The sequence below is a fragment of the Corynebacterium sp. HMSC055A01 genome (genome assembly GCF_001809405.1).
Taxonomy (GTDB): Bacteria; Actinomycetota; Actinomycetes; order Mycobacteriales; family Mycobacteriaceae; genus Corynebacterium; species Corynebacterium hesseae.
The window spans coordinates 1-51611 of record NZ_KV797586.1 but is presented as its reverse complement, the minus strand read 5'-3'; the positions used below and the strand labels follow the sequence as shown (position 1 = coordinate 51611).

Sequence of the window (51611 nt, the reverse complement as noted above, 5' to 3'; positions counted from 1 at the left end):
CTCCCAAACATCCTCACCACGTAGTAGGTAGTGACGCGGGTCGCTTGACGGGAATCGGTTATCGACGCTCTCGACGTCAATCCACACGGGCAGGTCGCGGCGCCCTGCCATTTGCTGATCAATTACATCGACCTGCTGGGCGATGCTGGTGCCCTCGGAGGGAGCGCGCAGATACCAGTAGGTGGAGATGAGCATTCCAGCCTGCTCAGCATCCGCGAGGTGCGAGTGAAACACCCTATCGACGTGGGTGCCGTCGCATAGGCGAATGATGGCGAAGTCTATGCCCTCTTGCTTAGCCCGGGCGCAGCTTAGCCCGTCGTTGTGCTCGCTAATGTCGATGCCAAACAATGTGCCTCCCTTCGGCTTCGGCTTGGACTCCTTGGCGGGCTGAGACTCGCCCGGCCACTTCGCGCCGCGTAGTACTTCCTGCGGGTCAAGGATTGTCTGCCCGAGCACACGCCGGGCCGGGGCCACCCATGAGTAGCGGTACACCTCAATGTGCAGGTGAGGGGCTACACCGCCGTTGGTGCGTGAGTCGGGGTTGATGCGCCCGATACGCTGCCCCTCACGCACCTTTTGGCCCACCGACACCTCGGGGATGATGTGCCCGTAGACGGACTCATTACCCCCAACGCTGGCGGGATGGTCAAGGCGAATCCACCGCCCGAAGCCCGACGCCGGGCCTGCCGCGATGACCGTTCCGTCCTTGATTGCATAGATAGGCTTGCCGCCTGAGCCTCCAGCGACGCCGTAGTCCACACCGTAATGAATCGTGCCCCACCTAGGGCCGTATGGGCTTGTGACCACGAAGCCCTTGGGTACTGGCATTGTGACCATAGTTCTGACCCCTTTCGTCTATAAATGAGAATCCCCCACCAACCGGGGCGGTCAGTAGGGGCTTGAGGCTATACGCGCTCGAAGAGGCTGGGCGATTCGCTGGGCGGCCAGTAGGACTTGGTGACGTGGCCGCTGAGCACCTTGTACACCACGCCCTCGTACTCAATGAGGTCACCCTCCTCCACCGGCAGCTCCGGCGCGAAGGGGATAGCACCAGGGCTAGCCGTATTCTCCTCCGGGGCGGCGGGGCGAACCTGGTTGGTGATGTCGAACCAGATATTCTCATCCACTCCGTGCGCCCCAGGCTCCCACGGGTTAAGGCCCGGGTGAGTGGACTCCCAGAACCGCCCGTTGTGGGTGATGACATTGGTCTTCGCGTACATCTTCGAGTGATCCGTGAGCGGGTTCTCCCACGCTGGCACCTTGTCCGGCGCTGCGATAGCCTCCTCCACGGTGACGGCCTTCGGCTTGTCTAACTTGCCCGCTTCTTGTAGCTCGGCCACCAAATCGGCTTGTGCTTGCTCAACGGCGGCTTGCGCGGCACGACGTTCACGCTCTGGGGTGACTACCCAGGCCAAAAGCTCCTGAAACTGAGCGTCGTCTAGCTGCCGGATTGCTGCGGTGATTTCATCAAGTGTCATAAATGTTCCTCCATCAAAATGAGAGCATCCCCTAACCGTGGGGCGGTCAGAGGGTCGCACAGGTAGTTGGTTGTCTATTCGGTTAGGAGCTTGCGCCACGGCTCCCACTCACCCGCAAATCCGTAGTACGAGCGGGTATAGATTCCGAAGTTTTTATAGGCGGTGTACCGCTGGAATGTGAAGTTCTTTCCCGTGTACACCTCCAACAGGCCCGCAACGGCGCGGGGATAGTTCGCGCCGTTGCCCGCGTCGTTATTCGATGCTTGGAGATAGGCGCCTGTCTCGGTGATGGTGTTCAGGTCTTGGGTGGCGAGTTCCCTCACCGGCCCGCTAATCTTCCTAAGCGCCACAGGCCTCACCCCCAAGACGAGTTAAGCCAAGCGGGTGAGAAACGCGGTCACGTTGCCTTCCATGTCGTAAAGCGAGACATTGCCGGACAGTGCGTTCACGCCAGTCAAGCGCCCGACGTTTTTGTCGTTCACGTAGGTAAGCACTCTCCCCGCCGTGACCTCCAAACGCCATCTGCCTTCGGGTAGCACCATGCCCTCGTTTTGGCGGATGAGGGTTGCCCAAGGTGGGTGAGGCGGTTGCCACTCGGCCCAACTGTTGACGGGTGCCCCGGTGGTGATAAGGGCGGTGTCGCGTCCGCTGATTTTGCGTAAGGCCATTTAGCACCACCCCAACCAGCGCCGGAACCTTGCAATTACACAGGGGGGGGGCTGTTTTCGTCAAGGTGAGCACGTACCTGGTTTCCTGCTTCAAACTGCGCGCTGGATTCGACAAAATCCACAAATCCGGGTTTTCAATTCGCCCACAGGTAGACACACTGCCTACGCCGGTAGCAGACTCACCATTCTGGATAGTGATTCGGATTTCTTCTCCTGGGTCACTCGCTGTCAGTGTGGCTACCCACATACCAACGCCGGGGCGCACCTGGTATTGGTTCGGCGTGGGGTTGATCTTACCCGCGTCTGGGAATGCGATGTGCGTGTCGCCCGGCTTCGCATACCCCTCCAGAGCGTACTGCACCGGGCGACGGCCAATGAGTTTCATGCTCATGCTGCCACCCCCACCGTGGTTAGATCACTGGGTAGATGAAGGTGTCCCAGATTGTTCCGGTGACGTCCGGCAGGGTGACGTTGCCCGTGGTGCGGATATTCACGTCGCCGTAGGCCTGCCGGTAGGTGCAGTCGACTGTTGGGGTGAAGCCCGACGGCAGGGCGATTGTGGTGCCGCCGCTGTAGTTCCGCAGGCGTAGCACCGCCAGCCCGCCGTAGCGGTTGAGGTACCAGCCTGGGCCGGACGTGGACGGCGGCACCAGTTTCCTTAGCGCCATGGCAACCACCCCACAAGCGCCGCAAAAGTCTTACGAAGTAGGGGGGGGGGGATTGGAACAGCGTGCATTATTACCTCCGTCTTATCGGTCGTGTTCTCGGCGCGCACCGCAAGACGGCGACCCGTCTTAATCACCGTCACAGTGTGGCTCGTGCCAGTCGTGGACTCCCAGTAGGGCTGGCCGGGTGCGTCGTAGTCGTACACGCGCAGTCCAGTACACCCGGTGGCTTGAAGCGTGGCGAGTTCCGGGTAGTTGTTGATGCTAGCGTCAAACTGCCCGCGCCTTGCAGGTTGCCACCCGGCCCCCTGTTCCACATCGAGGCGCACCGTCTCCGGGCCGCGTCTAATTGATCTCAAAGCCATAACGGTTCTCCTCTCTTTACTCCCACCAGCTGCTGGTGGTCGGCACGACCACAACAGCCTGGTAGCCCTTTGCGCGGATTGCGGTATCCGCCTGCTCCGCCGTCTTATCGTCTGGTGCTGCGAGAACAAGTTTTAGGCCGGTGGGGGCAAGGGCCGCGATAGCCGTAGCGATAGCCGTGTTTAACTGCTGTTTGGTGACCTCTCCGGGTGGGCCTTGGGAGCCAGTCTTACCCGTCAAAGGCGGGCTAATCTTGCCGTTGACGGCGAGCCGATCGCCCTGCCAGAACGTGTTGTCCAGGGTGTTCGCTACCTTGTCGGCGTCTTGCTTGGCGCTAGCCGCCGACTTCGCAGCCGCCTGCTCAGACTTTTTCGCCGCCGCCGCATCACCCTGGGCCGAGCTAATCAACCCGTCAAGCTGATTCTTGTACCCGGTGGGGATGGGTAGGTGAAGCATGTTGAAGCCGTCCAGCTCCAGCATGGCCCGCCCTGTGCGGACAATGTCATCATCGTCTACGAATCGTCCGGTGAGTTTAGCGCTGAATTCTTCCTGCACCCCGTCACCTCCATCGCCTTGATTGTGCTCATAAAGGCAGTGTGGAGGAGGGGTGAATGCGGTCGGTTTCCGCAGGTTGCGGCGCGTTTTACGCCCTCAAACCGAGGGCGATTTTTAGGGCGGTCAGCGGGCTTAAGCAGATAGGCGACGTACCGATAATTCGTGATACATCTCGCCATATCTTGTCTGCGACAGCAAAGCACTACCGCGCCCGGTCTGCGAGTACACCTTCACCACGAGCTGGCAGTTATCCACCGGCACATAGCTAGACATAGTCACCTGATAGGTCTGGTCCCAACCCTGATCCTGATTGATGAAGATCGCCTCATCAATCACGTCTCCGCTCGGGTTACGAAGCTCCAGCTTAAGCTGCGCCTCGGAGGAGGTAATCAGCGTGTCAATAAACGTCGCGGGAGGCATATGGAATCGGCAGTGAAACTGCCAATCACCAGCACTATCGAGACGAATATAGCTATTGTCAGTGTTGGTGTAGTTTAGCTGCCTACACCCCACAATCTTGCCCTTATTGGTGGAAAACGGGAGAGTAATCCACTTGCCGCCGGGGATGCTCACCTTCGACGATAACGTCCACTGGCCATGATGCCCCAGGGCCTCCATAGCAATAGCCCGCTGGTTGGACTTGGCGATTTGCTCCGCCGCCTCAGCCTTCTCCTTGGCCGAGTAGGCCGCGTCAGTAGCAGACATGGCCGCCTGGGTTGCCGACGTGGCTGCCTTCACCGCATTGGTGACAGCCTCGCGCCTGCTCCCCTCAGCATCGCTACGCGCATTCTCCGCCCGCTCGCGGGCCTTCTCCGCGCTGTTGCGCTCAGCCTCCGCCTTGCTACGTTCCGACTCCGCCAAAGACCTAGCCTTCTCCGCAGACGACCTGGCGGTCTCGGCCTTGCTGCGCTCCGACTCTGCACCGGCACGCGCCGTCTCAGCCCGATTGCGCTCGGACTCCGCCTGCGCCCTTGCTGTTTCGGCGCCAGACCTAGCATTCTCCGCCAACCGGCGCGCCTCCTCGGCCCGCGCCCTCCACTTCTCCGCATCCTCAGCGGACGCCCCAGCAGCCTCAGAGAAAGACTTCGCCTTCAGCGACAGGTCATTAGCATCACTGGAGTGGCCCTTGGCCTCCTGCGAAAACACCTGGGATTGGTTCGAGTACTTCGACGACTGCCGGGAGGCTTGCAAAGATGCTTCGGAATGCCGCTGCGCTTCCTGGCTGTACCCCAAGGACTTCTTGGAGTACTCCAGCGACGCTTCGCTATACTCCCGTGATTTATCCGAATAGCGGTAGGAAGCCTGCGAATGTTCGGAGGCCTGCGCGGAATACTTTTGTGACTGGATTGAGAATTCGGAAGCCTTGTTCATGTAGTCCCAGGACTTCTGGAGATCCGCTGCAATGTCCTTGCGCCATTGGGCTGAGGTATCGCCGAAACGATTATCGGCCACCTTCTCCAGGGTCTCCTTCGGAACCTTCCTGGGTGGGGCTAGCAGCGCCTTGCGCCCGGTCTTCTCCGACGCCTCCACCATTGACTTGAAGCTGGTCATCACGCCGTTGTCGCGCCTGCCGAGGATAGGCTCGACGGTTAGCTCCGCCGTGGCGGACGCCTTCAACGTGTAGCCCATAATCACCTCGGATACACGGGTGGTACCGTCCACGAAACTGATACGGTCGCCCGGCTTCCAGCCCGGCACTACACGCCCGTCAGGGCGGCGTACATCATCACCAAACACGACTGTCTGGTGGTGCCCTGGGGTGAGGCTCATGCTGGTTGTGCCTTGGGAGGCTGCCCATTCGCGGGCAATCTCCGCCGTCGGATTGGTGCCGCCCGTGGACGACAGGTTCATGTATTTTTCGCGCAGGAAGAACGGCCCAGCGGCCTCGATATTCACTCTGCCCCCGGCCTTGCTGAAAGACACCTCTGTGCCGCTGATTGTGGCGTGAGGCTGCACGTCAACATCCAGGCGCTCCACTACCCCGGGCATCCTTGCCGAGGAAGGTAGAAGCGCCTCCGCCGACTCCGCACTGGCAGATGTGACGGTGCCCTTGGGCTTGAGGAGTCCGGACTCGAGGGCGGCGATGGTTTGGGCGTCCAGCTGGCCGCCACCAATGAGCATCGCCCCATCCGGCGCGGTCTCCGTAGTGGCCCACCGCTTCAACCCGCCGCCAGGGGCGGAGGAGAACACTACGCCGCGCCTATCCCGGCCTGCGTGCTGCCACACCAAAACACCGGGAGTCTGCTTCTGTGCTGAGCCTGTAGCCGCGTAGCGCTTATTATCCGCTAGGAACTCGGACGGGGTGGCGATAACCCACTCCACGCCCTCCTTCCAGGCGTACACCGCACCGTCCTCCACCCAGCTTTTAACCATTCCAATGCCAGACATGCGAAGCCCGTTGATGGTGCGCACCAACCCGGCGCCCAAAGCACGCCGCAAGGCTGGGGTGACCGTGAACTTTCCGGCCTCCCAGTAGGTCACAAAGTGGGGGCGGCCCGCCTTGGCGCCCGGCCCGTCCTTAATTTTGGTGCGATCAACGACATGCACCTTGGCGGGATCAATCTCCGCGTAGTAGCCCACGGGCCGCTCCACCACCGTCTCGAACGGTATCCAGCAGATACCATCCATAGGCTCAGACAGCAGGGCCCCGTCCTTTACCTGTCCCCTACCAGCCCATGAGTTATCCGGCATGGGCGGAGCATCGGTAAGCACCGTAGAGCCGTAGATACGGGGGCCGGTAGTGGCGTTAGGCCACACACCTTTAGCAAGCTGAGCGTTCGCCCATTGGCGTTCCATTGCCCCCTCGTAGTGCAAGGCGCGTCCCGTGCCGGGGATAGTGTCGCCGGGCAGAAGCTTCCGCACCTGCACGAAGGATGTTGATCCCGCCAGTGGCTCCTCCAGAAGGCCCGCCACGTAGTCCTCGGTGCGTACTTCCACCTGTACCGGGTCGCCCTGGTGGTCAATCAGTACGTAGGTGGGTAGGCCGGTGCGAACCGCTCCACGGGCCACCAGCCGGTGCGTCACCGCTCCCAAGGAGCCTTCCTCAATTTCGGAGGAGCCATCCGCCGCCGACGCCACCGGGCCGCGCCCCAGCATGCGGTGAAAGTGCTTCGTCTCCGACTGGACGGTTACCCGCAGGTATCGGGTGCCATCCGTCTCCTGCCCTGTCTCTGTGGACTCCACGTAGCCGTCCCAGCGCACCCCGTTCACCTCAAAGGTGACTGGTACTGGCACGTGGCGGGCGGCGCGAAGCCTAGACGCCCTCGGGTGGTCTTCCGCAAGGCGGATCTCCCCGGTGTCCACACCCCAATCCTCACGCCACTGGAGGTTAATCTCCTCCCAGGGGGCAAGGCTCCACCACCGGGACATTGACACATCCCAAACGCGAGCATCAATGACTTCATGGCGGGGGGTGTGCTTGACTACCATGCTCTGCTAAACTCCGGTATCCACTCGACGGTGCACTTGAAGCCGCTGGTAGGGTTCGTCACATCTATCTGCACCTCCCCCGTCTCGTTCATCACGTGGACTGGCTCGGGCCAGAACGGGACGACGACACTAAAGTCGGGGTTGCCGTACAGGTCTGTGACGTGACGCCGCTCGGGATGCGAGTCGATTACCCAGCCTTCGGCGCGATACGGCAATTCTTGCCACTCGTCTTTAGCGGTCAGTCGAACCTTCGCTTTGGTGTACTTGCCTTCGAATCGGAATCGGGGCCAAATATCTGTGTCCCCATCCACCCTAAGCGTCACAGTGCCGAAAGTGTCTGTAGGGCCAAGTACCAAGCTTTCCGTGAATCTGCGGGTGGTATCGCCCGAAAACTCCAGAATCACACTCAGCTTCGCTACCTTCGACCCGCCCGGCGACTGGAACCACTCCACCTTTGACACGTCCTGAACCCGCGCCCGGTACCACCTGTAGCCCCACTCCGCCGACGTGATAGACACACCGACTGGCCGCCCCCCGTCACCAAGTTTGGCGAGGAGTGTGTTCACTTCGCGGCGCACGTCCCGCGACTTCACCACAAGGTCAAGACGCAGAGTGTTCTGGGTGACGCTGGTACCCCGCCACGCCCCGGAGGCCTCATCCCAAAGATGCTTCTTCGCCATGCCGGAAAGCCCGTCTGGCACATCGTCCAGGAAGATGCCCTCGCGCTTCTTACGCGGACGGCTAAGCGCCAAAGGCTCACCATCCACACCCCACAGGGTGATACGAAACTTTTTATCCCAAGGAATGCTCACAGCCTGTCTCCTACCTGTTCTTCACCATCGAGGACAGGCCACTAAGCACCTTGTCCTCCAGCTTGGCGTTCACGGTCACCGCGCCCGTGAACTGCGTATCAATACGGGTCGTATCACCGGCCCCGCCAATCTGGGTGAGGACGGCTTGCGCCGCGTCCTCATAGGCGCGGCGGCGGGTTGCCTCCATCCCGGCCTGGGCTGAGCGCTGGGCGGCCTGCTGCGCGCCCTCCACAACACTGTCCGCAAGCTGGCGGGCGTACCGGCCACCCACCACAGTCTCCGGCAGGCCTTCGATGAGGCCATTGGCGGCGGCAGCATCAGCGGCGGTATCCTTCGGCGCCAGGGTTGGCTCCACCAAGGCGCGCAACTTGTCCAGGTTGCGCCAGCCCTGCTCAACGTTGAGGGATGACCACTCGCCTACCTCGTCGCGGGTCACCCCGCCGAAGCCACCTGCCGAGGCGGCGGCGCGCATACCGGCCTCAAGGTCTTGACCCCAGCCGGAGCCGCCCACCGTCATAAGTACAGAGCGGTTCTTGTCGTCCAAAAGGCTGTTGTTGGTGTCCAGCCTGTTGTTAACGCCGGAGAGCTGGGAGTTCTCCTGCTGGAGCTCCGCCAGCTGCTGCTTCAAGGTTTGTGTCATTTCCGCCAGCTCATTCTTGCGCGGGTTGATAGTGTTCACCCGGTCGAGGTCGCGGCGGGCCTTGTCAAGCTCCAGCTTCTTCTGACGGCGGTTAATATCGGCCTCCGCCTTCGCCGCCAACAGTTCGGCAGCCTCGGCCCCGTACTTGGCTTCCATCTGCTTCTTGTACAGGGGCAGGTTGAATATGCCGCTGGTGGCGTCAAACATTCCCGCCACATCATCACCGGAGCCACCGGCAGCACCCACAAGGGCGCCGGTAAGCACACCGGCCACAAGGCCGCCACGGGCCGTATCAACCCGTCGCCTATCATCCTTCGATAGGGAATCGTATTCCTTCTTGGCCTGCTCCTTGTAGGCCTTCTCCTGGGCGCGTCCCTCTGCCACACTCGTGGCGCCCTTCGTCAAGCTACCAAGGCCGCTAACACCCAACGCCAGCGCTGCCGGGAGTGCCGCGCCACCCGTGGCAATAGTCATCGCGGCGGCGGCACCAATCTGGGCGATGCCGCCAAGAATGCCAGCCGCACCCTTCGCCTTCTTCTGCTTGCCTTCCTGCTCCTTAGCCAAAGCACTAGCAGAGTTACCCATTACACCGGCAGCCTCAGCCGCAGAGCGGGCAAGCTCCATCGTGGCCACGGAAAGACGCTCAGAAGTCAGCTTTGCTATCTCCTGCGCATAATTCAGGTCTGCGGTGGCATCTTCCACAGCAACCTTGCGGTTGAACTCGGCCTCCGCCGACGAGGCGCGGATAGCATCAAGATTCATCTCCGCAACCTCCACATTGGAGGCAGACAGGATAGCCACCCGGTCGGCGTCGGTGGCCTTCTGTACGGTGTCAAAGATGCCCTTTTGGCGAAGCTCCGCCAAATTAACCTCGGCACTCCCGGCGTTCTGGGCGTGCTCATTGCGGGCCATAGCAAGGTCGTACTCTGCCTGCTGCTGCGCCAGCACATCATCATGGCGGGCCTGCTGATTCTGCCGCTCCAGCTCACGCAAAGCCTGCGCCGCATCCACAGCGCCACGCTTAGCCTGAACATCCGCCAGTTCGGCCTCAAGGCGCTCATCGGCCACCTTGTTAGCCCGATCCATGTTCTCGGCCATAAGGCCCATGGTTTCCGCCACGCGGCCCATGCCCTCAGCCAAGGTATCCGCCAGGGAGGCGGCGGCCTTAATCGGCGCCACAGTCAAGGCAGCGTTGTACCGAATCTGGGCGTCGTTGACCTCCGCGATGGCTTCCTTCTCGGCCTCACGCGCCTCAACAAGATCCTGCTCGGCCTCGGCGATACGCTGCGCCGACTTCACATCATTCTCGTCGGCCTTCTCCTTGAGGTCACGGATCTTCTTCTCGGCCTTCTCAATATCGTCGGCGCGCTTGTCCGCCGTGTAGGATTTGGTAAGCTTCTTGCTCTTGGCCTTCTCCAGGTTCTTGTAGGCCTCCGCAAGCTTCTCAGTGGAGTCCTTATCCGACTTGGTGGCGTTCTTACGAAGCTCCGCCAGCTTCTCCTCCGCCTCGGTAATCTCCATGGAAGCGTTCTTGCGGTTGGTCTGCGCCTCACCCAGCTCGTTGAAGGCGGCCAGAGTGTCCTCATTGACGCGCAGCCACACATCCCAGTTGGGGGTTGTGGCGTTCAGGGCGGCCTCAACCTGGGCGGCGATACCACCCTTGCCCAAAGCGCCCTCCAGCTGCTTGGCGACACTGAGAATCTGCTTGGTGGCAGGCTCGCCAAGCTCCTCGCGGAACGTGTGGTTCCCCAGGAATGGGTTGGCGAAGGCGAACGCATCATCCACCATTGACTGGGGCACGCCGTACTGGTCTGCGTACTGTCGGACCTGCGCCCTATTAGCAGCCCCCAGAGAGCCGCCAACGGTGCCGTTGACGCGGTTGGAAGCCAAGCCTGGGGCGTGGAAAGTCTTGCCAGCCGTGGGGGCTGAAACGTCCTTCCAGGAGGCCCGGGCGCGGGCACCGCCACCGGCAACATCAGGAATATCCCCAATGTCGGTGCCGAACCCGTCGGTCTCCCCAAGGTCACCAGTCAGCACACCGCCGCCCTTGTCCTCATCGGAGCCAGGCAGGTACATGAAGTTGGTGAAGCCGCGCCCATCCAGAGGCCCGGCAGCACCACCAATCGTCATACCCTGCCCCGTGTTGCCGCCGGACTCGATAAACGTTCCGTCTGGCAGCATCATGGCGGTGTGGCCGTTGGCTCCGCCGCCGTAGTCGTACCAGCCCACCACAAGCTCGTTGCCGTTGCCGCGACCGGACTTGAAGCCCTTGGCCGCCAGCCAGGCACCCTCGTTGACGGTGGACATGCGGGAATCAAACGGGTCAAGGCCCAGGTAGGTGTTCACGCCTGCGGACACCGCACCGGAGCAGTCGAATGATGCAGGTGAGAATCCGCCCATGACGTACGGCCCGTTGTTGTACGGGGCAAGAATGCTCTTGACTTCCTCCGACTTGGTGCGCCCACCCGTCTCAAGCGCAGGGAGTTCATGCGCCAGGTTGGCCATGATGCCACGGGGGTCGTTGGCGTTAATCGCCGCGAGGGTGCCGTTGAACTTTTCGCTGGACTTGTCGTTAATCACCCACTCGTTGCGGTTGACGCGGGCAATGGGGAACCCATCATCCGTGACGCCCATGAAGCCGTCCACGATGTTGGTTCCAGGCCCAGTACCTGGCAGCCTGTAGCCCGAGTTACCACCAATCGCCAAGGCGGGTATCTGCCCGCCCTCGTAGAAGTTGGGGATACGCCCACCGTGCTCACGGCTCAGCCACTGGCCAACCTTCCTACCCACAAACGTGACCGTGGTGGTCATCGGGCGGGTGAGCATACCAATCATGTCCATCATGGCGCGGGCCTTCGCCATGAACGACGAATTATCCATATCCGACCTCGGGGTGGGGCGCTGCTCCCCAAGGTTCGCGGTCTTCACCAAAGCATCCGACACACCAGCGTCAAGAAGGGACTTCTCAAGGTCTGCGGTGGGCACAGCCTTCTCCTGGCTCAGCAGGTTCAGCTCACCAACGGATACGTCCTTGCCCTGTAGGAGCTTCTCAATAATCAGGTCGGCTTCGGGCGATACATCCAGCCCGTCCAGCTCCTCACCAATGGCGCGGGCCTGCTCAGCATTCAGCCCGAACTCGGTGGTGTCCAGCTCGGCTGTAGCACTAGCGCTCAGACCGTCAATCACGTTAACGCGGGCCTGAAGTTCATCGAGCTCATCGATGTTCACATCTGCGGTGGACTCGATCTCGATATTGCCGTTGGGGAGGTGCTCAATCTTGTAGCCCATGTCCTCGAGCGCAAGCACCACAGCGGGGTCTGGCGGGGCAATCTCAACGGAGTTGCCTTCCTTCAACCCGGCCAGCCCGGTCTCCAGCTTGGCGATCTGCTGCTCAACCGTGTCCGCGCCCTCCATTGCAAGCGGAAGGGCGAGCACTTCACGGGTGATGCCGTAGGACCGCATCAGGCTCTGGAACTGCTCGTCCGTCAAGCCGAGCGCAGTCTGTAGGGCAGCCATATTGTCGGCCTGCTGGTTGAAGATTTCGTCCACATCAACACCGGCCACAGCCGCCTGCGCCATGCTGTCACCCAGCTCGCTAATCATGGACACGGCCTTCGCGCCGGAGCCTGTCGTGGCATCAATCGTGCCGTCGGGGTCAAGCTCAATCGGCCCAACCTCGGCAACCGCCTGGGCAAGGGTTTCAATCTGCTCGGCCTGCTGCTCCACATCCCCAACCAAAGCGGCCTCGGCCTGATCCTTGCTCAACGCGTTACCGGACATCTCATCCATGATGCGCTTCAGCGCAGAGAGCTTATCCTCAGCGGAAGCCGCCTCGTCTGCCAGCACACCCATCGACTCGCCGATGGCCTGGAATGCGGGGTCGGCGCTGCGGGCAGCATCAATAGAGCGCTCGTATTCGGCACGTGCGGACTCAAGGTTTTCAACAGCCATTTGAGCGGCCTCACCCTGGTCATTCCACCAGTGGCCCTCGATGCCGTTAAGCCGCTCAATGACGGCATCGTATTCTTTGCCGCCACGGGCCACAATCTCGCCCAGGTCTTCCCAGTCCTTACCTTGGGCCTTCAGCGCGTCGCCGGTGAGGATGCTGGCCTCACCCATGACCTCGGCCTGCTTAATGGTTTCCTGCCATGCCTTGCTCTGGCTTGAGCCAAGCAACCCGGCCACATCAACGGCCTTAATGGCTTCGCCACGCCAGCCTGCCATGGTTTCACCGTTCATGCGGATGCTGGCGGTGTAGCCCTCGGCTACAAGCTTCGCGTCCTCGAACTGTTCCTTGCTGAGCGGGGCGGTGCTTCCTGCAAGGGCACTATTGAGGCGTTCCTGAGCCTCAGCCGCATCCTTGGTGGCGGTCTTGTAGTCCTCCTGGGCCTGTGACGCCCGCTGATTGAATGCCACAAGGTCGGTGATGACTGCGGTGGCGGCTGCCAAGGCGATGCCCCACGGCCCTCCGAACATATCCATCACGCCCATGCCTGCGGCCTTGAGCTTGGACATGCCAGCGGCGGCTACACCGCCCTGCCCACCAAGCACGCGCATGGCGGCACCGGCGCGGCTCATCTCGGGGTTGGCTTGCCGCATGTAGCCGTAGGCCTCCGACATGGAGGAGCCAAACAGTTTGAGGCTGGTCTTAGTGTTAGCGAAGGACTCAGCCAGCTTGGTTACCGCGTTGGCGCCGCGCTCAGTGCGGAGCAGTTTCATCGCCACGTTGACGGCGCCAAGCGCCACGGCGGTGTCTTTTACCGGGCCGGGCAGCTTCCCCCACAGCTCCACCGCCTTGCCCAAGCCGTCCATCGACGTACCGGCAAGGCCCGCCATGCTGGAGGCGAAGGCCTCAATCTTGGGGGCGGCGGCATCAAGGGCATCCACGGCGCCGTTGCCCATGCGTACCAGCTGGTCATCAATCTTGTCGAACACGCCGAGGGAAAGATCCTCCATGGTGTTCTGAACTCGCTCCCACACACCCGGCAGGCCTTGTGTCTGCGCGGCAGCTACCTCAGCTGCCTGCCCCTGCCTAACAACGGCTTCCTTGAGGGTGTCGAAGCCCTCAGAGCCTTGCACCGCCGCTACACCGGCCAGGCGCATAGCGTCTGAGCCAAACAGCACGGCGGTTGCCGCCTGGTATTGCTCCTCGGTCATGGATGCGGAGGCGTCTTTGAGCTGGCCGAGGAGGGAGGACATGCCCACAAACTTGCCGTTGGCGTCGTACACCGTAAGGCCCAGCTCTTCAATCGCGGCCTGTGCCGGTTTGCCTTGGTCTGTCAGCGCCAGCATCGCGGACTTGAGGAGGGTACCGGCGTCGGAGCCTTGAATACCGGCGTTGGCCAGCATTGCCAGGGCGGTGGCGGTGTCATCAATCGACAGGCCGAACTGGTTGGCGACGGTACCGGCCTGCTGCATACCCTGCGCAATACCGGTCATCTCGGCGGAGGAGGCGTTAGCGGCACCAGCCAAAATATCGGCAACACGGCCCGCGTCCTCAGCCCCAAGGTTGAACGCCTGCAACGCCTGCGACTGGATAGTTGCCGCTTCAGCTGCCTCAACCTGCGCCGCCGCAGCAAGCTGCAACGTTCCCTTAGCCGCCGTCATCGACTGCTCAACCGAGAAGCCGCCCTTAGCCAGCTCAGTCATTGCACCTGCCGCGTCAGAGGCGGAGGTAGCCGTCAGAGACGCGTCAGTACCAAGCTCGCGGGCCTTATTACCCACCGCCTCCAGCTGTGCACCAGTCGCCCCAGAAACAGCGGACAAGGTATTCATCTGGGACTGGAAGTCCATACCGGCAGACGCCACGGCCTTGGCCGCCGTAGCAATAGACCCAAGGCTTACGGCTGCGCCCACAAACTTAGCGATACCGCCAGCCGCCCCAGAGAACACGGAGCCTGTTTCACCGGCGTGGGAGTTCAGCTCCCCCATGCTCCCAGCGGCCTCAGCCGCCGCTGTCTTGACCTGCCCCAGCCCGCCGGTCTCCACACTGGGGGCCACACGCTTGCTGCCTACCTGGTCGAGTGCACCGGCAGCGTCCCTAGCCGAGGACTGGAGCTTGTCTAGCTGCCCGCCGTCGGCCTTGACTGAAAGCTTCTTTTTACCGGTGTTGTCGAGCTGCTTGTCTACCTTCCTGGCGGCCTGCTCAACACGGCCCATAGCACGGTCAAACTCGCCGGTCTCAACCGTGATTTTGAAACCAAGATCGCCAAGGTCCAGGGCGGCCATACGCTACTCCTTCAAGCTGGGTGTTTTGCGTAATCCGAGACCACGGGCGATGGCTGTATCCTCGCCCAGTAGCCTGATTAGCCGTATTCTGAACCACCGCCAGCGGCGGTCAGCCAGTACGCCGCCACCAAGGTCTACCTGGTAGAAGTGATGAAAGTCGGTTTCTATGTCATCCCAGCGGGAGAGCATGGAGGGCCATGTCAGTTTAGACATATCCACGTCGGGCCGGTCTTGAATCTTCTCCGCCCACCACTCACGTACGTACTCGCCGTATGTCTCAAGTATGAAGAGGTCTGGCGGCCCACCTCCCGGATCGTTCTCCGAGTATGCCCCCGCGTAGGGGTCGTACCAGAGGTCACTGTCCGGGGCGTAGGCCCACCCATCGGGGTCACGTCTTAGTCGTCCCCACTGGTCTCGCCACTCGTCTGGCCCGTCTCCTGGTTCTCCTGGGAGTCGTTGTTCAACTTCTCGAGTGCTTTTTTTACCGACCCTGTTTCAAAGTACGCCTTAGCCAGGTCGTCGCCGCTCGTGTACTTGATGTGAATGGTTTCCACGATGTGATTGAGTTGTGGGAAGGTGGCGCCGTCCTTCATCAGCTGGCCAAGAAGGCCCCCGGTAATCTTGCCGGTCTCGGTATCGAACTTTGACCCCACGAGGTGTGCGACGCGCTCGAAGGTGGCAATCCCCTGCCCCGATACTGTTTTCTCGGTGCTCGAGTTCAGGCGAACGTGAAACTTGAGTACGTCCTGGGCGGACGGGTCCACCGTGTACTCCTTGCCGTTCAGCGTGAACTTTACGTCGTTGGAGTCGAGGTGCTCCTGTAGTTGCCCAAAGTCTGTCATCGCATGTCCTTTCCTATGCGCTTGTGTTTCAACACCCCGGATTATGACCGGCCTGCATACGCGGTCAGCTAGAGCATGACGAAACCCCCGCGCAGGAAAGGACAAAGCAACGCGGGGGTTCGCTCACCCGCCACTGGGGCGGGGAGAATAGGGGTTTAGGCTGCCGCTCTGGCTACTGGTCGGTAGCACCCGGGGTGCCGCCCGGGTTGCGAGACTCGACTCCCGCCGCGCCCTTCGGGCGAATAATCTTCAGCAGCTCATCCACATCAACCGGGGTGGACTCCTTCTTCTCCTCGCCCTTCTTCACGGAGTGAATACGGGTTGGCTCACAAGAAGACTTGAGATCGGAGGTGAAGGTGCGGAGGTCGTTCGCGCCACCGGAGCCGGAGGTGAACGAGTTAGTCGCCGTGCCCTCCCAGCCCTCGTCAATGTCGGTGCGCCAGGTACGGAAATCAACCTTGCCGTCCGAGCCCAGCTCCTCACCGGTCACCTTCAGCAGCTGCTGGTCCTCGGTGAGGAGGTCAAGGTCACCCTTGCGGGCAAACTGGCCCTCAACGGAAATAGTGAGGGAGCGAGAGGTCTTCTCCTCAGATGCCCAGCCGTTGGAGTCAATGTCGGAAGCGTCAACGGTGTTGGTTTCGATGTTGACGCCGAGGCTGGTGACGCCGCGAACGAACTTGTATTCTGCCGGGTCGGCGCCTACCGGCTTAACTTGCAACGCCCAGCCACGGTTGAGCTGCTTATTCAGCTCGCACGAGTTCGGGGCGGTCGCGTACTTAGCAATTGCCATGGTGGTCTCCTAGGGAGTCGATGGGACTGCCAGCACTGCCTCGTAGGTGTCGATGCTATGCCAGCGAATGTTGGAATCCGGCACTTGTGGATCATTGATGACCCGCCGGCAGACTAGAACGGCCTGCTGCGCGGTCAGCTGAATATCGGTGAGGTCGTGCAGGGCATTCATGGCGCGGGCGGCGTCCCTAGCTGGGGTGAGTTGGTCCTCGGGTGCGCCACGGAACGCGAGGCTGAACCGGGCCGTCGGGTTGCTGTCGGACCAGGCGTTCTCGATGCTGACGTTGAAGATGCAGAGGGCGCGGTCTGGTTGGTCTAGCATTCGCCCGATGAACACAGCCGGGGTGTCTCCGCCGTCCTGATTGTCTGTAGGGTCCGCGCATACGCCCTGGGCGTGGAGGTAGGCGGCGAGGTGATCGGCGAAGTCCTCATGGGTGGCGGGGCGTGGTTCGCTCTGCGTGTTGTACTCGGGCACCTAGATCATCCCCTTAATGTGGTTTCGCACAATCTGCGCGACCCTCTCGGCGTTCTGGGCCCGCGCCGTCTCCAGATACTTAGCCTGTCCAGCACGCGGGTGATTCCAGGTTGTCTCCTCGTGCTGGCGGCGGATGTACGGCAGGCCGTCGTAGCGAACAACGCCCTGAACCTTGCCGCCTGTATCCGTGCCGGGTACCGCTTGGGCGGACTGGCGTAGGTTTCCCGTCTCACCCAGCGGGGTGAGGTCTACGGAGGTCGCCTCAACGACACGCGCCGCCTCCGACACGCCTTGTACAGCGCCTTGCTTCACCCGCTGCTTGACCTGCTCGGTGTTGAGTCGAAGGCTCATAGGATGGTCACCTCCACGTGGTCTGGTGTCAGCCCGGTGCCGGTGTAGGCCCTGCGGGCGGTGACGACCTTCCGCTGTGGTTTCGCCCCGAACTCCTCCGGTATCGTCACCGTGGAACCGATAGCTGGGAGCGGCCCCCCCACATCCCAGTTGAGTGTCCCCGCCACGGTGACTTCCTCCCCGTGCCCTACGCCGGATTGCACTACTCGGGTCTGCATGTTGACGGACGCCATGACGGTTTGCTCGGGGCCGTATGTGACGCCCCTAGCGGTTCGCATCTCCTCGCCCTGTAGCTTCACCTCATGCCTAAACCAGAGGCGTGCCAGGGTTTCGCTCGTGTTGCTACGCATCGCCACTACACCCGAATCCATGGCTGGGCACCAATGAGCCCGGCGTCCTCCAGGATGAGGAGCGCGCCCTCGGACGGCTCCCCGGCTAGAAGACGGGTACGGGCTGCGGTGGCCACACTGTTATCGAAAGAGACAGACGAGCCGTTGTTAGATGAGGAGGCCACGGATGCCTCCACATTGGCGCCGCCGGTCGACAACTCCCCCACTATCCCGGCCTCAACCCAAGCAAGTACCTGGGCACTCGTGGCGTCACGGAACGCCGACCGAATACGCTCACTTGTCGGCATACCGTACTCGTCTACCGCGTAGACAGCGGACTTAGTGTAGCGGCGCATCAGCATCGACGCCCGAGTAATGAGACTGTCTAGCTGAGCATCGTCTAAACCGTCATAGGTGCCGGGAATAGCGTCAGCTATAAGCTCAGTCCGGTCAACGTAGTTCATTTCAAGATTCACCTATCCCCACCTCCAGAGGGGAAACATCATCGTGCCGTAGGTATGAAAAAGGGCGGGCTACCCAACGCCCCCTAGCACCTATCTAGAGGACGGGTAGACCGCCCTGTGTAGCGCCAGCCTTAGGTCACCGTGCCGGTGGCAACCAGGGGCGTGGCACTACCACCCGCCTTTAGGCTGCCGGGGTGGATGCAGCAGCGGAGCCGAGGGTTCCCGGCTTCACGTCAGCCTCCACATAGACGAGGCCCTTCGGGTTAACGACCTTCGCGCCGAAGACCTGAAGACCACGGATAATATCGCCGAAGCGATCCGGGTCACGGAATGCCTCCAGCTCACGGAGCTGGGTGGCGAACGCAAGTGCGCCAGGAACACCCGCCACAATGCCCTCACGGCCAGAGGTGACCGGGGCGTTGTTGGACTGGTACACGTTCAGGCCGAGCTGCGAGATAGACGAGATGAGGCCATTGCGGGCCACAATGTCGGTACCCGTTGCGTCTGCCTGGGTAACGCGGCGGTCTGCGAGAAGAGCGGAGCCGAAGTTAGGGCCGACCACGATCCAGCGCTGGGCGGTGGGCGCGGACACCTTGTTCAGCTCGGTGGCGAGCTTGCGAACCACGTCCCACGCGGTGAGCTGGCCGTCGGAGGGGCGGTAGAAGTCGGCGCCGTCGAATACCGGCTGGTTCTTCAGCTTGTTACCCGCGCCCTCCTTGAGGGCCTCGGCTACTGCCTTATCAATCTCGTCGGCCATCTCCGAGCCGTGCTGGTTGGTGGCGGCGGAAGCGAAGTCACCGGCCGCCTGTACACGGTCAACGTCGGAGACGCGGAAACCGTAGTACCGCTCCTGGTCCATGACCAGCTTCGCAGAGGTCGTGGTCAGGTCATCGTACTCAAGGTCCTTAGTACGGTCGTGTTTCTTGATGGTGGCCTTACCAATGGAGTTAATCTCCACCGTGTCGCCACTGTCCTGAAGCATCGGCTGGTACTTGGTATCAGCGATGCCCGGCTGGGTGTAGATGCTGGACTTCTTGAACGGAACGAGCAGTTCCGGAGCCCACAGCTTAGGAATAAAGGATGCGACAGACATGCGCTATCTCCTTAGAATAGGTGGTTTAGCTTCCCGGCCTTGCGCGCCGCGTAGATTTCCTCAGGGGACATGTTGTCCAGGTCTTCTACGGTGAGCCTGCGGGAGCCACTGTTTTCGGATGGGGTCGGAGCGTTACCGGAAGATGCGGGCGCCACCTGGGCGCGCAGCTTCGGGACTGCTGCCACCGTCTCCGCGACGAGCTCAGCCACCTGGGCTTCGTAGTCATCGGCGGACGGGTCAAGGGCGTTGAATGCTCCACCGCCCTTAATGAAGGGGACAGTCAGATCCGGGTCAGCCTTAGCCTTCTGTACCGCCTCGGTGAGCGCTACCCGCTGACGCAGCTGGTTGTAGCGTTCATCTGCGGCCTTAGCCTGCTCCTGGTACTTCTTGCCAAGGTCCTCGACGTCTTCCTCCTCCGCAAGGCCCATGACCTTAGCCAGGTTCTGCTTGTAGGACTCGAACTGCTGCTCGATCTCCTGCTGGCGTTTCTCGAACTCGGCGGTCGCCTTTTCCTGCTCGCGGAACTTCGTGCGCCACTTCGCGGCCTCAGCGTTGAGTTGGGAGATACGGTCGTCCCCTTCCTCGTTGTGTTGTGGGCTGGTGGGCTCCTGGCCTTCTTCCTGCCCCGGCTGCTGGGTGGTGTTCTCGGTGTTCTGCTCGCCGGTGACGGAGGCGGTGGTGTCTGACATATGGGTGTCCCTTCATCTTCTTGGTTTGTGGTAACTCCTGGTCTGCCACTGCCTCAGATGATGCGAGTGTTGTGCGTGCGGTCAGCTACGTGGCCGCTCGCGGTGCGACCACCGGGTGAGGTGCTCGTGGGCATCTACGTGCTCCCGGATGCGCCGGTTCCACTCTTTTGTTTTGGCGCGGGCGGTGTCCCGGTCGAGCGGGGTGAGCGCTACGGCCTCGCGGCGTTTCCAGCGGCGGAGTTGCCGCTCCATGTACCGCTGCTTCTGGGACGCCTTGTACTTGCGTTTGTTCTCAGCCGGGCTATCCATCGGCACTTGTGGTGTCGGGTCGCCGGGGGTGTAGGCGGTATCGCGGTGCCGACAGTTGACATGGTGGTATCCCTTGCTGATTGCGCCCCGTAGCGTGTCTTTAACCGTCACGGTGACTTTATCGCCCGTGGCTGGGTCTACCATCTCCCTAACCCCTGCCCCGCCCGAAATTGCTAACAGCTGGTTCTGGAACGGGTAGCACTGCGGCGCCGAGGCGGTGTGCCACGACGCCCGTACTAGCTCCACACCGGCCTGCTCATAACCGGACAGGTGGCCCTCCTGCGTTGCCTGATTCCGCATCGTCCTCACGGACATGTCTACGTAGGAGTCAAGCGCCCATTTACGCCCGGCCCTATCAACAAATGCGGTGATGCCCCGGTCGGCGTACTGGTTGAGGGCGTGCCTCATAGCCGCCCTGTGGTCAACCCCAGAAATAATCGCGGACTGTACCGTCTGCGCGGTGATACTGCGGTACACGTCGGAGACTTCGCGGACGACCCTGAGATGTGTGGACGCTATCGCCTGCGAGGTGCCGGTGGCCGCTACCTGTACGGCCGATAGTGCGGCCACGGTGGGTATCGCCTCAGCGCTGTTCCCTACATCTTCCAGGACTCCGAGCATCGCGTCCTTAAACTCCGCCACGGCTAACTCCTCCACCATGCCGTTGGCCTTAGCCCCGGCGGCGGTGAGGATACGGCGGGCCCGTTCTAGGAGCTTCCGAACCTCAGCGTCGCGGTAGAGGAGCCGGTTAACATCCTCATAGGTGCCGTGTTTAATAGCCGCCGAGAGCTCACGGAGGATCAGTATTTCCGCGTCCTCATAGAGGCGCACGAGGCGGGCGGACTGCCTGTCTTTACTGTCCGCCATGGGCTACTCACTATCGGATAGCGGGGCCATATCCTCACCTAGGCCAAGCAGCGGGTCCTGCGGCATGGCGGCGGCCTGGTCTTGCTTGATTCTTAGCTCCTCAGCCTCAACCTCCTCGGGTGTCCACTCGGGGTGCAGCTTTGTGAGGGCGGCGCGGATAGACATGAGGCCACTGGTGTACACGGTCGTGACACTGCCGGTCAGCTCCTGCTCCGACACCTCTATCTGGTCCGGGAGGGACACGACCACCGGTTTCGTGGGCGGCGTGTAGCCGTTCAGTAGGGCATCCATGTGCAGGTAGGCGGTGAGGATGTGGGAGAGGTGGGCGCGCTCGTGGCGTCCCTTGGTGTCGGCGGTGGCGCGGGTACGGCGGGTGCGGGCCCGGGTCTCAGTCGCCGTCATCTCACCAGTTGCCTGCGCGTCCATATCTACGGTGAAGGGCGATAGGCCCAACGCGGATACCGCTTTACGGATACCGGAATCAATCAGAGTGAGGTATTGCTCGACACGCATGTCGAATTGGATCTGCTCGAAGGTTGGTTTCGCCTCGACACTCGGGGACATTGACGCCTTGTAGATGTCGCGGAACCAGTCGAGGTATGAGCCCTGGCCGGGGCCGTCACTCTCTAAGAGTTCCTCGGAGACGAAGAGGCGGCCGCGTGCTGCCTCAACCTCGTGTTGGAGCTGTGACCAGTTGTGGTCGATGTTCTCGAAGATGCCAGCGGCCCGCGCAACATCCGACGTGTGGTAGTAGCGCAAGAGTTTCTTCTGCCTCCAGGCGTGGCGGGGGCGGTAGTTGTCCAGCATGTCGGCGGTAATGAGCTCCGAGCCGGTTGGCAGGACGGTGCCGTCCTGTAGGCCCTCCAGCTCCATGAGGTATGCGGACTCCGGTATCTCGTCATAAGGCACCGGGTAGCCGAGGCTACTGTCCGACCCCTTGAATAGCTGGTATTCAATCTGGCCGGGTGTGTGCCGCTGGAGTAGGCGGAAATAGTCATCGTCGTGCTGGTAGGTGTCCCAGAATAGGATTGCTGTCTGGCGTCCATTCTCGAACTCGGCCATGCCGTTATCCGCGTCAACCCACTCAATCCACGGGTGCGGGTCAACTGACTGGTTCCACACCACGCGGCCATATACCCAGCCGTGTGACCCGGCCCTATATACCGCGCCCCACCAGTCGGCGGCGAAGCGATCCGATGACACCAAGCGGTCTAGGGCCTCGGCGGCCTCCGCGTTGTCCTCATCCTCGGCAGAGAGTTTCGCCTGCGGGGGTTTGCCTGCCATGTAGTCAGCTAGGGCTGTGGTGAGCTCGTCGGCGATGGGCAAATGATGCGTCACAAGGTGCGATGAGTCGGGGGCGTGGCGCTGCGGCTTGCCGAAGAAAGCCCGGGATGCCGCGCCAACCACACCGCCGTTGAACTGGGTGCGGTGGGTGTATGGCCTGCCGTACTGTCTAGCCCGACGCTCATTAATGACGTCTACCTGGCCGGAGATAAGCGCATCATCCCGACGGATTGCCTCAAGCGCCGGGGCGTACTCCTCGGGCGGCCACGGCGTGTTTGGGGCGGGCATTGGCATGGGTGTTCCTCCTTGGCTACGTCTGCCGGGGTGGTGCAAGGGCGCAGCCCCCGTCAACCGCCGAAGTTGGCGACGGAGCGCGCAACCTTAGCCGTTGGGGAACGAGTGCGGGTAGTGGCCTATCCGCCCCTATATCGGCCTGTGTGGTTGGCTGGCGCGGGGTGGCTTACGTGCCCGAGAATGCGAACGACACAACGCCCCTGCACGGCTATGACTATGCGGCGTTCGGGGTGGCGGTCAGCTGGGCCCTCAGCTTCTCAACGTGACGCCCCCACAAGTGGCGGGACGAGTACACGGCGTACCGCATGGCGTCACAGTGGTCGTCTAGCTCCTTTACCGGGGCGTCCTTGCCGCGTTCTGCCGCTGAGGCATCCCACCGGTAGCCGGGTATCTCCTCAATAAGTCTCTTGCAGTCCTCGGCAATAGTGAGCGCCCCGCTGGTGAGTAGCGAGTCAACTTGGCGGATACCATCGACGACGCTGTTATCGGCTTTAGTAGTCCTGACTTTTCGGCGGCGTAGCTCCTCATGGAATGAAGCAGCGGCGGGGTCGATGTATAGGCCCTTAGGCTGGTTCGGTAGGGCGTCTAGCCACTCTTGTAGGGAATCCGCTAGCTCGCCGTCAGTGAGGCGCGTACGGCCCCCTAGGCCGATTGTTTGCGGCGACCACTCGTGTGTTATCTGTAGCCCGTCCTCGGTCACGGTGAGCGCGTACCCAGCTGAGGGGTGGTTGGTGCCGTAGTCAATGCCGACGGCCAGCACGGTCCCCATGGCCCGGTCCTTCACCATGTCCGGGTCCCATGACTCGTACACCGCGCCCTCAGCAGCAGCCCACTCGCCCCGAATCATGCGCCGGTAGAAGATACCCGTATAGGACGCCTTCATGCGCTCCTTGTAGTCCTCGGTGAGGCCTGGGTTATCGTCCATTGTGAACAGTCGGGCGTAGGTGTCGGTCTCGCCCGGCTTGTCGATAAAGTTCGTCTTGAGGTAGTGGGCTGGTGTTGCCGGGTTGGTGGTGGCGAACACTCGAGGGGGGTTTGGGTTGCCCGTGGCGCGCATGCGTGACCAGAGCATTTCCCACACGTTTTCCGGGCAAAGAGTCAACTCGTCATAAAAGAGGAGCTGGTAGGTGCCGCCTCGAATCCTGCCCTCAGCCCCCTGGTCGTTCACCCCAATCACCTGAACCTCACGGCCGAAGATGGTAGCCGTCGGGTTGCGCCTCACGTAGTGGATGAAGGGGGCGGCGGTCGCAAAGATAGGCTCCGTCTGCAGGGGCATGAACACGTTCTGGTAGATCGCGTCAAGTGATTTACCGCAGATGACGATACTTCCGGACGTACCGGCCTGCTTAATCTCCCCCAGCATCATGAACAGCCAGGCGAGTGTCTTACCGGAGGACACGGAGCCATACCAGATATTGAGGGCATGGGTTGAGCGCGCAATGGCGGTGACCTGCCCCCGAGAGAAACGGAAACCCTCGTTACTCATCGTCTAGTGTCGCACCCATAGCCTCGATACTGGCCCTGAAGCTTGTGATAGCCGAAGCGAACTCATCACCACCCGTCACCTCGATATCGAGCTTCACCGCGCCCTCCAGCCCCCATAGTTGGGCGAGCTGCTTATTAATGTCGAGGACGAGGCGGGCCGCTTTAATATCGCCCTCCAGTGCCCGTTTCCAGTAGGCGGCGTGTAGGCGGTTGAGACGCCTGGTGAGTTTAGCGAAGACATGCCGGGCATTGTCTGGGCGGGCGTCCTCCATGGCGCGCTCGTAGTCGTTCCTGGCCTGTGTGTAGCTGATTCCGAGCTGCTTTGCGATGGCCTCGAAGGTGGCTCCGCCGTCGTGCAGTGTGACGACTTTGGCGGCGCGTTCGGCGCGTTTAGGGGTCATGCCTCGTTTAGCCATTGGTGTCTCCTATTTCGCTTATTATCAGTAGTTCATGGGGTCAGATGATGCCTGGGCGCTAGTCGTTGCGTGTTCCTTTCCAGATGCGTTGTATCCCGCCGTGTCTCGGCCCGTGGGCTGACTGCCGGTACCCGATAGGCGTGATGGTTCCGTGAGTGCGCCAGGCGGAGAAGAGGCCGCCCCAGGCGTTGTTATGTGCCGGGGTTAGGCCGTCGGGTATGAGGGCGCGTACATCGTCGGCGGTGAAGGGCTGACCGGTGGATGCTAGTTGCTTGATTGCTTTGTCGGCGTGGTGTGCCCAGTCTCCGAGGATGTGGCATTCCCGCATGTAGGGGGCTTGTATGAGTTGCAGCTGTTCCATCACGGCCGAGTGTGCCGGGTGTGGCGGCGCGGTCGGTTTAGCCCTTCCCCGCGTCCTTGTAGTTCATGGCGGTGTAGGTGGTTTCACGCCGGACGATGCGGACGTCCGGGATGCCGCTCATGGCGTGGAGGGGTGCGGTTCCTCTGGCTTGCCCGATGGTTGCGTGTTCGGAGAGGATGACCATCTTCTTCGGGTTGAAGCGGTCGCCTTGTTTGCTGACGCATAGCCAGGTGGTGTCGGTGCGGCTCATGAGAAGTCTTGGTAATCGACGGTTTTCCACACGCCGGGAGCGTAGATGCGGCTGGTGCCACCGCCCCTCTCTACGATGTTGAGTTCCCCAGCCTCCCCTATGGTGACTGTGAGGATGTTTTCGTGCTCCTCGTAGTGGATGACTCCGGCGATGACGTAGGTGACGATGATGTTCACTGGCCCGCCTCCTGCCCGTTGTGGTCGAGTAGGTATTCGAGTGCTTCCTCGTCACTGTCGAATGCTGTGGTGTGTGTGAGCCACTGCTGCGCGAGGTGTGGGGGGAGTTGTAGGCGTACGGTGATGAAGTCCTCGTAGGGGTTCGTCACCTCTTCCCGGGGTGGTTCCTCTGTGGGGTTGAGGGTGTCCTCGAGGGCGGTGAGGTCTTCCTGTGTGTAGCCGGTGGCGTCGAGGTCTGGTAGCCAGTCGAGGAGGTCGAGGAGGGCCTCGTCGTTGTAGGTGGCCTCGTCAGATGTTTTGTTGTCCACGAGGACGATCTCTGCTGCCTGCGTGGCGTCGACGTCGATGACGTAGCACGGGACCATGAGATGCGGCTGGTCTAGGCCCGCCTCCTGCGCTTCCTGATTGAGTTCCCGCATGGCGGCGAGCGTGTGGTTCCCGGCGAGGACGGCCCATTCTTCCCCAGTTTGGGAGCCGGTGTTCACAAGGAGGGGCTTAAACTGCCCGTGGTTCCTGAGACTGTTTTTAATCGCCGGGATGTTTCCCTTGCGCGGGTTCCGGCCGTAGGTGCGGAGCTGCTCAATGGGGAGGTGTTCGAGGTGCCCCGTGGTGTCCTTTGCTTCCATGATGCTGAGTGTCGGGCACTACGGGGGGCGGTCAGCCGGGGGCTACGGTTGAGCGGGGTGGGCTCAGGTTTGTGGCGGCCCCGTCGAACGCCTCCTGTAGGGCGGCTATCGCCGGTTGCGGGTCCCAGGGGTCGTTAGCCTCGGTGGTCACGGTAGCTCCAGTAGCTCGGGCCGGTAGAGGGGCTTTGAGTCTAGGGACGGCTCCCATGTTGCCTTCCTTTCGTCCTGTGGTTGGTAGGGGACGTTCCCGGCGTCTACGGCGTCGGCGGTGTCGACCACCATCTCTACCCCGAGGGGGAATAGGTACTCGCGCCAGATTTCGGAGGCGGTGAGGCGGGGCGGGAGGATTACGTGGCGCTGGGCGGCGATTGGGCCGCCGTCTACGTTGTCGGTGAGGTGGTAGATGGTGCCCCCGGTGACGCGCTCGTTCATGCGGGCGGTCCACTCGACGGCGGCGCGGCCCCTGTGGAGGGGTAGGAGGCTGGGGTGGTAGCCGAGGGCGTAGGGGGCGCGGGCGCGGGTTTTTCTGCCGACGAAGGCGTGGGAGTGGGCGGTGAGGATGAGGTCCGTGCCGTCGGGGATGTCGTCGGCCCGTAGTAGGGCGTTGGAGGTGCGGGGTAGGTGGCGGCTCATGGCCCAGTTGGTGAGGGCTTCGCCCCGCCCGCCGCGTCCTTCTTCGGGGGCGGCGATGCCGAGGAGTGTGTGCCCGGCGTTGGTGAGGGCCTGGGCGCAGGCCGCGCCGAATGCGCCTGAACCGGCGAGGTAGATTTTTGCCATTTATGGGGTGCCTTTCTTGTAGTTGTCGCCGTAGTAGCGGAAGCCTTGGACGGCGCGGAGGTGGCCGCCGTATCCAAGTTTTCTACCCCGGCTGGAGGTTGCGGCCATTGAGGTCTCCGACCTTCCCTTGTTTACGCCGGAGGTCATGCCGGACACCTGTCGCCACTTCCCGGAGTGCCGGAGGTACCCGCAGAGCGCCGGGTGGGAGGTGTGGAACACCGTTGTCATTTTGCGGCCCGGGAGTACCCCGTTACCGTCGAGCTGAATCTGGCAAACCGTGTTGAGGAACCGTGTACCCACCCCGGCCCCCTGCCACTCGGGCATCGTGACCATGCGGCAGGCGCGGGCCTCAACCGCCTGTAGGCGTCTGCCGTTACGCCTCACGGGTACGTTCCGTGTTCCCACGCCGAGGTGTACTACCGGCTCGCCATCTACGAAACCGGCGTAGCACTTCGCCATTGGCATAGGGCCGGAGTCTAGGTAGTGATGCGGCTTAAAAAGCGGCCATAGCTCCCACCCGCCCATCCGGATCTCCACGTCGATCCTTGGCCTTTTAAAGTGTTGAACCCCCTCCCGTCCACGGAACTCGCCCGTTGCCGTATCAAATACCCAGTCGGGCTCCAGCCAGTCCAGGACGTCGTAGTGGCAGGAAAGAAGGACGGCCCTACCCGGCCCACGCCGCCAGCCCTTGGCGAACGCCCCCGCCCCGACCCTGGCGATCTGCCGGTCAACGACGGAGGAGAACTCGTCGATAATTACCCGGTCCGGTCGCTCCGCTAGTATCTTCGCGAGGTCGGCGCGGAACTTCTGCCCGTTTGAGAGGACGTGGTAGGGGCGTAGCCACGCGGGTACGTCGCCAAGCCCGGCCTGGGAGAGCGCCCCGGTTACCGCGTCGAAGTCGCCGCCCGGGTCGATGCAGTCAACGATGGGCTTGTCATGCTCCCAGCCGCTGGGTTCGTAGATGTGGCCGCCGCCGAAGAGTTGCTTTCCGATTGAGGTTTTCCCGGAGCCGGACGGGCCGACGACGACGCCGATTTGCCAGTCCCCGTCCTCCTCGACGCCTAGGGTGGCGTCAAGGGTGAAGTGTGTTGCCTGTTCGCTTGTGGCGTTAAACATCGACCTGACGCGGTTTGCGCGGTACGTGTTTGAGTCGGCGCACCTATTGTCCACGTTGATTTTGATAGGCATTTAGACGGTCACCACCTTGCAGTCGTAGCCCTCCCCGGTTAGGCGGTTAAATACTTTCTCCTGTTCTTCGGCGTCGGCGCACACGACGGTGACGGCGTATGTTTCCCGGTAGTTGTCGGTTTCGGGCTCGTCGAGTAGCCCCGCGCTGCCGGGCGCCCCCTCGCCGTCCTCCGCGAGGGATCGGAGGTCGTCTACGTCTCCGTAGTCGTAGCCCGTACCGTCGAGGTCGTAGTCCACGGTCTCGAGGAGCCCGAGTAGCTCCTCATTGTCGTATGAGCCGAGGTCGGCGGTGCGGTTGTCCGCCAGAACAATGCGGGCAGCGCGCTCCGCGTCGACGTCAACCATCCACACATCTACATGCTGGTAACGAGCATCATCGGGGTGCTCCTCGGCGAGCTCACGAATTGCTTTCACCGTGTGATTACCGGCAAGAATTTCGTTCGGCTTGTCGGTGTAGGTGCCCTTGTTGACGACTACGGGGCGGAAGATGCCGTTTGCGACGATGCTGCCCTTAATAGCCTGCACATCTCCGAGCCGGGGGTTCTTGTGATACAGGTTGAGGTCTGTTAGTGGCACACGTTGCGGGGTGCCGATGTTAGCTGTGTCCTTTTCCGTCATGAGTATGCAGGCTAGGGAGGTTCCCCAGCGGTCAGCGGAAACCCGCTAAAGTTTCTCGGCCCACACAGAATCCCCTTCGGACATAAGCCGCCAGCCGTAACTCTTAAACAGCCACCTCAGCTCACACGTGCGCAAGATATGCCAATCCCCCGGGCTAGACGGGCTATCTACGAGACAACCAGCGGGGATATAGAACCAGTCCACCGTCTCTATCGTGTCGCCGTCTAGCGCCCTGATTTCGGCGACCTGCGGGTGGTTGAAGTTGAACCAGACGTCATACCTCATGCCGCATCATCCTCAGCCTCGGCTTTGTTGAAGTACTCGACAATCATGTCCGCCGTGAGCTGAGAGATCGTTATCCCCCGGGCGTCGGCAAGCCAGCGCATGTGATCAATCGCCGGTGACGGTAGCCGGAAGCTTGTTTGTGTAGCGGTTCGCTTGTTCGCCACGACACGGTTCTCCGGTGTGTATTGAGTGTCGGAGGAGAGGTAGCTCAGGACAATTTCGATGAGCATCCCGTTTCGCGCTATCCCCCGCTGATCGGCCGCGTCGCGCACCCGCCGCTTCAAGTGCGGCGGCAGGTGAAGCGTGCAGATTTCCAGCTTCATATGTTCAGCCGAGCGCAGGTAATTGAGCGTCTCATGGGCCGCGAGTAGTCCCCTGAACTCTTCGCGTGAGTGCCAGAGGGGTGATTTTTTGATAGCCATTAGCAGCCCCCAAGTGTCGCGTCGTACTGGTCGCCGTTGACCTTTAGGCATCCCCTGCCGATTTGGGTTCCCCCGTGGTAGAAGAAGCCAATTAGTACGCCGGTGGGGTGCTTGCTAGTTGGGGTGAAGCTGAGTCCGTCGCCGAGTCGGTACACCTGTACTTCTTCGTTGAGGCGTTGCTCGATGCTCATGGTGGTTCCTTTCTGCGTAGTGGGGCGCCGCTTGCAGGTGGCGCTAGTGCCCGTCAGGGACTCGAACCTTGGTGTCTGCCAGTCGGGCCGTTTTCGGCTATTTACGCCGGGAACCTCCGCACGATCTCCTTGACCTGCTTTGTAATCTCAAAGGCCGCGCTAGCCGCAATTTGGATTTGGACCGCGTAGTCATTTGCTTCTGCCTCGGTCATGGTGGAGAGGAGCCTAGGGGTGACCTTGGCCTGGTCGTCTTCCCATGTGATGGTCGCGGCTATGTCGTCGCGCTGCTCGATGTTGACGAAGTGCATGGTCTTGTTGCCGGTGATGGTGACGGTCCAGGAGTTCTGGGTGAAGGTTGTGGTCTGGGCGTTCATTGTGATTCCTTTCTGTGGGCTCTTGCAGGAGCCTTTCTTGCTTACGTCCTTAAGTCTACACCGTAGTTTACAGAATGTAAAATTAGCTCCCTATGCGGTACTATCGGTGGAACCAATGCCGTCAGTGCCGCGCTCAGAAACGGCAAGTTCAGAAACCCGCACCAACTCGAACCTCGGGATAGGAACAACCACAAGCTGGGCGATATACTCCTCCGGCTCAATAACCCGCATACGGCGCCCCACGTTATGCAGGGACAGCATGATTTCCCCCGTGTAGCCGCTATCGATGATGCCGGTACCGTTACTTAGCACAAGGTGTTTCTTAATTCCGGTGCTGCTGCGCACAAACACCATGCCCACATGCCCAGCCGGGATAGCCACATGCACCCCAGTGTGGCACAGGCGGTGCTCCCCAACCGGGATAGCGGCGTAGTGGCTGAGGGCTAGGTCAATGCCCGCATCATCTGCATGAGCACGACGCGGTGGGGAAGCGTGATGGTCGAGACTGTAATTAACGTTCATTGTGGTTCCTAGGATTCAGGGTCAATAAGGACTGGTGCAGCGGCTTCGATGGTGAAGCGTCCATCTCGGGTTGCCCCGTGCACGTAGCCACCTTCTCGGGCGGCGTAGACCAGGCGGTCGGGCACCAATCGGGGGTCATATGTGTCGGGGTCCAGGACAATGCGGCAAACCCTGTAATTAGGTAGGTCTGCCGCTGTCATCTCCACGTAGGGCATTAGTACTCGCCTCGCCTAATGAGGCCGATGACGTGTGCAGCTGCTTTGGCTAGGTCTGCTGCACCGAGGTCTTGTAATTCTGCGGGGGTTGGATCATCGTTGCTGTAGTGCTTGAGGTGGTCGATTCCGTAGGAGTAGGCGAGGAGCCTGTCTTCGAGCTGTTTCAGCTTTTCTTGGTAGTAGGATGCATCCGCGCCTATTCGGTTCATATCGCCTCCTCGAACTCCGGGAGTTGACCGGTGGCTGCGATGATTTGAAGCTCCCTCACTAAGGCCCCCTTCTTCGCCCCGGGGTTCGCAGGGCCGCCGCACATCCAGCCGGTGGTCCATAGCCCTGCGCGAACAAGACCAAAGGAATCATGCCGTAGAACGTCCTCGGCGCACTCCGCAATAACGGGGCAGCCCTCACAGAGTCTGCGCGCCATGGAACGCTTAGCCTCAAGGGGCCTTTTATCGCCCTGAAGGTCGAATAATTCGGGGTGTAGGGATCTACACTTGGCGTCCTCGGCCCAGTGGTAGGCATCGGCCCGCATTAGTAGCCCACCTCGTTAAATAGGAGTCTCATTTCTGGTTTCGTCCATGCCTCAATACCGGCCTCGGAGAGGATGCGGACGCGGAAGTTCGCGGCCCATTTAGACCTGTAGGTGCCAACCTCCCGAACGTCCCCGTCTACTTCGCAGAACACTGTGGTCCTACCCGTTCTCTGCCGGAACACGGTAAATCACCTCCTGTACGTGCCGCTCAACAACTCTGAACACGCCATGGGGGAATAGTGTTTCCATCCGGCGCATTTCCTTTACTGCCCCGTTGGGGGTGGCGTGCTCGCTGGTGCCGAACCATGACCACGTGTCATCTTCTCGGCCCCAGTGCTGCACCCTGTAGGTGATTTTGTGAGTCACTTCCCCGCGCCGCCTTTCACCCCGGATTGGTGCTCAGCAATGAGCATCCGTGCGTGACGCGGGTTGGAGATGTTGCGGGGCCAGTGGCGGCCCTTGCGCTTGAACATTGTGCTATTCCTTTCTGCGGTGATTGTGACGCGCTTGCAGGCGCGGTTAGTGAGGAGCTAGTGCCCGTTCTTCGCACTCTTGCAGGGTGTGAGCGTGATTCGCGGAATGCGCTCCCCTCCCCCGCGTGGTGACGCCCGCGCCGTTGGGCTAGAGGGCGTTGGCTGCGACGATGCCCCAGAAGTCGGCGTCCTCGTCGATGCTGTACTCGGGGTTGAGGCCGGTGCCGTCGCAGATGATGAGCTGGTCGGCGATGGCGTCGATGTTGTGCTCGTTCGCGTACTCACCGAGCGGCTCAATGATTTCGCGGGTGATGGCGTCGTCGCGGCGGGCGTAGGTGGTCATTTTCTTTTCCTTTCTGCTAGCCCTTGCAGGGGCTGCTCTTGCTTACGTGTTTAAGTATATATGACAGTTTACGAAATGTAAAATTGAGTACTCTAGCCTGCCCTCACGTAGGGTTCAGGGGCACTCTCACACACCCACAAATCCATCCACATACGACCCCTCAATCCCTTCACGGCAGGCCAAATAACCGGCTCCGGCTTCCCCATAAACCTCGGCAAGTCATCCGGCACCAACCCCAAGCCGGGAATCTGCTTAGACCCCCTCGACAGCGCGTCATAAATCGGCTTCCCAGACGCCGCCACATTATCCGTATCCCGACCCCGATTATCACGAGGCCGATAATGCAGCTGCACAATCAGATAGTCCATACCCTCCGGCATCCGCACGTTACGTGCCAAAAGATGAACGGCCTGCTGAATCTCCCGCTTCTTCGCGGCACGCCCCCACACCGCGCCCCTCGACGCCGGGGCGGAGTCGTTCAGGCTCAGGGGTGGTTTCTCCCACGGGAGCTCGATAGTCGCGAGGTGCTGGGGGCTGTCCGGGTAGGACATGAGGAACGGTTCTGTCATGCTGGAATCTCAAATAAAGTCGGCTGGATGGTGACGGCCCCTCGCTTGCGGGGCGGTGCGGAATGGCGCTTGCGGTCTATCGGCTTCCTCAGGCCCCGCTGCTCAGTCGGGTGCTCTTTCTTCCACTGGGCATAGGCGGAGCGGCAGGACGTGCAGAAGCCCCGGGCATAGTGCATCTGGTAGCCCTCCGGCTGCTCCTCGTGGCGGTTCCACTTGGTCATTGGGCGGTTGCAGTTTCGGCACCTGTCAGGGCGGCGGGCGCCGATGTTGTCGCGGTGTGTCGTCTCGATAAGGTAGGCGGGTACCTCCATCTGGGCGATGGCGGCGAGCTTGTAGGCGGTGTCTAGGTCGCCGTGGCAGATGACGCCTGCCTGTATGACGTCGGCGGCGGGTGCCCTCAAGTCCTCGCTTAGGCTTGTGCCTGAGGTGAGGGCATCGGAGGCGCAGCGCTTGAGGAGTGGGCAGGCGTGGCACATTTTGAGCGCTGCCTCGATGCTGTTGTGCGGTGCTCTGGCGGGGTTGATGAATGCTCGGTTCTTGGTGTTGGTGCAGGCTGGCTTCACGACGTTCCCTAGTGGTGCTGGTGGGATTCCTGTGTCGTGAGCTATTGTTCACCGTTCGATCTTGTGTGCCAATCCCCCCAGCCACACAAGACGCTCTAGGACACGATGGGACTAGATGGGGGCGGCGGAAAGATGCCCCCGATGAGCCCACAAACCTCGCGCCAGCACCTCCGCCTGCTCGACACTCAAATCAACCTGAACGCCCGCGACTTCCAGCGATACAGCGGCGTACTCATCACCTGGCGTCGTGTCAGTAAACGACTCCACACGGACAGTGCCACTAGCGGACTCAATAACGGTAGGCGGCATGGCGTCTCCTCACTCTCGGCGGCTAACGAAGGCAATATTAGAACACAGGGGCGACACGCGCCCCCACTGCGGGCATATTCGCAGGCCACCTATCAGAACGGTGGCTCCGAGCTCCCACCGCTGAAGCCGCCCCGTGGGGCGCTATTCCACGGGTCCTGCTGCGGCGCCTGCTGCCCACCGCCCTGCCGGGCCTTCGACATGCTGCCCACCATCCACATCAACGACGGGCCAAGCGCCCCCTTGCCCGGATTCACGGTCACCTCCAGCGCGGTACGCTCGACACCCTCCCTGGTCGTGTAATTACGGGCTGTGAACTTGCCCTTCACGATAACCTCCATGCCCTTAGCGAGAGTTTCGGCGGCATGTTCCCCTAGCTGCTTCCACGCACTCACCCGGTAGAACGTGGCGTCTCCGTCCTCCCACTGGTTCGTCTCGCGGTTGAGGCGGCGCTCATTTACCGCGACACTGAACTGGGCCACCGGGGTACCCTGAGGCGTGTATCTGAGCTCTACGTCGGTGCTGATATTTCCGACGATCGTGACATCTTGAATGGTCATGGACGTATCCTTTCTGATTTTTTGGGGCGGTCAGCCCCGCGACGGTTGCAGCCGCCGCTTTAGGAGAAGTTTCTAGAATCCTGCTTTTTCGTAGTCCGTGAGGGACGCTCCCGCCGAGGCGCAAGCCGTCGGGGCTGATACCCCGGCGCAGGAGATGTACCAGTGATCGCCGTAGATTAAGGCCGTGTTATCAACCTGCTCGGCGGCGCCAACCATTGCCTCCACAAGCTGGCCAGTCGGGTCAGCGTTCACAATGTACGAGACGCCAGACGTCTCACAGGTCAACCCCTGTTCGATGCTGTCTGTATTCGCGCATGTCACATTCTGGCCCTGTAGGTAGTTCAGTACCTGGATAGCCGATTCGAATGTCTCCGGGTCCGTCTTGCCCGGGGCTGCCTCGGCAGTCGTGGACAGCTCACTGGTGGGCGTCGGGGTGTCCTCAGCCCCACCGCCGCATCCCGATAGTAGAAGCGGGGCGGCGCAGGCCGCGAGTAGAATTTTACGCATTGAAAGTTCCTTCTTGTTCATCGTTCGCCCTTAGCAATAAGGGACAGCATCGGCTTAGAAACACCGAGAAGTTCAGCCATCTTCCCCATTGGCACACCAGCGGCGCTTGCTCGACGGACAGCGTTAGACCTCTCGGTCTTAGCGGCGCGCATGGCGTCCTTCAAGTCCTCCACCTCCCGGTGTGCTTTTATCGCATCCTGTAGGTGCCGCTCCTGAAGTGCGGCGAATTCGTCATCGGTCATCATGTCTCTATCGTATCTAGGGGCAGCTACGCCGCGCTCATGCTTCCTCCACTAGGTTGGCCACGTCTAGTAGGAAGCCCGCTAGTGGCCTCCATTCATGCGGTGCGAGGTTAAACGTGTCGCCGCCCGATTTGAGGTGAATATACTCTCGCTTGTTGGTGGCGGTGAGGTCACAGAATGCGCCGCTTGGGTCTTCAATGGTGATGTCCGGGGCTAGTCGAGAATAACGGTCGGCGTATGCCATGGCCTCAGCCCAGGTTGGGAAGCCTTGGTAGCGCTTCCACCCGTGTTCGATTGCGTACCAGATGCCGTATGCTTTATTGACCTTCCAGCGGTTCATTCTTCCTCCCATTCCCCTACGAAGCGGCGGTGTGTGGGGTCACCGTCGTAGTGGTACACGTCGGTCATGTCTTTGTAGTTGCCTAGGTATTCGGCGTGCTCCCATTCCCCTGCTGGTGGTTTGCCGTCTGGTGACCAGGCGCGGGGGAGGTCGGGGCGGAGAGTTATCTGCTCCGGCTGCACTAGCTCGTGTCCGATTGCCGCATTGAAGACTTCGTATTCGTCTTCATAGGCCGCGTCGTAGTCGTTGCCAGCTTTGATGATTACGGTGGTTATGACTTCTTCGGGCGCGCTGTGCGGGCCTTTGGTTCCTACTGCTGGCCGGTAGTCACACCACATGCCTACACAGTTGGCGCGTTCTTCGGGTGTGAGGTCTGCAAGAGTGGTCATGCCTGCTCCTTCAGTTGGTCGTAGATGGGTGTGGCTTCTGGCGTGTGGTGGTTGTCGCCGTCGAGTTGGATGTGGTCGGCGTACACGGTGAGGTGAACACGGTGGAGATTGGGGAGGATTGTTTCGATGGTTGGGGCTTCGTCACTGTGTAGGAGTGGGAGGCCGTCGAGGGTTATGCCGCGTGGACTGATGTTGATTCTGTGGGGTCTCATGCTTTCCCCTCCTCATGCTTGGCCGCTGCGAGTATTGTGCGGCCAATGGCGACTGCCTCCGGCGCGTTGAGCACCAGCCGGAATGGCTTTTCTTGGCAGTCATGCCCGAAGACGACGATGTGCTCCCCATAGCTGCGAATATCGCCTACCGGGCCGGGTAGGTACCAGACTGCGCCGCCTGAACCCATGCCCCGGCTGGGTTCCGGTAGGTCTTCAGCCAGTAGCCCCGCCTCAGCGAGTTCATTAGCTATGCGGTAATGCGCAGGGACTTCTTCATCCTGCTTATTGTTTTCCTTCACCGCTATCAGGGCTGCGCGTCCCCTGTTGGTAATGCGGAATCCTTTAATGTTCATGCTTTCTCCTTCGAGTATTGGGCTGCCGCGAGGACGGCGAGGGCGAAGAAGCGGGCTTCCGCTGGGGTGAGGTCGCCGGGTTCGACGCGCTGCACCATGACTCTGCCGCCGGGTGCTGTCCATACACTCGGGCCGGTGAGGCCGCAGGGTAGCCAGCCCTTACCTCCCGGCACAATGATTCCCGCGTCGTTCGCCTCAGGCAGGTCCGGGGCTAGTAGCCCTGCGTTAGCGAGTGCTTCTACCGCGTCGTGTGGGTGGATGCGTAGCTCGCCGGGCCGTCGGGCGGATTCCAGCACAGCGAGGGCTTGGTCAAAATTAGTCATGCTTATTCCTGATTCTCTGCGTAGATTTCCGCGTAGTTCTCTGCGGCGTGGAGGGCAAGCCGGAGCGATTTCACTTCGTCGATGGTGAATGGCTCCATGGGTTCGCCGTCGTACCAGATGGTGATGTCCCGGTCGTTGGGGAAGACACCTACCTCTACGAGGGTGGTGGTGTCCCACAAGCTGGGTGCTTCGTGGTCATCCCAGGCTGCTTCGTACTCTTTTTGCCATTTGGGGTCTCGCATGTCGCGGGCTGGTTCCGGGAGGCCATCGGCGAGCAAATTAAACATATCTAGCAGGGTGGCGATTTGGTCCGGGGTGTAGCCGCGTTTGATGCCGAATTTGATTGCTTTGGCGGCGCTAATTTGTTTGCTCATCCTGGGTGTCCTTGTGGTCGCAGGCGGCGAGGATTGCGTAGGCAGTTTCGCGGCCTTTGGTGGTGGTGGAGAAGCGGAGTTCAGCCCAGTCAGGCATCAACGCGTCCGGCTCATTGTCGTCGTTCGTCTCGTCGTGGATGACGTGGATAATGCCGTCCTCAACAGACACGTAGCCGTCTTCCATGTGCCATTCATGCTCCCCAGTGTCCGGGTAGATACACGGCTCAGGCGGGTCTGGGGTGAGTAGGCCCGCGTCTGCGAGGGCGTTGGCGAGGCGCTCTGCTTCGCCTGCCGCTGTGAGGATTTCCCCACGCGCCCACGTTTGGTTGACCTCGTCGTAAATGACCTGCGCGGCCTTGTCTTGGTTACTCATCGTGGTCTCCTAGGATTTGGTTGATGTGGTCTACTACCGTCGCTGCGAGCTGCTGCTCCGCTGGGAGGCGGTCTGGGTCGACGCTTACGCCCACCCACACCACACTGAGGTCGCGCAGCGCCTCCCTCATCCGTATGACTTCCTGCGCGAGTTCCGGGGCCAGGGCGGTGAGGTGGGCGTCCTGGTCGTGCATGATTCCCAAATACTCGTCCTCCGCGTCGAACAGATGGTATGTCTCGCTGTAGTCTCTCCGCGCATCCCACGGGCCGGGTGTGGCCTCAGCCAGTAGGTGTTTCAGGTTGGTGGTACTCAGGTCAGTCATCGTGGTCTCCTAGTGCTTCTTTGATGTGCTCTACTACCCTTGCGGCGAGGTTCTGCTCTATCGGCGTGCGCTTCGGGTCAGTAGCGGCGTACTGCCAAATGTCGATGATGTCCTCCAGCGCATCCCTAAGGATGAGTAGCTCTTGGGCTATCTCGGGGCCGAGGGCAACCAGCTGGCTTATCTCTCGTTCCGCTCGTATCCCGTATATCTCTTCGTGCTTGCTGGGGTAGTCGTGGTAAATGCTGCTGGCTGCGGCACCCTTGTACGTCCATTGCAAGGCGAGCTGATTTTTTCGTTCCTCAGCGAGAAGGCGCTTCAAGGTGCTGGTACTCAGGTCAGTCATTTGTCCTCCACGGTGCTTAGTTCGTTGAGTAGGTGGTGCAGGGTGTCCCAGTCCTCGGCTTCGATGGCGCGGGTGACGGCTGGGAGGTCTGCCAGGTCGCATATGCCGAAGTTGTAGGGGCCGGGGTAGCCGTTGATGTTCGCGAGGTTCAGCCCTTCGTCTTCGGGGCAATCCAGGTCGATGATTGACCAGCCTGTAGTGTCGGCGCGCACCATGGATTCCTCGGCCTGCTCTTCACTGATCGGGGTACCCAGGATTGAGCACCCTCCGGCGCGCCACGTTTCCTTCGCTGTGTCCCGGTCGAGCACCCAGCTCATGGGTAGGTCGACCACTGTTGACCAGATGATGTACTCATTTCGGTCGGTGCGGGGCTTGTACATTATTCGGGGCATTGTTTCTCCGTTTCGTGTCGGTTGTCAGGCGTGGGGCGGTATTCCCACAGGTGCGGGCTTTCTAGTGGGGAGAATGTAGGGCCGGTGATTTGTCGGCGTTCGACGGTGCGCAGCCACCGCCACCCGTGCTCTTCGGTTCTGACGGGGTGCCAGGCAAACCAACGATGCCAAGGGCCGATCATTGGTGTGCTTCTTCCTGTGTGATGTGGCTGTAGGCTTCGTCTGCGATGACCCCAGTGATGTAGCGAGTTACTGACATGGTGGCGACGGCGATAGCGGCACCGGCTACTGCGAGCACTACTACCGCTGCGGCTTTCATCCGTAGGGGTGCGTCCTCCCCAATGCAGGCCACCAGTCCGCATGCTCCTAGGAATGCTGCGCCTACTAGCGCTTCGGTAATCATTCCTGCACCTCTGTGAGGGTGTAGCGCTTACCGGTCGGGGTGAGGTCTTCGGGGTCTGAGTAGACTATGCAAAAGTCTCCATCGTGAAAGGCTAGGCACTTAATTCTGGGTTCTGACCTCATCGGCTTGAGCATGATGACTGTGTAATCGTGCACGTGCTCCGCTTCTGCCATGTAGTGCTTGTCGTCATCCCACTCAATTTCCACCATGGTGGGGCGCGGCTTGGGTGGCAGGGCGGCGAGGACGGTTGCGCAGTGTTTCCGCGCCAGGTGAGTTTCCGAATCGGTGAATGAGAGTACTTCGACTAGGTCGTATAGAATTTCTAGCGCGTCATACGCGTCGATGATTTCTTGGCGGGTTGGGTTAGTCATTGATGTGCTCCTTGATGTGGTTGTGGAGGCGTTGCCAGTCTTTGTCGTCGATTTCACTAAGGACGCTGCGGTGCGTGTTGTCGCGGTAGTCGCATTCCTCGGCTACGTCGCGGGCGATGACATAGCGTGTGTTGTCGCTCAGTTCATCCCAGTGTTTGATGACCCAGTCGACGGTTTCCTTGACGACGTAGGTGGCGCGGCCCCTCGCGTAGCGCACCGCGCCGATGACCAGGAACTCGTCACGCGGGCCGAGGCTGATCCCGGGCATTGCCCTAGCCTGCCTTCCGCATAGCCAGGGTGAGGGCCGAGGGGCGGTAGATTCGGTCAAACTCGGGTGTGGTGCCGTCCCAAATATCGAGGTCTACAAGCTCCTCCGCGTTTCGCATAGCTTGGGCGAACTCGTTGAAGTTGACCGGCTCGTAGTCTTCGTTGTCCCAGGCTTCCAGGAGGTCGGGGCGCTCGTCGTAGACGGGGGCGTTCATGATGAGGCCGTGGCGGGTGGTGGTGCCGTCGGGGTGGGCGAGGGTGGCTACTGCTTCAACTTCGGTGTAGTCGTCGTGGGGCTCGCCGTAGCGCGGGTATGGGAGGCTCATTCTTCACACCCCCAGTCCTGCCCCGGCAGAGACGCCGGGGAGGTGGCAAAGCGGTACCAGAGTGCGACGGCGATAGTCGAAAGAAGGACGGCCACGGCGGTGCCGATAGACCAGTGGAAACTCCGCCCGGCTTGAACCCCGGCCACTACCGGGGCCCACACGATGGTGATGAATAAAGCAAGGTCAATGAAGATTAAATCTAGGGTGCGCGATGACATGCGCTGATTCCTTTCTGCGGGCCGCTTGCAGGCGGCATTGTTTCCAATTAGGGGAGGTGGTCGGTGGCGTGAACGTCATCCCCATCACGCTCACGCCCCGGGCCTTACCCAGCGTTCAGGATTTCCCGGAACTCAGTAACCATCTCCACTCCGAGCTGAACATCCTCAACATATGAACGGAGGTTCAGAGAGTCATGGGCGATACGCGGACGAAACTCCACCTTCACATCCCAAACTTCCTTAACGCCGTTCCAGTAGGCGGATAGGCTGAACGGTGCGGCTTTATCATCCCCGAGGTACTCGATCTCGACGTCTTTATCTTGTGGGCGCTTTCCGGTCTCAGTGACTCGCATTTCGTAGGCAAGCCCGTTATGGCTATATACGGAGCTCGTTGTGACGCTCATTGTGATTCCTTTCTGATTACCCTTGCAGGGGTTCATGTAGTGCGCGTGATTAGGGGGAATGCGCGCCCCTCCCGTGCTGGTGGTTAGCTGTTCACCTTCACGTACATGTCGCAGTCAGCTGGCGTCCAGTCGTAAACCTCAACCTGTGCGCCGTTCTCGCTGATGCTGATGATGCGCTCGAAGGTTTCCTTCTCGGCCTTGGTGTAGCCCTCGATGATGGTGATGCGGCGCATGTAGGAGTTTCCGCCGATGTGGTACTTGGGCTGTCCTCCCATGGTCACCATGTCGAGGTCGGATTCGTTGGTGATGTTGTAGGCGACGTAGTAGTCGGTGGAGTTCATTTTTCTTCCTTTCTGCTGGCCCTTGCAGGGGCTTTCTTGCTTACGTGTTTAAGTATAGATCACGGTTTACAAAAAGTAAAATTGAGTACTATGCGCTGCCCGTTCCACCTCGTAACCCGCGCTTTATACGCTCCACAATACCCGCCGTATCAACCTCCCCAGCGTGACCAACCTCCAACGGCTTATAGCCCCGAAGCTCACCGAAAGTCCCCGCCGCCAACTGCGCGTCACGCTCCTCGCGCAACCGCTCACGGTGAGCATCCAGCTGACGCTTCCGAACCGGATCAGACTCCCACCGGTCACGCACCGCAAACGCCGCCTGCTTAAGGTCACGCGGCGTCACCATACGTGGCCCGGCAAGCTCCAGCGCCCACAACCTCACCGCATCCGGCCACACCTGCGGAGGAAGAGGCACCGCCGCGAGCACATCACCCCACGCGTCCACCACCTCAGCCGACGGCTGCGGAAACCTGTCCGGGGCGAGGCGCTTGCCGTACTCCAGCACGTAGGCGGCTAGCTCGCGCTGCTGTGGTGTGCTCATTCTGGGTACTCCTCGAATAGTGCCTGCGGCCCCGTAGGCGGCTCAATACCTGGCGGGAGGGGTGAATGTGTAGAGCCGGGCAGTTCGCCGCTATACGGGGCGTCAAACTGCTGATTTCGGGGCGTGGAGCGTGATGGGGCGAAGTCCAAAAAGCTCGGGGCCTTCTTCCCACCTCCCCTAGCCGGGAGCGGATCATCATCCCACCTCTCAGCATTCAGCCACGACGAAGGGTGCGCGGTGAACTCGTCAGCCCGGTTCGGGTCATCCCGATACCGGCGCATCCCCTCAATGATGACCTGAGGGTCCGCCTTCTTCACCGCTTTCTTCCACGCCTTACGTGCCGCCCCCTTGCCTACCTTTCTCGGAACCGTATCCCAGAACTCGGTGAAACGATCATCCGAAGGATGATCAAGATCTTTAGGTTCAGGGTTTGGGTTCCCTTTGGGTTTGTGTAAAGACGTCTTAACCCCGTCGTTTAACACGTCTTTACCCCGTGCATTAAACACGCCTTTACCCCGTTCATCATGCGGGGTTAAGACGCCTTCACCCCGATCAAGTACCTCAGTTACACCGTTATCTGTCTCACGGACATCCCCCTCGGGCTTAACCATATCGAGGCTCAATGTCCACACTGTCGGCCTCCTATCAGCCCTCAGGTGCGACACCCAGTGCGGGTTACCACGGGCAATAAGACCAGCCTCCTCAAGGGAACGGATAGCCTTATGCACCGTCGGCACAGACACACCAATCTCCTCCGAGATGGTCTTAATCGACGGCCAACACACGCCGGTATCGTCGTTGTATCGGTCTGCTAGGGCTACGAGCACCAGCCGGTTGCGGCACTGGGCCGCGTCCCGCTTAATCGGAGCTTTAGACATGGCCCACTTCATTGCTTGCAAGCTCACCTTAGAGGCTCACTTTCTTATAGCCGCCGTCTTCGGTGAGGAACACCCAGTCACGCCCCACCTTCATTGCCACCTCAGCAGGGTTCGGGTGGTGCGAGTGGACGATTAGGCCAAGCCCGCGCCCTAGCTTCGGCGACACGTGGGTGATGTGGTGGTGGCAGGCGTGGCACAGGGCGGCGCCATTGGCCACGGCGTCATTATTGCGTTGTCGGCGCTGGCGGTGGTGCCATTCCTCTGCCTTGCCGGTGCATACGCCAGGGAGCCGGGCCTCGCACTTTCCCCGGCTGCGCATCATTACCGCCTCGTACACCTCAGGGGGCATTGCCCCACCACGGCGGGGGCGGCGCTTCATGGGGGATCGCTTCATCCCAAGGATTCCTTTCTGCTACTCCCCCACACCGCTCACGGTTGCAGCCGCGTACAGGTGGGGTACATGGATTATTTTAGGGCGGCCCTTGTATGGCCCGGGCCGCAGGGCACGAAAAGATAGCTAGGCCGGTGGCGCAGGCACCCGCCAGGGGTCTGCAATCCCACCGGCCTAGGGCAATGAGGAATGTAGCTAGGCGGCGTCGGCGGTCGGCTCGACCACCTCACCATCCAACACGCTCCCGACGGTCTCCTGAGCCTTCTCCATGCGCTGGGACTTCTCTAGGCGGTCGAGGGTCTCGCGGGCCATGCCAACGAGCTCACGATCCGACCTTGACTCGTAGTAGCGCAGGGCCTTGTGAAGCGTTTCCACATCACCGGAGGACTCGGCCCGGAGGAGCCCCTGGGTCTGCTTAAGGACGTACGCCTTCCGCTCCTCCGCCTGCTCCTCGGCGGCCTTAGCGGCCTGCTTCTCCTCACTAAACTCCCCATCGGGGCGGGTCTCGACGAACGTGCTCGGGGCTGCATCGGCGCCAATGCCCATACCGTCCAGCAGTTTCGCCACGGAGAAGTCGTTGAACGTCATCTCGGCACCGGGTTGGAGCTGGAGCTCGGGAACGGTCGTAGCGATCTTCGTCATCGTCCACTGGCGCGGAGCCCTCGCCTGCACCACGACCTGGCAGTTGAACGGCAGGTTTTTCTCCGCCTGAACCTTCCAGAATTTATCCCGCGTCGGGTTACCCCTCTCGTCCATCGCCGTCACAAGTTCCAGGCGGGAGGTCATGAGCACCGGGCCGGGGAACTGGCGGCACTGCTGCAAGAGGCCGTTCCAGGTCGACTTCATCTGATTCCACAAGTCCATGCTCAGACGCACACCGTCCTCAGGAATCTTGCGGCCCTTGCTGCGGGCGCGGCGGTTCGCTTCCTCCTGCCCGTTGTCCTGAAGCAACTGCCAAATCTCGGTCATCGAGTCGATGATGAGGAGGTTGTGCTTGCCCTCAGCCGGGGCCTGCTGGGCAGCCCAGTGGATAGCCCCACGAATCTGCCCAACGGTTCCGTCGTGCTCGATGATTTCAAAGTCAGCACCGGGAACCGCGCCGTAGGCGTCCGCCTGCGACTCCCCCACCTCGATGAAGAAGGCGCGGTCTACGGATGCCATGCCGGTCGCCTCAACAGCGGCCCACGTCTTACCAGCACCCTCAATACCCGCAAGGAGCATGAGCGGGAATGATGCCTTGCACGATGGTTTGCGTGTGGTGAACTGCATGGCTAGGAGTCCTTTCCGTCGGTGATTTCAAGAATTGCGCCGGTAGACTGAACGAGCCGGTCTATCGCGGCGCGAGCTGCCTTAGTGCGCTTCGGGGTAATCGACATGCGGCTAGTGGAGGCCTCCCGTATCTCCCACCCGGCCGGGAGGTCGCCGGTAATTTGCCAGTCCTCAAGAACCTGCGCGGCGATTGCGTCCGCGTCCTCTTTCACGACGGCGGACTCAAGCAGGTTAGTGAGCCCGAGCCCCATGAGGAGGCGAATAATTTCCTCATGGCGGGGATCAGACGGCGACGGTAGCCCGTCAACAATTTCACGGCCCTGCTCCTCAGCCATAGCGAGAAGCACAGCGTTATCGGTACAGACTGCTTTCATTCCGGGCGCGGACTTCGACACGCTGCCCAGCTCAAGGCCCTGGGCGTTCTTTACCGTGCGCTTGTCGCCAGGTTCCATGTCGCGGGTGATGCTGTCCTTAAATTCCTTATGGATGCCGTTGAGCCTCCTTAGCACGACGGCCTGAAGTAGGACTTTCTCGTACGGGTCGCGCTCTGCGGTTTCGGACGCCGGTGTCGGGGTGTTATCATGAATTTGCATCGTGTTTAGATTCCTTTCTGCCGATGCGGCCCCTCACTTATGGAGTTGCAGCTCCGAGGGGTCTTTTTACGTTTTAGGCCGCGTTGAGTAGTTCCTGCATCTCAATGCAGCGGTCTAGGTCGGCTTTCTTGAAAAAGACTCGCCACCCTAGTTTGGTCTCCGCGAGTAGGCCATCTCGCCGAAGTAGATAAAGCGTGTTCCGTGAGATGCCTCCCAGGTATTGGCAGGCCTCCTTCTGGTTGTATAGCCCATCGTTTTTGTAGGCCATATGGTGATTCCTTTCTGCCTTGCAGGGCTGTACCGTCCGGTACTAGGCGGGCTCATTTTGAACCCTTACCCAGTATTATAATGTACTAGGCCGTACCGTGCAAGATTAGGATCGCCACCGCTGATAACCTCATAGCCATGACCACACCCCAGCAGTGGCCTGCTGGCCAACTACTCCAACACGCCCGCGAACGCGAGGGCCTATCCAAGGCCGAAGCCGCCCGACGATCCCGCCTATCAGAATCATGGTGGCGCCGACTCGAGACCGGAATCAACATCCGAGACGGCAAAAAGATACCCATCACCCCAACCCCGGAAGCGCTAGCGAAAGCCGCCCAGGCCGTCAACCTCCCCGTGAACCAGGTACTCGAGGCGGCGGGTCTCGCCCCAGAACGGGAGAACCCAGAAGACCTACAGGACGAGGCGGCGCAACTCCTCAAGGCCCTACCCATTCCACTACAGCGAGAAGCCGTCGCCTACCTGAGGGGACTGACCGTAGGAAGTCGGCAGGGCTAGCCTCTCCGCGTACTGGGCTAGCGCGGCCTGCGCCTGCGCCCGCCCCACATGCACATATCCCAACGTTGTATCCACAGTGGACTGACCAAGGATGACCCCAATCACCTGAGGCGGTACCCCGCACTCTGCCAGTAGAGATGCCGCCGTATGTCTAGCGGTATGGAGGTCCACTATAGGAAGTCCCGCCGACTTCAGCGCAGACTTCCACCTTGCAAGCGCAACTTTCGGGCGTAGCGGATACCCGCGCTCGGACACCCACATGAGCCCCCACCGGTTCGACGGCGTCACCTGAACGTGCTGCCAGAGCATCGCATCCAGCGGGGCGGGTACGTGCACTAGACGTACTGAGGATGAGGTTTTCGGAGGGGCTAAAATCAGGTTCCCCCACAGGGGCTCGTAGTCGTACCCGGGCGGCAGCGCAAGGCCGCGCTCGGGGCACTTGCTCGGCCTCACATCCTCGTTACAACGGCACCCCTCGCCATGTGCCCAGGACACCTCGACCAGTGCCCTATCTAACTCGGCCGTGCAGCCAGCTGCCGAAAAGCTCACCTTTGAGCGTCGCAGCCCTAGCAGCTCGCCTTTACGGGGACCAAGGAATAGAAACGCCGCCCAGAGGGTTGCGAACGGGTCCCCTACCTTAGCCGAGTGGACTATAAGATGACGCGCTTCATCCGCCGTGAGCGACGTCCGCTTCTTCGACACCGCCCTAGGGCGCGGCACCTGAGAACACGGGTTCCGCTCGATGAGTCCGCGCTTCACCGCGTCCTCCATACAGACAGACAGCGACGACCTCACCATCTGTACCGTCCGGCTAGATACGTGAGCATCTCGCACCGCCTTATCGAGCTCGCGCACCTCGTCCGCCCCGACGTCGCTGAGCTTGTATTGGCCGAGCGTTGGGATGATGTACTTGCTCGCGTAGGACTTATGATTGCGCAGATTGTTCGGGGAGAAGGTTTCGGCTGCCGTGGTTTCGAGCCAGCGGGTGACGTGGGTTTCGACGGTGATTTCCTCGGGCGTGGCGCGTCCTTTTTTGAGCTTGATGAATAGCTCGTTCCGGCGCCTTACGCATTCCGCTTGTGTCTTGGCGGAGACGGTGCGGCGCACCTGGCGCCCCTTGCCGTCGTAGCCAACGGTGATAGCGGCGCGATACCGGCCGTCCTTGGTCTGGTATATGGAGCCCATGGTGAGGTCTCGTACTGGTCGCATTCGAACATCCTGACTCGGTTGGTAGCTAGTCTTGGTAGCTAATTTTGTAGCTACTCTCCGATACAGGCTAGTACACGCTAGTACAAGTGCAGTAGATCGACGTAGCTGGAGCTAAACCAGAAACCCACCCTGTACTGGTACAGGAAAAACCCGACACTCAGACTTCCAAGCTGAAGACGCGGGTTCGATTCCCGTCATTCCCTCCAAAAAGCTGCACTGAGCACCTATTTTAGCTAGCCGGTGCGGCTTTAGTCGTTTTTGATTCTGTGGCGCTACTCCACACTCGGAGCACTCCGGTGATTCGCGTAGGCCATAACTTTCCTTTTCTGCGCGGGTGACCAAGCTCTGCGTAGAGTGGGCCGCATGACAGTACCGAATATTGAACTCAACGACGGCAACACCATCCCCCAGCTCGGCTACGGCGTCTTTAAGGTTGACCCCAATAAAACCGAGGAGCTGGTCCTCGAAGCCCTCAAGGTGGGCTATCGCCACATCGATACCGCCGCTATCTACGGCAACGAGGAAGGTGTGGGCCGCGCGATTGCCAAGTCTGGCATCCCACGCGAGGAACTGTTCATCACCACGAAGCTATGGAATGACCGCCAGACTGACGCAGCCGCAGCCCTCGACGAGTCCCTAGAGAAGCTGGGCCTTGGCTACGTGGACCTCTACCTCATCCACTGGCCCTGCCCGGACAACGGCCACTACGTCGAAGCATGGAAGCAGCTCATTGAGCTAAAGAAGGCCGGCAAGGCCAAGTCTATTGGTGTTTCTAACTTCGAACTGGAGCACCTGGACCAGCTGGAAACCCAGACTGATGAAACCCCCGTGGTCAACCAGGTAGAGCTGCACCCTTACCTGCAGCGCTGGCGCGAGCTCGATGCCTTCCGCGCCCACCAGGTGCACATCGAGGCCTGGGGTCCACTAGGTCAGGGTAAGACGGATCTCTTCGAGCAGCCGGAAATCACCGAGCCCGCCGAGAAATATGGCGTTTCCCCCGCTCAGGTGATCATCCGCTGGCACCTACAAAATGGCGTCATCGTATTCCCGAAGTCCGAAAACCCGGAGCGCATCGCGCAGAACTTCGATGTATTCGGCTTCGAGCTTGATGAATCCGAGATGGCTGCGATTACTGATCTCGACCTCGGGGAAGAGGGCCGTGGCGGCACTCACCCCAAGGAAATGAACTAAGCCTCCGGAAGCTCCGGCGGAATGTTGGTGCGCTCGTACTCGGCAAGAATGTCGATGCGACGCTGGTGGCGCTCAGCACGGGACCATTCCTGATCAAGGAAGGCATCCACGATGGCGAGTGCCTCCTCCTCGGAGTGCATGCGGCCACCGATGCCGATGAGCTGGGCATTGTTGTGCTCACGAGCCAAGCGGGCGGTCTCGGGGGACCAAGCCAGGGCGCAGCGCGCGCCCTTCACCTTATTCGCGGCAATCTGCTCACCGTTGCCGGAACCGCCCAACACGATGCCGAGTGAGCCCGGATCGTTGACGGTCCGCAGCGCGGCCTCGATGCAAAATGCCGGGTAATCATCCTCGGCGTCGTACTCGTGGGCACCGCAGTCAATGACGTCGTGGCCCTGCTTCTCCAGGTGTTCAGCGATGACGTTCTTCGTCTCGAACCCTGCGTGGTCTGCTCCTAAATAAACGCGCATGGCCCACATCTTAGCGGGCAGCACGACTCCCCGCTGAGCCCTGCCATTAATAGCGTGCGCTTGCTACGCTTGGGGCCACTCACGCACAAGAGGAGGTTGGCATGCCCATGGCCAGACGCGTCGCCGCTCTATACCTCGTAGCTTTTCTCATCGACGCCGGTTTGTTCGCCGCAGGTTTCTTCACGGAACGCGGCTTCCTCCGGCCCCTGGTCATGGCGATCGTGATGACCGTGGCTCACCTCGGGGTGGGCGCTTGGTGGATAGCACAGAAGCCACACCGTGCAGCTGGGATCACCGCCGGTGTGCTTGCTCTCCTCGCAGGCGCTTCATGGGCTACGTGGGTAGTCGCCGCGTGGGAGGAATTTCGAGCGCAAGCCTCCCTCCCAATCATCAACATTGCCGGGCTGCCCGCCTTCGCGCTTAGCCCGGTGGTCCTCATCTGCGTCGTCGTCGCAGCGACGCAGAATCGAACTCGCTAAACCTGCGGGGCTTCCGTGCGGGAGCGCTTGAGCTCGAAGAAGTAGGGGAACTGGGCGAGGCGCACGGAGGCGTCGAAAAGCTCGCCGGCTTCCTCGCCGGTGGGAACGCGCGTGATGACTGGGCCGAAGAAGGCGGTATCGCCGAACTTCACCACTGGGGTACCGACCTCGTCGCCAACTTCGGAGATGCCGCAGTTGTGGAACTCGATGAGCTTGTCATCCATCTCTTCGGTGTTGGCCACGGAGGCGAAGTCGGCGGGGAGGGAGGCGTCGTCAAGCGCCTGCTTGATGATGCCGTCATAAGCGCCGTACCCCTTCTTACCGCCCTGGCCCTCCGTGTGGATGCGGGTGCCCATCGCGGTGTAGAAGGCATCGACCTTGTCCGGGGCCTCCACGGCAATCTTGGCCGCCACGCGGGCAGGACCCCAGTTGGCTTCCATCATCTTCATGTACTCCGGATCCAGGTCGCGGCCCTTGTTGAGCACGGACAGGGACATCGGCTCAAAAGTCACCTCGATATCGCGGACCTTCTCCACCTCCTTAATCCAGCGCGAGGTCAGCCACGCGAAGGGGCATGAGCAGTCGAACCAGAACGTCACTTGTTGAGCCACGGTAAATCTCCTTTGTTTCTGTGGTCTTTGGCACCCCACCCTAGGCGTGTGACTACGCTGGTGCAGAGACTTAAGGTACCGAGAAAGAGGAGATACAGTACATGACCTCGATTAACCTCACCCGCGAGGAAGCCCAGCAGCGTTCCGACATGGTGGAGGTAAGCCACTACGACGTCGCCCTCGACCTCACCGGGGAAGAGTTCTTCACCTCCACCACGGTGGTGAAATTCCGGGTGAAGGAAGCTGGTTCGACGTTTATTGACCTGCGCGGTGACGAGCTTCTCGAGGTCCGCCTCAATGGTGCGCCGTTGCCCACCAGCGCTTATGACCCGACGTACGGCATCCCACTCTCGGGTTTGCAGGTGGCGGAGTATGAGCTCAAGGTCGTGGCGAAGATTCGTTACTCCCGCACCGGCGAGGGCCTGCACCGCTTTATCGACCCGGTGGATGGTGAGGCCTACCTCTACACCCAGTTCGAGACTGCCGACGCCAAGCGTGTCTTCGCCTGCTTTGACCAGCCGGATCTGAAGGCAACCTATTCATTGGCCTTCGAGGTCCCAGAGCACTGGACGGTGATTACAAACTCCCCCATCACGCGTTCGGGCAATACCGTGCGCGCGGCGGTGGATTACCCGCTGTCGACCTACTTGATTGCGCTGTGCGCGGGCCCGTACGTTGGTGTGACGGATACGTGGACCGGAACGTTGGCGGAGCACCCGGAGGGCTCGCCGGCACAAACCGTTGAGGTGCCGCTGGGGATTTACTGCCGCCCCTCGCTGCTGGATTCGCTCGACGCGGAGCGCCTCTTCACCGAGACTAAGCAGGGCTTTGATTTCTATCACCGCAACTTCGGCTTTGCCTACCCCTTTGGCAAGTATGACCAGATTTTCGTACCGGAATTCAACGCCGGTGCGATGGAGAACGCCGGATGCGTAACAATTCGGGACGAGTACGTCTTTACGTCCCAGGCCTCGCACTACAAATACGAACGCCGCGCGGATACCATCCTCCACGAGCTGGCCCACATGTGGTTCGGTGATTTGGTGACCATGCAGTGGTGGGATGATTTGTGGCTCAACGAATCCTTCGCTACCTGGTCCGCGGCGATCTCCCAGGCGGAGGAAACTCAATACGACACCGCGTGGGTGACCTTCGCCAATGTGGAAAAGGCCTGGGCTTACCAGCAGGATCAGCTGCCCACCACGCACCCCATTTCCACGGATGCCTCCGATATTGAGACCGTGGAACAGAATTTCGACGGCATTACCTACGCCAAGGGTGCGTCGGTGCTCAAGCAGCTGCAGGCCTATGTGGGCCGCGAGAACTTCTTCGCCGGCGTGCGCCGCCATTTCCAGGAACACCAGTGGTCGAATGCCACCTTCGGGGATCTGCTGCGCCACTTGGAGGAGGCCTCAGGGCGTGACCTGTCCTTCTGGGCACAGCAGTGGCTCAAGACCACGGGCGTAAACACGCTGGGCGTGGCGTTGGGTACGGACGAGTCCGGCATCATCACGCAGGCCTACCTCACCCAGCGTGGTGATACCCTGCGCACGCACCGCGTCGCTGTCGGCGTCTATGCCTTGCAGGGTGAGAAGGTGGTGCGCACCGAGCGCATCGAGATGGATATCGATGGCGCCTCCACCGAGGTTCCGGAACTCATCGGCCGCAAGCAGGCGGACATCGACTTCGTGCTGACAAACGACGATGACCTCACCTACTGCCTCATCGAGTTAGATGCGGGTTCCTTGCAGTTCCTGTTGGAGAATGTCGACAAGTTCGAGGACCCCATGGCCCGCACTTTGTGCTGGTCCACCGCGTGGGAGATGACCCGGGTAGGTACCATGCGCGCCCGCGATTTCGTCGCACTCGTGGCCCGCGGTGCGGCGGCGGAGACCGAGCTCGCCGTGCTGGAGCGAATCCTCTCCCAGGCCGCTATGGCCCAGTCCACTTACGCCGACCCAGAGTGGGCAAAAGAGGATACGCAGCTTGCCGACGCCCTCCTTGAAGGCGCCCGCTCCGAAAACGCCGCGCGCTCCATCGTCTTCACCCAAGCGCTGGCTGGCATCAAGCTTCACGACGCCTCCCGCGCCTTCTTCCAGGAGCTCCTTGAGACCTCCTCGGATGCGGGCCTGCGCTGGAAGGCGCTCACCGCGCTCATCGCCGATGGATCGCTTGCCGACGTCACCGGCCCCGAGGCCGCCGGCGCCGCCATGACGGCGGTGGCTGAGGAACTCAAGCGCGATAACACCGCGACAGGCTATCAGGCCTCGCTTAAAGCGTTGGCCGCGGTTAATACCGAGGACAACAAGCGCGCGGTGTGGGACGAGATTGTCGCCGGCGAGCTGGGCAACCGCGACTTGGAGTCCAAGCTCGCGGGCCTGACGTTCGTAGGCGCCGACGAGCTCCTGCCAAGTGCTGAGTTCTTCGACGTGGCGGAAAAGATTTGGTCCGCGCAGTCCAACGAGATTGCTCTGACCACGGTGACCGGGTTGTTCCCGCGCTGGGATGTCAGCCAGGAAACCCTCGACCGCGCCGACGAATTCCTCTCTCGCGACCTAGCCGGTGGCCTGCGTCGCACGGTGACCGAGCAGCGTGACCGCCTCGCCCGCGCCCTGCGCAACCGCACCGTCGACCGCGGTTAACACCGCGTCTAGCCCCTCCCCTGAGGGGCTTTTCTCATGCCAACTCCACGCCCACAGCCACCTTCCCCACCCATGGTGCTCATTCCTCCATTTTCGGGTTGGCCTTTCCCACACCACCTGAGCTGGGTGTTTCTTCGCTCCGGTTGCGGGGCCCACGGTGCTGTTTTAGTCTCTGTGC

Annotated in this window: 73 protein-coding genes (1 of these 73 running past the window's edge); 4 read left to right on the top strand and 69 right to left on the bottom strand. The window is 61.0% G+C overall.

All coding sequences use genetic code 11. From position 1 onward, the window contains the following. From HMPREF2604_RS07700 to HMPREF2604_RS14520, 66 genes are all read right to left on the bottom strand, one after another. Window positions 1–828, bottom strand: the 5' portion of a protein-coding gene (locus HMPREF2604_RS07700) for a peptidoglycan DD-metalloendopeptidase family protein (protein ID WP_246818398.1). 594 nt of this gene lie to the left of the window's left edge; only the first 828 of its 1422 coding nucleotides appear in the window; its start codon is at window positions 826–828; its stop codon lies beyond the left edge, outside the window. 77 nt (window positions 829–905) lie between these two features. Further along, window positions 906–1478: a hypothetical protein gene (locus HMPREF2604_RS07695; RefSeq protein ID WP_070564587.1), complete on the bottom strand. Its 573-nt coding sequence runs from the start codon at window positions 1476–1478 to the stop codon at window positions 906–908. Window positions 1479–1552: 74 nt separating this feature from the next. Then, entirely contained in the window at window positions 1553–1801 is a 249-nt protein-coding gene (locus HMPREF2604_RS07690) for a pyocin knob domain-containing protein (protein WP_083299211.1), read from the bottom strand. Window positions 1802–1849: 48 nt separating this feature from the next. Next, window positions 1850–2146: a hypothetical protein gene (locus HMPREF2604_RS07685; protein WP_070564583.1), complete on the bottom strand. Its 297-nt coding sequence runs from the start codon at window positions 2144–2146 to the stop codon at window positions 1850–1852. Between the two features lie 410 nt (window positions 2147–2556). After that, complete coding sequence (locus HMPREF2604_RS07680) at window positions 2557–2814, bottom strand: hypothetical protein (RefSeq protein WP_141746446.1); 258 nt, start codon at window positions 2812–2814, stop codon at window positions 2557–2559. Window positions 2815–3192: 378 nt separating this feature from the next. Then, window positions 3193–3729, bottom strand: coding sequence for a hypothetical protein (locus tag HMPREF2604_RS07670; RefSeq protein WP_070564574.1), 537 nt, complete (start codon window positions 3727–3729; stop codon window positions 3193–3195). A gap of 132 nt (window positions 3730–3861) precedes the next feature. After that, window positions 3862–7098 (bottom strand): hypothetical protein, encoded by a 3237-nt coding sequence (locus HMPREF2604_RS14330; RefSeq protein ID WP_246818397.1) that lies wholly within the window; start codon window positions 7096–7098, stop codon window positions 3862–3864. Between the two features lie 53 nt (window positions 7099–7151). Next, window positions 7152–7970, bottom strand: a complete 819-nt coding sequence (locus tag HMPREF2604_RS07660; protein ID WP_070564570.1) for a hypothetical protein — start codon at window positions 7968–7970, stop codon at window positions 7152–7154. 10 nt (window positions 7971–7980) lie between these two features. Further along, complete coding sequence (locus tag HMPREF2604_RS07655) at window positions 7981–14838, bottom strand: phage tail tape measure protein (RefSeq protein ID WP_070564564.1); 6858 nt, start codon at window positions 14836–14838, stop codon at window positions 7981–7983. A gap of 395 nt (window positions 14839–15233) precedes the next feature. After that, entirely contained in the window at window positions 15234–15680 is a 447-nt protein-coding gene (locus HMPREF2604_RS07650) for a DUF7426 family protein (RefSeq protein WP_070564561.1), read from the bottom strand. Window positions 15681–15852: 172 nt separating this feature from the next. Next, complete coding sequence (locus tag HMPREF2604_RS07645; protein WP_070564559.1) at window positions 15853–16470, bottom strand: phage tail tube protein; 618 nt, start codon at window positions 16468–16470, stop codon at window positions 15853–15855. 9 nt (window positions 16471–16479) lie between these two features. Beyond that, entirely contained in the window at window positions 16480–16944 is a 465-nt protein-coding gene (locus tag HMPREF2604_RS07640; RefSeq protein ID WP_070564557.1) for a phage tail terminator protein, read from the bottom strand. Continuing rightward, a complete protein-coding gene (locus tag HMPREF2604_RS07635; protein WP_070564554.1) occupies window positions 16945–17295 on the bottom strand; it encodes a hypothetical protein in 351 nt (116 codons plus the stop codon). After that, window positions 17292–17573, bottom strand: a complete 282-nt coding sequence (locus HMPREF2604_RS07630) for a hypothetical protein (RefSeq protein ID WP_246818396.1) — start codon at window positions 17571–17573, stop codon at window positions 17292–17294. Before HMPREF2604_RS07630 ends, HMPREF2604_RS07635 begins: the two co-directional genes overlap by 4 nt. Window positions 17574–17650: 77 nt before the next feature. After that, window positions 17651–18100: a hypothetical protein gene (locus HMPREF2604_RS07625; protein ID WP_070564550.1), complete on the bottom strand. Its 450-nt coding sequence runs from the start codon at window positions 18098–18100 to the stop codon at window positions 17651–17653. A 169-nt stretch (window positions 18101–18269) separates the two neighbouring features. Then, on the bottom strand, window positions 18270–19181 hold the full coding sequence (locus HMPREF2604_RS07620; RefSeq protein WP_070564547.1) for a phage capsid protein: 912 nt from the start codon (window positions 19179–19181) through the stop codon (window positions 18270–18272). An 11-nt stretch (window positions 19182–19192) separates the two neighbouring features. Further along, window positions 19193–19870 (bottom strand): hypothetical protein, encoded by a 678-nt coding sequence (locus HMPREF2604_RS07615; RefSeq protein ID WP_070564544.1) that lies wholly within the window; start codon window positions 19868–19870, stop codon window positions 19193–19195. An 81-nt stretch (window positions 19871–19951) separates the two neighbouring features. After that, window positions 19952–21046, bottom strand: a complete 1095-nt coding sequence (locus HMPREF2604_RS07610; RefSeq protein WP_070564541.1) for a phage minor capsid protein — start codon at window positions 21044–21046, stop codon at window positions 19952–19954. 3 nt (window positions 21047–21049) lie between these two features. Next, on the bottom strand, window positions 21050–22624 hold the full coding sequence (locus HMPREF2604_RS07605; protein ID WP_070564538.1) for a hypothetical protein: 1575 nt from the start codon (window positions 22622–22624) through the stop codon (window positions 21050–21052). Between the two features lie 214 nt (window positions 22625–22838). Beyond that, the gene (locus tag HMPREF2604_RS07600) at window positions 22839–24110 is read right to left on the bottom strand and encodes a PBSX family phage terminase large subunit (RefSeq protein ID WP_070564535.1); all 1272 of its coding nucleotides are present in this window, start codon (window positions 24108–24110) and stop codon (window positions 22839–22841) included. Further along, a complete protein-coding gene (locus HMPREF2604_RS07595) occupies window positions 24103–24525 on the bottom strand; it encodes a hypothetical protein (RefSeq protein WP_070564531.1) in 423 nt (140 codons plus the stop codon). Before HMPREF2604_RS07595 ends, HMPREF2604_RS07600 begins: the two co-directional genes overlap by 8 nt. A 58-nt stretch (window positions 24526–24583) precedes the next feature. Continuing rightward, window positions 24584–24886, bottom strand: coding sequence for a hypothetical protein (locus tag HMPREF2604_RS07590; protein ID WP_246818395.1), 303 nt, complete (start codon window positions 24884–24886; stop codon window positions 24584–24586). A gap of 37 nt (window positions 24887–24923) precedes the next feature. Further along, window positions 24924–25136 carry a hypothetical protein gene (locus HMPREF2604_RS07585; protein ID WP_070564525.1) on the bottom strand — a complete coding sequence of 71 codons (213 nt, stop codon included), beginning with the start codon at window positions 25134–25136 and terminating at the stop codon, window positions 24924–24926. Next, window positions 25133–25312 carry a hypothetical protein gene (locus HMPREF2604_RS07580; protein ID WP_070564522.1) on the bottom strand — a complete coding sequence of 60 codons (180 nt, stop codon included), beginning with the start codon at window positions 25310–25312 and terminating at the stop codon, window positions 25133–25135. The genes HMPREF2604_RS07585 and HMPREF2604_RS07580 overlap by 4 nt, the downstream gene beginning before the upstream one ends. Continuing rightward, window positions 25309–25938: a ParB/RepB/Spo0J family partition protein gene (locus HMPREF2604_RS07575; protein ID WP_070564520.1), complete on the bottom strand. Its 630-nt coding sequence runs from the start codon at window positions 25936–25938 to the stop codon at window positions 25309–25311. The genes HMPREF2604_RS07580 and HMPREF2604_RS07575 overlap by 4 nt, the downstream gene beginning before the upstream one ends. A 147-nt stretch (window positions 25939–26085) precedes the next feature. Beyond that, window positions 26086–26715, bottom strand: a complete 630-nt coding sequence (locus tag HMPREF2604_RS07570) for a formyltransferase family protein (protein WP_070564517.1) — start codon at window positions 26713–26715, stop codon at window positions 26086–26088. Beyond that, a complete protein-coding gene (locus tag HMPREF2604_RS07565) occupies window positions 26716–27903 on the bottom strand; it encodes an ABC transporter ATP-binding protein (RefSeq protein ID WP_070564514.1) in 1188 nt (395 codons plus the stop codon). It abuts the gene before it with no gap. After that, a complete protein-coding gene (locus HMPREF2604_RS07560; RefSeq protein WP_070564511.1) occupies window positions 27904–28521 on the bottom strand; it encodes a ParB N-terminal domain-containing protein in 618 nt (205 codons plus the stop codon). 45 nt (window positions 28522–28566) lie between these two features. Beyond that, window positions 28567–28806 carry a hypothetical protein gene (locus HMPREF2604_RS07555; RefSeq protein WP_070564508.1) on the bottom strand — a complete coding sequence of 80 codons (240 nt, stop codon included), beginning with the start codon at window positions 28804–28806 and terminating at the stop codon, window positions 28567–28569. Continuing rightward, window positions 28803–29228, bottom strand: a complete 426-nt coding sequence (locus HMPREF2604_RS07550; protein WP_070564505.1) for a hypothetical protein — start codon at window positions 29226–29228, stop codon at window positions 28803–28805. Before HMPREF2604_RS07550 ends, HMPREF2604_RS07555 begins: the two co-directional genes overlap by 4 nt. After that, the gene (locus HMPREF2604_RS07545; protein WP_070564502.1) at window positions 29228–29419 is read right to left on the bottom strand and encodes a hypothetical protein; all 192 of its coding nucleotides are present in this window, start codon (window positions 29417–29419) and stop codon (window positions 29228–29230) included. The genes HMPREF2604_RS07550 and HMPREF2604_RS07545 overlap by 1 nt, the downstream gene beginning before the upstream one ends. A gap of 101 nt (window positions 29420–29520) precedes the next feature. Next, window positions 29521–29793 (bottom strand): hypothetical protein, encoded by a 273-nt coding sequence (locus tag HMPREF2604_RS07540; RefSeq protein ID WP_070564499.1) that lies wholly within the window; start codon window positions 29791–29793, stop codon window positions 29521–29523. 90 nt (window positions 29794–29883) lie between these two features. Continuing rightward, the gene (dut, locus tag HMPREF2604_RS07535) at window positions 29884–30315 is read right to left on the bottom strand and encodes a dUTP diphosphatase (protein WP_070564495.1); all 432 of its coding nucleotides are present in this window, start codon (window positions 30313–30315) and stop codon (window positions 29884–29886) included. Between the two features lie 8 nt (window positions 30316–30323). After that, window positions 30324–30530 carry a hypothetical protein gene (locus HMPREF2604_RS07530; protein WP_070564492.1) on the bottom strand — a complete coding sequence of 69 codons (207 nt, stop codon included), beginning with the start codon at window positions 30528–30530 and terminating at the stop codon, window positions 30324–30326. After that, window positions 30530–30739, bottom strand: coding sequence for a hypothetical protein (locus HMPREF2604_RS07525; RefSeq protein ID WP_070564489.1), 210 nt, complete (start codon window positions 30737–30739; stop codon window positions 30530–30532). Before HMPREF2604_RS07525 ends, HMPREF2604_RS07530 begins: the two co-directional genes overlap by 1 nt. Further along, entirely contained in the window at window positions 30736–31062 is a 327-nt protein-coding gene (locus HMPREF2604_RS07520) for a WhiB family transcriptional regulator (protein WP_070564487.1), read from the bottom strand. Before HMPREF2604_RS07520 ends, HMPREF2604_RS07525 begins: the two co-directional genes overlap by 4 nt. A 621-nt stretch (window positions 31063–31683) precedes the next feature. Beyond that, the gene (locus HMPREF2604_RS07505; RefSeq protein ID WP_070564478.1) at window positions 31684–31878 is read right to left on the bottom strand and encodes a hypothetical protein; all 195 of its coding nucleotides are present in this window, start codon (window positions 31876–31878) and stop codon (window positions 31684–31686) included. A gap of 92 nt (window positions 31879–31970) precedes the next feature. Further along, on the bottom strand, window positions 31971–32447 hold the full coding sequence (locus tag HMPREF2604_RS07500; RefSeq protein WP_070564474.1) for a RusA family crossover junction endodeoxyribonuclease: 477 nt from the start codon (window positions 32445–32447) through the stop codon (window positions 31971–31973). Then, window positions 32444–33010 carry a WhiB family transcriptional regulator gene (locus HMPREF2604_RS07495; RefSeq protein WP_070564471.1) on the bottom strand — a complete coding sequence of 189 codons (567 nt, stop codon included), beginning with the start codon at window positions 33008–33010 and terminating at the stop codon, window positions 32444–32446. Before HMPREF2604_RS07495 ends, HMPREF2604_RS07500 begins: the two co-directional genes overlap by 4 nt. A gap of 111 nt (window positions 33011–33121) precedes the next feature. Next, a complete protein-coding gene (locus HMPREF2604_RS07490; RefSeq protein ID WP_070564467.1) occupies window positions 33122–33319 on the bottom strand; it encodes a hypothetical protein in 198 nt (65 codons plus the stop codon). 92 nt (window positions 33320–33411) lie between these two features. Continuing rightward, entirely contained in the window at window positions 33412–33876 is a 465-nt protein-coding gene (ssb, locus tag HMPREF2604_RS07485; RefSeq protein ID WP_070564464.1) for a single-stranded DNA-binding protein, read from the bottom strand. A gap of 72 nt (window positions 33877–33948) precedes the next feature. Then, complete coding sequence (locus tag HMPREF2604_RS07480; RefSeq protein ID WP_246818394.1) at window positions 33949–34383, bottom strand: hypothetical protein; 435 nt, start codon at window positions 34381–34383, stop codon at window positions 33949–33951. Between the two features lie 17 nt (window positions 34384–34400). Then, window positions 34401–34628, bottom strand: a complete 228-nt coding sequence (locus HMPREF2604_RS07475) for a hypothetical protein (RefSeq protein ID WP_070564457.1) — start codon at window positions 34626–34628, stop codon at window positions 34401–34403. Between the two features lie 34 nt (window positions 34629–34662). Then, complete coding sequence (locus HMPREF2604_RS07470) at window positions 34663–34965, bottom strand: hypothetical protein (protein ID WP_070564454.1); 303 nt, start codon at window positions 34963–34965, stop codon at window positions 34663–34665. Continuing rightward, entirely contained in the window at window positions 34962–35354 is a 393-nt protein-coding gene (locus tag HMPREF2604_RS07465; protein WP_070564451.1) for a hypothetical protein, read from the bottom strand. Before HMPREF2604_RS07465 ends, HMPREF2604_RS07470 begins: the two co-directional genes overlap by 4 nt. After that, window positions 35351–35566 carry a hypothetical protein gene (locus HMPREF2604_RS07460; protein ID WP_070564447.1) on the bottom strand — a complete coding sequence of 72 codons (216 nt, stop codon included), beginning with the start codon at window positions 35564–35566 and terminating at the stop codon, window positions 35351–35353. Before HMPREF2604_RS07460 ends, HMPREF2604_RS07465 begins: the two co-directional genes overlap by 4 nt. After that, a complete protein-coding gene (locus HMPREF2604_RS07455) occupies window positions 35563–35919 on the bottom strand; it encodes a hypothetical protein (RefSeq protein WP_070564444.1) in 357 nt (118 codons plus the stop codon). The genes HMPREF2604_RS07460 and HMPREF2604_RS07455 overlap by 4 nt, the downstream gene beginning before the upstream one ends. Continuing rightward, window positions 35916–36242 (bottom strand): hypothetical protein, encoded by a 327-nt coding sequence (locus HMPREF2604_RS07450; RefSeq protein WP_070564441.1) that lies wholly within the window; start codon window positions 36240–36242, stop codon window positions 35916–35918. The genes HMPREF2604_RS07455 and HMPREF2604_RS07450 overlap by 4 nt, the downstream gene beginning before the upstream one ends. Before the next feature lie 2 nt (window positions 36243–36244). Further along, window positions 36245–36616 carry a hypothetical protein gene (locus HMPREF2604_RS07445; RefSeq protein WP_070564438.1) on the bottom strand — a complete coding sequence of 124 codons (372 nt, stop codon included), beginning with the start codon at window positions 36614–36616 and terminating at the stop codon, window positions 36245–36247. Beyond that, window positions 36600–36989, bottom strand: a complete 390-nt coding sequence (locus HMPREF2604_RS07440; RefSeq protein ID WP_246818393.1) for a hypothetical protein — start codon at window positions 36987–36989, stop codon at window positions 36600–36602. The genes HMPREF2604_RS07445 and HMPREF2604_RS07440 overlap by 17 nt, the downstream gene beginning before the upstream one ends. Beyond that, on the bottom strand, window positions 36982–37311 hold the full coding sequence (locus HMPREF2604_RS07435; protein ID WP_070564435.1) for a hypothetical protein: 330 nt from the start codon (window positions 37309–37311) through the stop codon (window positions 36982–36984). The genes HMPREF2604_RS07440 and HMPREF2604_RS07435 overlap by 8 nt, the downstream gene beginning before the upstream one ends. Continuing rightward, window positions 37304–37654 (bottom strand): hypothetical protein, encoded by a 351-nt coding sequence (locus HMPREF2604_RS07430; protein WP_070564432.1) that lies wholly within the window; start codon window positions 37652–37654, stop codon window positions 37304–37306. The genes HMPREF2604_RS07435 and HMPREF2604_RS07430 overlap by 8 nt, the downstream gene beginning before the upstream one ends. Further along, window positions 37651–38046 (bottom strand): hypothetical protein, encoded by a 396-nt coding sequence (locus HMPREF2604_RS07425; protein WP_141746445.1) that lies wholly within the window; start codon window positions 38044–38046, stop codon window positions 37651–37653. Before HMPREF2604_RS07425 ends, HMPREF2604_RS07430 begins: the two co-directional genes overlap by 4 nt. A 178-nt stretch (window positions 38047–38224) precedes the next feature. Further along, on the bottom strand, window positions 38225–38449 hold the full coding sequence (locus HMPREF2604_RS07420) for a hypothetical protein (RefSeq protein ID WP_070546471.1): 225 nt from the start codon (window positions 38447–38449) through the stop codon (window positions 38225–38227). Next, the gene (locus HMPREF2604_RS07415; RefSeq protein WP_070564426.1) at window positions 38446–38820 is read right to left on the bottom strand and encodes a hypothetical protein; all 375 of its coding nucleotides are present in this window, start codon (window positions 38818–38820) and stop codon (window positions 38446–38448) included. The genes HMPREF2604_RS07420 and HMPREF2604_RS07415 overlap by 4 nt, the downstream gene beginning before the upstream one ends. After that, on the bottom strand, window positions 38813–39088 hold the full coding sequence (locus HMPREF2604_RS07410; protein WP_070564423.1) for a hypothetical protein: 276 nt from the start codon (window positions 39086–39088) through the stop codon (window positions 38813–38815). The genes HMPREF2604_RS07415 and HMPREF2604_RS07410 overlap by 8 nt, the downstream gene beginning before the upstream one ends. A 4-nt stretch (window positions 39089–39092) precedes the next feature. After that, window positions 39093–39413, bottom strand: a complete 321-nt coding sequence (locus HMPREF2604_RS07405; RefSeq protein WP_070564420.1) for a hypothetical protein — start codon at window positions 39411–39413, stop codon at window positions 39093–39095. Next, window positions 39410–39631 carry a hypothetical protein gene (locus tag HMPREF2604_RS07400; RefSeq protein WP_070564417.1) on the bottom strand — a complete coding sequence of 74 codons (222 nt, stop codon included), beginning with the start codon at window positions 39629–39631 and terminating at the stop codon, window positions 39410–39412. The genes HMPREF2604_RS07405 and HMPREF2604_RS07400 overlap by 4 nt, the downstream gene beginning before the upstream one ends. Window positions 39632–39735: 104 nt before the next feature. Further along, on the bottom strand, window positions 39736–40035 hold the full coding sequence (locus tag HMPREF2604_RS07395) for a hypothetical protein (RefSeq protein WP_070564414.1): 300 nt from the start codon (window positions 40033–40035) through the stop codon (window positions 39736–39738). Between the two features lie 83 nt (window positions 40036–40118). Then, entirely contained in the window at window positions 40119–40376 is a 258-nt protein-coding gene (locus HMPREF2604_RS07390) for a hypothetical protein (protein ID WP_070564409.1), read from the bottom strand. An 88-nt stretch (window positions 40377–40464) separates the two neighbouring features. Then, window positions 40465–40917, bottom strand: a complete 453-nt coding sequence (locus tag HMPREF2604_RS07385; RefSeq protein WP_070564406.1) for a hypothetical protein — start codon at window positions 40915–40917, stop codon at window positions 40465–40467. Further along, a complete protein-coding gene (locus tag HMPREF2604_RS13670) occupies window positions 40914–41795 on the bottom strand; it encodes a helix-turn-helix domain-containing protein (protein ID WP_168162997.1) in 882 nt (293 codons plus the stop codon). Before HMPREF2604_RS13670 ends, HMPREF2604_RS07385 begins: the two co-directional genes overlap by 4 nt. A 28-nt stretch (window positions 41796–41823) precedes the next feature. Next, window positions 41824–42189, bottom strand: a complete 366-nt coding sequence (locus tag HMPREF2604_RS07375) for a hypothetical protein (RefSeq protein WP_070564403.1) — start codon at window positions 42187–42189, stop codon at window positions 41824–41826. A gap of 192 nt (window positions 42190–42381) precedes the next feature. Next, window positions 42382–43455: a hypothetical protein gene (locus HMPREF2604_RS07370; RefSeq protein ID WP_070564401.1), complete on the bottom strand. Its 1074-nt coding sequence runs from the start codon at window positions 43453–43455 to the stop codon at window positions 42382–42384. A 2-nt stretch (window positions 43456–43457) separates the two neighbouring features. Next, window positions 43458–44048, bottom strand: coding sequence for a hypothetical protein (locus HMPREF2604_RS07365; RefSeq protein ID WP_070564398.1), 591 nt, complete (start codon window positions 44046–44048; stop codon window positions 43458–43460). 73 nt (window positions 44049–44121) lie between these two features. Continuing rightward, window positions 44122–44316 (bottom strand): helix-turn-helix domain-containing protein, encoded by a 195-nt coding sequence (locus HMPREF2604_RS14520; protein WP_010191031.1) that lies wholly within the window; start codon window positions 44314–44316, stop codon window positions 44122–44124. Between the two features lie 137 nt (window positions 44317–44453). Between HMPREF2604_RS14520 and HMPREF2604_RS13665 the strand changes: the two genes are divergently transcribed. Further along, window positions 44454–44831, top strand: coding sequence for a helix-turn-helix domain-containing protein (locus tag HMPREF2604_RS13665; RefSeq protein ID WP_010191032.1), 378 nt, complete (start codon window positions 44454–44456; stop codon window positions 44829–44831). On the opposite strand, the gene HMPREF2604_RS07355 is transcribed toward HMPREF2604_RS13665, so the two are convergent. Then, a complete protein-coding gene (locus HMPREF2604_RS07355; RefSeq protein ID WP_246818392.1) occupies window positions 44772–46016 on the bottom strand; it encodes a tyrosine-type recombinase/integrase in 1245 nt (414 codons plus the stop codon). The two genes, HMPREF2604_RS13665 and HMPREF2604_RS07355, sit on opposite strands and share 60 nt — an antisense overlap. Window positions 46017–46403: 387 nt before the next feature. On the opposite strand from HMPREF2604_RS07355, the gene HMPREF2604_RS07350 reads away from it, so the two are divergent. Next, on the top strand, window positions 46404–47231 hold the full coding sequence (locus tag HMPREF2604_RS07350) for an aldo/keto reductase (protein ID WP_070564392.1): 828 nt from the start codon (window positions 46404–46406) through the stop codon (window positions 47229–47231). Here HMPREF2604_RS07350 and HMPREF2604_RS07345 read toward each other — a convergent pair. Beyond that, window positions 47228–47701: a ribose-5-phosphate isomerase gene (locus HMPREF2604_RS07345; protein WP_070447768.1), complete on the bottom strand. Its 474-nt coding sequence runs from the start codon at window positions 47699–47701 to the stop codon at window positions 47228–47230. The two genes, HMPREF2604_RS07350 and HMPREF2604_RS07345, sit on opposite strands and share 4 nt — an antisense overlap. 107 nt (window positions 47702–47808) lie before the next feature. On the opposite strand from HMPREF2604_RS07345, the gene HMPREF2604_RS07340 reads away from it, so the two are divergent. After that, on the top strand, window positions 47809–48180 hold the full coding sequence (locus HMPREF2604_RS07340; RefSeq protein ID WP_070564692.1) for a hypothetical protein: 372 nt from the start codon (window positions 47809–47811) through the stop codon (window positions 48178–48180). On the opposite strand, the gene HMPREF2604_RS07335 is transcribed toward HMPREF2604_RS07340, so the two are convergent. Then, a complete protein-coding gene (locus HMPREF2604_RS07335; protein ID WP_070564389.1) occupies window positions 48177–48791 on the bottom strand; it encodes a mycothiol-dependent nitroreductase Rv2466c family protein in 615 nt (204 codons plus the stop codon). The genes HMPREF2604_RS07340 and HMPREF2604_RS07335 overlap by 4 nt on opposite strands. A gap of 101 nt (window positions 48792–48892) precedes the next feature. Here HMPREF2604_RS07335 and pepN point away from each other — a divergent pair, with 101 nt between their 5' ends. Continuing rightward, a complete protein-coding gene (pepN, locus tag HMPREF2604_RS07330) occupies window positions 48893–51433 on the top strand; it encodes an aminopeptidase N (protein WP_070564386.1) in 2541 nt (846 codons plus the stop codon). Window positions 51434–51611: the final 178 nt, after the last annotated feature.

Excerpts from the sequence above, each read along its gene's own strand:
- HMPREF2604_RS07695 (WP_070564587.1), bottom strand. The coding sequence starts at position 1,478 with ATGACACTTGATGAAATCACCGCAGCAATCCGGCAGCTAGACGACGCT.
- HMPREF2604_RS07685 (WP_070564583.1), bottom strand. The coding sequence starts at position 2,146 with ATGGCCTTACGCAAAATCAGCGGACGCGACACCGCCCTTATCACCACC.
- HMPREF2604_RS07680 (WP_141746446.1), bottom strand. The coding sequence starts at position 2,814 with ATGGCGCTAAGGAAACTGGTGCCGCCGTCCACGTCCGGCCCAGGCTGG.
- HMPREF2604_RS14330 (WP_246818397.1), bottom strand. The coding sequence starts at position 7,098 with ATGTCCCGGTGGTGGAGCCTTGCCCCCTGGGAGGAGATTAACCTCCAG.
- HMPREF2604_RS07655 (WP_070564564.1), bottom strand. The coding sequence starts at position 14,838 with ATGGCCGCCCTGGACCTTGGCGATCTTGGTTTCAAAATCACGGTTGAG.
- HMPREF2604_RS07650 (WP_070564561.1), bottom strand. The coding sequence starts at position 15,680 with ATGACAGACTTTGGGCAACTACAGGAGCACCTCGACTCCAACGACGTA.
- HMPREF2604_RS07645 (WP_070564559.1), bottom strand. The coding sequence starts at position 16,470 with ATGGCAATTGCTAAGTACGCGACCGCCCCGAACTCGTGCGAGCTGAAT.
- HMPREF2604_RS07635 (WP_070564554.1), bottom strand. The coding sequence starts at position 17,295 with ATGAGCCTTCGACTCAACACCGAGCAGGTCAAGCAGCGGGTGAAGCAA.
- HMPREF2604_RS07630 (WP_246818396.1), bottom strand. The coding sequence starts at position 17,573 with ATGCGAACCGCTAGGGGCGTCACATACGGCCCCGAGCAAACCGTCATG.
- HMPREF2604_RS07620 (WP_070564547.1), bottom strand. The coding sequence starts at position 19,181 with ATGTCTGTCGCATCCTTTATTCCTAAGCTGTGGGCTCCGGAACTGCTC.
- HMPREF2604_RS07615 (WP_070564544.1), bottom strand. The coding sequence starts at position 19,870 with ATGTCAGACACCACCGCCTCCGTCACCGGCGAGCAGAACACCGAGAAC.
- HMPREF2604_RS07610 (WP_070564541.1), bottom strand. The coding sequence starts at position 21,046 with ATGGCGGACAGTAAAGACAGGCAGTCCGCCCGCCTCGTGCGCCTCTAT.
- HMPREF2604_RS07605 (WP_070564538.1), bottom strand. The coding sequence starts at position 22,624 with ATGCCAATGCCCGCCCCAAACACGCCGTGGCCGCCCGAGGAGTACGCC.
- HMPREF2604_RS07600 (WP_070564535.1), bottom strand. The coding sequence starts at position 24,110 with ATGAGTAACGAGGGTTTCCGTTTCTCTCGGGGGCAGGTCACCGCCATT.
- HMPREF2604_RS07595 (WP_070564531.1), bottom strand. The coding sequence starts at position 24,525 with ATGGCTAAACGAGGCATGACCCCTAAACGCGCCGAACGCGCCGCCAAA.
- HMPREF2604_RS07590 (WP_246818395.1), bottom strand. The coding sequence starts at position 24,886 with ATGGAACAGCTGCAACTCATACAAGCCCCCTACATGCGGGAATGCCAC.
- HMPREF2604_RS07585 (WP_070564525.1), bottom strand. The coding sequence starts at position 25,136 with ATGAGCCGCACCGACACCACCTGGCTATGCGTCAGCAAACAAGGCGAC.
- HMPREF2604_RS07575 (WP_070564520.1), bottom strand. The coding sequence starts at position 25,938 with ATGGAAGCAAAGGACACCACGGGGCACCTCGAACACCTCCCCATTGAG.
- HMPREF2604_RS07570 (WP_070564517.1), bottom strand. The coding sequence starts at position 26,715 with ATGGCAAAAATCTACCTCGCCGGTTCAGGCGCATTCGGCGCGGCCTGC.
- HMPREF2604_RS07565 (WP_070564514.1), bottom strand. The coding sequence starts at position 27,903 with ATGCCTATCAAAATCAACGTGGACAATAGGTGCGCCGACTCAAACACG.
- HMPREF2604_RS07560 (WP_070564511.1), bottom strand. The coding sequence starts at position 28,521 with ATGACGGAAAAGGACACAGCTAACATCGGCACCCCGCAACGTGTGCCA.
- HMPREF2604_RS07555 (WP_070564508.1), bottom strand. The coding sequence starts at position 28,806 with ATGAGGTATGACGTCTGGTTCAACTTCAACCACCCGCAGGTCGCCGAA.
- HMPREF2604_RS07550 (WP_070564505.1), bottom strand. The coding sequence starts at position 29,228 with ATGGCTATCAAAAAATCACCCCTCTGGCACTCACGCGAAGAGTTCAGG.
- HMPREF2604_RS07545 (WP_070564502.1), bottom strand. The coding sequence starts at position 29,419 with ATGAGCATCGAGCAACGCCTCAACGAAGAAGTACAGGTGTACCGACTC.
- HMPREF2604_RS07540 (WP_070564499.1), bottom strand. The coding sequence starts at position 29,793 with ATGAACGCCCAGACCACAACCTTCACCCAGAACTCCTGGACCGTCACC.
- dut (WP_070564495.1), bottom strand. The coding sequence starts at position 30,315 with ATGAACGTTAATTACAGTCTCGACCATCACGCTTCCCCACCGCGTCGT.
- HMPREF2604_RS07530 (WP_070564492.1), bottom strand. The coding sequence starts at position 30,530 with ATGCCCTACGTGGAGATGACAGCGGCAGACCTACCTAATTACAGGGTT.
- HMPREF2604_RS07525 (WP_070564489.1), bottom strand. The coding sequence starts at position 30,739 with ATGAACCGAATAGGCGCGGATGCATCCTACTACCAAGAAAAGCTGAAA.
- HMPREF2604_RS07520 (WP_070564487.1), bottom strand. The coding sequence starts at position 31,062 with ATGCGGGCCGATGCCTACCACTGGGCCGAGGACGCCAAGTGTAGATCC.
- HMPREF2604_RS07505 (WP_070564478.1), bottom strand. The coding sequence starts at position 31,878 with ATGACCACCTACGCCCGCCGCGACGACGCCATCACCCGCGAAATCATT.
- HMPREF2604_RS07500 (WP_070564474.1), bottom strand. The coding sequence starts at position 32,447 with ATGACAGAACCGTTCCTCATGTCCTACCCGGACAGCCCCCAGCACCTC.
- HMPREF2604_RS07490 (WP_070564467.1), bottom strand. The coding sequence starts at position 33,319 with ATGCCGCCTACCGTTATTGAGTCCGCTAGTGGCACTGTCCGTGTGGAG.
- ssb (WP_070564464.1), bottom strand. The coding sequence starts at position 33,876 with ATGACCATTCAAGATGTCACGATCGTCGGAAATATCAGCACCGACGTA.
- HMPREF2604_RS07480 (WP_246818394.1), bottom strand. The coding sequence starts at position 34,383 with ATGCGTAAAATTCTACTCGCGGCCTGCGCCGCCCCGCTTCTACTATCG.
- HMPREF2604_RS07475 (WP_070564457.1), bottom strand. The coding sequence starts at position 34,628 with ATGATGACCGATGACGAATTCGCCGCACTTCAGGAGCGGCACCTACAG.
- HMPREF2604_RS07470 (WP_070564454.1), bottom strand. The coding sequence starts at position 34,965 with ATGAACCGCTGGAAGGTCAATAAAGCATACGGCATCTGGTACGCAATC.
- HMPREF2604_RS07465 (WP_070564451.1), bottom strand. The coding sequence starts at position 35,354 with ATGACCACTCTTGCAGACCTCACACCCGAAGAACGCGCCAACTGTGTA.
- HMPREF2604_RS07460 (WP_070564447.1), bottom strand. The coding sequence starts at position 35,566 with ATGAGACCCCACAGAATCAACATCAGTCCACGCGGCATAACCCTCGAC.
- HMPREF2604_RS07455 (WP_070564444.1), bottom strand. The coding sequence starts at position 35,919 with ATGAACATTAAAGGATTCCGCATTACCAACAGGGGACGCGCAGCCCTG.
- HMPREF2604_RS07450 (WP_070564441.1), bottom strand. The coding sequence starts at position 36,242 with ATGACTAATTTTGACCAAGCCCTCGCTGTGCTGGAATCCGCCCGACGG.
- HMPREF2604_RS07445 (WP_070564438.1), bottom strand. The coding sequence starts at position 36,616 with ATGAGCAAACAAATTAGCGCCGCCAAAGCAATCAAATTCGGCATCAAA.
- HMPREF2604_RS07440 (WP_246818393.1), bottom strand. The coding sequence starts at position 36,989 with ATGAGTAACCAAGACAAGGCCGCGCAGGTCATTTACGACGAGGTCAAC.
- HMPREF2604_RS07435 (WP_070564435.1), bottom strand. The coding sequence starts at position 37,311 with ATGACTGACCTGAGTACCACCAACCTGAAACACCTACTGGCTGAGGCC.
- HMPREF2604_RS07430 (WP_070564432.1), bottom strand. The coding sequence starts at position 37,654 with ATGACTGACCTGAGTACCAGCACCTTGAAGCGCCTTCTCGCTGAGGAA.
- HMPREF2604_RS07425 (WP_141746445.1), bottom strand. The coding sequence starts at position 38,046 with ATGCCCCGAATAATGTACAAGCCCCGCACCGACCGAAATGAGTACATC.
- HMPREF2604_RS07420 (WP_070546471.1), bottom strand. The coding sequence starts at position 38,449 with ATGATTACCGAAGCGCTAGTAGGCGCAGCATTCCTAGGAGCATGCGGA.
- HMPREF2604_RS07415 (WP_070564426.1), bottom strand. The coding sequence starts at position 38,820 with ATGACTAACCCAACCCGCCAAGAAATCATCGACGCGTATGACGCGCTA.
- HMPREF2604_RS07410 (WP_070564423.1), bottom strand. The coding sequence starts at position 39,088 with ATGCCCGGGATCAGCCTCGGCCCGCGTGACGAGTTCCTGGTCATCGGC.
- HMPREF2604_RS07405 (WP_070564420.1), bottom strand. The coding sequence starts at position 39,413 with ATGAGCCTCCCATACCCGCGCTACGGCGAGCCCCACGACGACTACACC.
- HMPREF2604_RS07400 (WP_070564417.1), bottom strand. The coding sequence starts at position 39,631 with ATGTCATCGCGCACCCTAGATTTAATCTTCATTGACCTTGCTTTATTC.
- HMPREF2604_RS07395 (WP_070564414.1), bottom strand. The coding sequence starts at position 40,035 with ATGAGCGTCACAACGAGCTCCGTATATAGCCATAACGGGCTTGCCTAC.
- HMPREF2604_RS07390 (WP_070564409.1), bottom strand. The coding sequence starts at position 40,376 with ATGAACTCCACCGACTACTACGTCGCCTACAACATCACCAACGAATCC.
- HMPREF2604_RS07385 (WP_070564406.1), bottom strand. The coding sequence starts at position 40,917 with ATGAGCACACCACAGCAGCGCGAGCTAGCCGCCTACGTGCTGGAGTAC.
- HMPREF2604_RS13670 (WP_168162997.1), bottom strand. The coding sequence starts at position 41,795 with ATGTCTAAAGCTCCGATTAAGCGGGACGCGGCCCAGTGCCGCAACCGG.
- HMPREF2604_RS07375 (WP_070564403.1), bottom strand. The coding sequence starts at position 42,189 with ATGAAGCGATCCCCCATGAAGCGCCGCCCCCGCCGTGGTGGGGCAATG.
- HMPREF2604_RS07370 (WP_070564401.1), bottom strand. The coding sequence starts at position 43,455 with ATGCAGTTCACCACACGCAAACCATCGTGCAAGGCATCATTCCCGCTC.
- HMPREF2604_RS07365 (WP_070564398.1), bottom strand. The coding sequence starts at position 44,048 with ATGCAAATTCATGATAACACCCCGACACCGGCGTCCGAAACCGCAGAG.
- HMPREF2604_RS14520 (WP_010191031.1), bottom strand. The coding sequence starts at position 44,316 with ATGGCCTACAAAAACGATGGGCTATACAACCAGAAGGAGGCCTGCCAA.
- HMPREF2604_RS13665 (WP_010191032.1), top strand. The coding sequence starts at position 44,454 with ATGACCACACCCCAGCAGTGGCCTGCTGGCCAACTACTCCAACACGCC.
- HMPREF2604_RS07355 (WP_246818392.1), bottom strand. The coding sequence starts at position 46,016 with ATGGGCTCCATATACCAGACCAAGGACGGCCGGTATCGCGCCGCTATC.
- HMPREF2604_RS07350 (WP_070564392.1), top strand. The coding sequence starts at position 46,404 with ATGACAGTACCGAATATTGAACTCAACGACGGCAACACCATCCCCCAG.
- HMPREF2604_RS07345 (WP_070447768.1), bottom strand. The coding sequence starts at position 47,701 with ATGCGCGTTTATTTAGGAGCAGACCACGCAGGGTTCGAGACGAAGAAC.
- HMPREF2604_RS07340 (WP_070564692.1), top strand. The coding sequence starts at position 47,809 with ATGGCCAGACGCGTCGCCGCTCTATACCTCGTAGCTTTTCTCATCGAC.
- pepN (WP_070564386.1), top strand. The coding sequence starts at position 48,893 with ATGACCTCGATTAACCTCACCCGCGAGGAAGCCCAGCAGCGTTCCGAC.